The organism is Streptomyces enissocaesilis (assembly GCF_039533765.1).
GTDB lineage: Bacteria > Actinomycetota > Actinomycetes > Streptomycetales > Streptomycetaceae > Streptomyces > Streptomyces enissocaesilis.
Map to the genome: position 1 here is coordinate 1 of NZ_BAAAUD010000053.1, position 54,274 is coordinate 54,274.

Here is a 54,274-nt window from a genome sequence, read left to right on the forward strand (position 1 = left end):
CTCAACGCCCACCGCTCCGGCACCGTCAAGGGCCTGGCCGTCGAGATCGGCGCCTCCCTGACCTCCGGCGCCGTCATCTGCGAGATCAAGGACTGACACCCGGCCCGGACACCCCTCGGCCGCGCCACGCGGTCGAGGGGTGTCGGCGTCGATTCCAGAAACTTTTGCGGGCGGCCGGGAGATTTTCTTTCCGCGGACTCCTGATATTTATCTCAAGTCTTTCTCGGATGCCGCAGTGCGTATGGCCGCCCCGGCGGCCGGAACAGCGGGTTTGCATTCCTCTGACACTTCCCTCACCTGCTTCTTTCCCGTGTGCAGTTGCATGAGGAAATATCACGCAGGCATGAAGAGGTGCGTCTTGAAATTCTTTTGCCGGGCGAACAGGCTCATCAATAGCTTCTGTTGCTCCGTCGTGAGCTGCATGTGATCCGGCATGTGCGGGCCATTGGGCCGCCGATGCTCCAACCCTTTGAAGGAACCCCTGAGATGGTCGAGGAGAGGTATATGGACGCTGCAGTGATTGTCGTGGGCGCGGGTCCCGCCGGGATGATGCTCGCCGGTGAACTGCGGCTCGCGGGAGTCGATGTCGTCGTCCTGGAGCGGCTCACGGAGCGCACCGGAGAATCGCGGGGGCTGGGATTCACCGCACGCACCATGGAGGTCTTCGACCAGCGGGGGATACTCTCCCGGTTCGGCGAGATCGAGACCAGCAACCAGGGGCACTTCGGCGGCCTGCCCATCGACTTCGGTGTCCTGGAAGGCGCCCTGCAGGCGGCCAAGACCGTACCGCAGTCCGTCACCGAGACACATCTCGAGGAGTGGGCCACCAGTCTGGGGGCCGACATCCGGCGAGGCCACGAGGTCCTTTCCCTGACGGACGGGGGCGACGCCGTCGAGGTCGAGGTCCGCGGCCCCGCGGGCACCCACCAGCTGCGCGCCGCCTACCTGGTGGGCTGCGACGGCGGGCGCAGCGCGGTGCGCAAGGCGGCCGGGTTCGACTTCCCCGGCACCGCCGCCACGATGGAGATGTTCCTCGCCGACATCAAGGGCGTCGACATCCAGCCCCGCATGATCGGCGAGACGCTGCCCGGCGGCATGGTCATGGCCGGCCCGCTGCCCGGCGACACCACCCGCATCATCGTCTGCGAGCGCGGCACCCCGCCGCAGCGCAGGGAGGTCCCGCCGTCCTTCGAGGAAGTCGCCGACGCGTGGAAGCGGCTGACCGGCGACGACATCTCGCACGCCGAGCCGGTATGGGTCAGCTCCTTCGGCAACGCCACCCGCCAGGTCACCGAGTACCGCCGGGGGCGCGTCATCCTGGCCGGCGACTCCGCGCACATCCACCTCCCGGCCGGTGGACAGGGCATGAACACCAGCATCCAGGACGCGGTCAACCTGGGCTGGAAGCTCGCCGCCGTCGTGAAGGGCTGGGCACCGCAGGGCCTTCTCGACACGTATCACAGCGAGCGCCACGCGGTCGGCAAGCGGCTGCTGATGAACACCCAGGCCCAGGGGCTGCTCTTCCTCAGCGGCCCGGAGGTGCAGCCGCTGCGCGACGTGCTCACCGAACTCCTCGCCTACGAAGAGGTCGCCCAGCACCTGGCCGCCATGGTGAGCGGCCTGGAGATCACCTACGACGTCGGCGCCGGCACCCACCCGCTGCTCGGCAGGCGGATGCCGCACCTGGAACTGGTCGGTGACGTCCGGAAGACCAGCAGTACCGAACTCCTGCACTCCGCCCGCGGCGTGCTGCTCGACCTCGAGGACAACCCGCGCCTGCGGCGCAGGGCCGCGGGCTGGACCGACCGGGTGGACATCGTCACTGCCGGGCCGCACGCGGTCAGCCGCGCCAGTGGCCTCCGGGGGACCTCGGCCGTGCTGGTCCGTCCCGACGGCTATGTCGCCTGGGCCGCACCGGGCAGCCACCACGACCTGCCGACGGCTCTGGAGACCTGGTTCGGAGCGCCTCGCCCGGTCTGAACCCCGCCCGGCCCCCTCGTACCTCCTCGACGACCCACGGAAGAGAGAACAGATGCACAGCACCCTGATCGTGGCCCGGATGGACCTCGAGTCGAGCGCCGAAGTCGGCAAGCTCTTCGCGGAGTTCGACCGGAGCGAGATGCCGCACCGCATGGGCACCCGGCGCCGCCAGCTGTTCGCCTACAAGGGCCTGTACTTCCACCTGCAGGACTTCGACGCGGACAACGGCGGAGAACTGATCGAGGACGCCAAGACGGACCCGAGATTCGTGCAGATCAGCCAGGACCTCAAGCCGTTCATCGGAGCTTACGACCCGGCGACCTGGCGGTCCCCGGCCGATGCGATGGCCACCCGCTTCTACGACTGGACGGCTTCCGCATGAGCCCGCAGCACGCCGACACGAGGGGAGGCGACCACTGATGGGACGCCGGGTAGTGATCACAGGGGTCGGAGTGCTGGCACCGGGCGGTATCGGTGCCAAGAACTTCTGGAGTCTGCTGAGCGAAGGCCGCACCGCGACCCGGGCGATCACCTTCTTCGACCCCTCCTCGTTCCGTTCCCGGATCGCGGCCGAGGTGGACTTCGACCCGCGACTGCACGGGCTGTCCCCGCAGGAGATCCGTCGCATGGACCGCGCCGCCCAGTTCGGCGTGGTCACCGCCCGCGAGGCGCTCGCCGACAGCGGCCTCGACCTCGCCGGGTTCGACCCCCACCGCACCGGTGTGACCATCGGCAGCGCGGTCGGCGCGACCACCGGGCTCGACGACGAGTACCGCGTGGTGAGCGACGACGGCCGGCTCGACCTGGTCGACCACACCTACGCCCCGCAGCACCTGTACAACTACTTCGTACCCAGCTCGATCTCGGCCGAAGTGGCCTGGGCGGTAGGCGCCGAGGGGCCGGCCACCGTGGTCTCCACCGGCTGCACCTCCGGCATCGACTCGGTCGGCCACGCCGCCGAGCTGATCCGCGAGGGCACCGCCGACGTCATGATCACCGGCGCGACGGACGCCCCGATCTCCCCGATCACGATGGCGTGCTTCGACGCCATCAAGGCGACCACCCCGCGCAACGACGACCCCGAGCACGCCTCGCGGCCCTTCGACGGCACCCGCAACGGCTTCGTGCTCGGTGAGGGCTCCGCCGTGTTCGTCCTGGAGGAGCTGCACAGCGCGCGCAAGCGCGGTGCGCACATCTACGCCGAGATAGCCGGGTACGCCTCCCGCTGCAACGCCTTCCACATGACCGGGCTGCGCCCCGACGGCCGGGAGATGGCCGAGGCCATCACGGTGGCGCTGGGCGAGGCGCGGATGAACCCCGAGTCCGTCGACTACATCAACGCGCACGGCTCGGGCACCAAGCAGAACGACCGCCACGAGACCGCGGCCTTCAAGCTCAGCCTCGGCGAGCACGCCTACCGCACGCCGGTCAGTTCCATCAAGTCGATGGTGGGCCATTCGCTGGGCGCGATCGGATCGATCGAGATCGCCGCCTCCGTGCTCGCGATGGAGAACCAGGTGGTGCCGCCCACCGCCAACCTGCACACCCCCGACCCGGAGTGCGACCTGGACTACGTGCCGCTCACCGCACGCGAGCAGCGCACCGACACGGTGCTCACGGTCGGCAGCGGATTCGGCGGGTTCCAGAGCGCGATGGTGCTGGCCCGTCCCGAGAGGAGCGCCGCATGAGCGCCAGGACAGTGATCACCGGCATCGGCGTCGCCACCCCCAACGGGCTCGGCGTCGACGCCTTCTGGTCCGCGACCCGGGTCGGCAAGAACGCCATCGGCCGCGTCACCCGCTTCGACCCGACCCCCTACCCGTCGCAACTGGCCGGTGAGATACGCGACTTCGTCGCCGAGGAGCTCCTGCCCAGCAGGCTGATCCCGCAGACGGACCGGATGACCCGGCTCGCCCTGGTCGCCGCGGACTGCGCCTTCAAGGACGCGGGCATACAGCCCGGCGACATCCCCGAGTTCGACATGGGTGTCGTCACCGCCTCCACGGCGGGCGGCTTCGAGTTCGGCCAGAACGAGCTCAAGAAACTGTGGAGCCAGGGCAGCGAGTACGTCAGCGCCTACCAGTCCTTCGCCTGGTTCTACGCGGTCAACAGCGGCCAGATCTCCATCCGCAACGGCATGCGGGGTCCCAGCGGTGTGGTCGTCAGCGACCACGCGGGCGGCCTCGACGCGATCGCCCAGGCCCGCCGGCAGATCCGCAAGGGCAGCAAGCTGATCTTTTCCGGCGGATTCGACGCGCCGGTCTGCACCTGGGGCTGGGTCGCGCAGATCGCCGGCGGCCGGCTGTCCACCAGCAGCGACCCCGACCGGGCCTACCTGCCCTTCGACGCGGCCGCCGACGGCTACGTGCCCGGCGAGGGCGGCGCGCTGATCACCCTGGAGGACGAGCATGCGGCCCGCGAGCGCGGCGCGCAGAACCTCTACGGCGAGATCGCCGGATACGGGTCGACCTTCGACCCGAAACCGGGAACCGGCCGTGAGCCCGGACTGCGCCGCGCCATCGAAGTGGCGCTCGCGGACGCCGGCGTCGAGGCGGACCAGGTCGACGTGGTGTTCGCCGACGCCGCGGGCACCCCGCGGCTGGACCGCGAGGAGGCCGACGCCATCAGCGCCGTCTTCGGCCCTTCCGGGGTGCCGGTCACCGCGCCCAAGACGATGACCGGCCGGCTCTACTCCGGCGCCGCTCCGGTGGACGTGGTCTCCGCCGTGCTGGCCATCCGCGAGGGCCTGATCCCGCCCACCACCAATGTGGAGCTGTCGCCCGAATACGCCATCGACCTGGTGACCGGACAGCCCCGGACCGCCCCGGTGCGCACCGCGCTGATCCTCGCCCGCGGCTACGGCGGCTTCAACTCCGCCCTGGTCGTCCGGGCCACCGACTGACCCCACGGCCCGGCCCACCGCCGTCCGCGTCCCCCCGGGGGCGGGGACGGCGGGCACCCCACCCCCACCTCCTCCGCAGCCGCGCACCCGGCTGCGTACGACCGACGAAGGAATCCCATGGCAGAGCAGGAATTCACCATAGAGGCCCTCAAGCAGATCCTGCTGGAGAGCGCCGGAGCCGACGAGAACATCGACCTCGACGGCGACATCCTCGACACCGACTTCGAGGCGCTGGGCTACGAGTCGCTGGCCCTGCTGGAGACCGGCGGCCGGATCGAGCGCGAGTACGGCATCTCCCTGGACGACGACATCTTCACCGACCACCGCACCCCGCGCGCCCTGGTCGCGGCGGTCAACACCTGCCTCAAGGACGCCGTCACCGCCTGACAGCCCGCTCGCGGCCGCCGTACAGCCCGCGGCGGCCGCTCCTGGACACGAGCACCCACCGGAGAAGAGACATGACGCAACAGGACCAGCCCGTAGCCCTCGTCACCGGCGCGACCAGCGGAATCGGGCTCGCCGTCGCCCGCCTCCTGGCCGGCCGGGGGCACCGGGTGTTCATCGGCGCGCGCAACGCCGAGAACGTCGCCGCCACCATCAAGCAGCTCCAGGACGAAGGCCTCCAGGTCGACGGCACCACCCTCGACGTCCGCTCGTCCGCCGACGCCCGCGCCTTCGTGCAGGCCGCCGTCGAGCGCTTCGGCACCGTGGACGTACTGGTCAACAACGCCGGTCGCAGCGGCGGGGGGATCACCGCCGACATCGACGACGAGCTGTGGAACGACGTCATCGAGACCAACCTCAACAGCGTGTTCCGGCTGACCCGCGAGGTGCTCACCACCGGTGGGCTGCGCCACAAGAACCGCGGCCGGATCATCAACATCGCCTCCACCGCCGGCAAGCAGGGCGTCGTCCTCGGCGCCCCGTACTCGGCCTCCAAGCACGGCGTCGTCGGCTTCACCAAGGCGCTCGGCAACGAGCTGGCCCCCACCGGCATCACCGTCAACGCGGTCTGCCCCGGCTACGTCGAGACGCCGATGGCCCAGCGCGTCCGGCAGGGCTACGCGGCCGCGTACGACGCCACCGAGGAGGCGATCCTCGAGAAGTTCCAGGCGAAGATCCCGCTGGGCCGCTACTCCACCCCCGAGGAGGTGGCCGGCCTCGTCGGCTACCTGGCCTCCGACACCGCCGCCTCCATCACCTCCCAGGCCCTCAACGTCTGCGGTGGACTCGGCAACTTCTGAGCCGGCCCCGAGAAACGAACCCGAACCCGAGGAGTACGACCATGCCGCAGCCCGGCCCGCGCGAGGTGGAGCACGAGATCACGGTCTCGGCCCCGGCCACCGCCGTCTACCGGTTGATCGCCGAGGTGCAGAACTGGCCGAGGATCTTCCCGCCGACCATCCACGTCGACCACGTCGAGAAGAGCGGGCGCACCGAGCGCATCCGCATCTGGGCCACCGCCAACGGCGAGGCCAAGAACTGGACGTCGCATCGCACCCTCGATCCGGAACAGCTACGGATCACCTTCCGCCAGGAGGTCTCCGCGCCCCCGGTCGCCTCGATGGGCGGCACCTGGGTCATCGAGCCGCTCTCCGGGTCCACCGCCCGGGTCCGGCTGCTGCACGACTACCGGGCCGTCGACGACGACCCGCAGAGCCTGCGGTGGATCGACGAGGCCGTCGACCGCAACTCCCGCTCCGAGCTGGCCGCGCTCAAGACGAACGTCGAGCTGGCCCACGCGGCCGAGGAGCTGACCTTCTCCTTCGAGGACACGGTCCATGTCGCGGGCTCGGCCAAGGACGTCTACGACTTCGTCAACGAGGCCCACCTGTGGCCCGAGCGGCTCCCGCACGTGGCCACCGTCCGGCTCGACGAGGACACCCCGGGCCTGCAGACGCTGGAGATGGACACCCGGGCCAAGGACGGTTCGGTGCACACCACCAAGTCCTACCGGGTGACCTTCCCGCACCAGAAGATCGCCTACAAGCAGGTCACCCTGCCGGCGCTGATGACCCTGCACACCGGTTACTGGACGTTCGCGGAGAGCGGTGCCGGGGTCGCCGCGTCCTCGCAGCACACGGTCACCCTCAACACCGCGAACATCACCCGGATCCTGGGCGCCGACGCGACCGTCGCCGACGCCCGGGAGTACGTACGGACAGCCCTGAGCACCAACAGCCGCGCCACCTTGAACCACGCCAAGGACTACGCGGAAGCCAAGGTCTGATCATGGGGGAGGACCGCACCAGCACTCAGGTGATCGTGGTCGGCGCGGGCCCGGTCGGGCTCATGCTCGCCGGGGAGCTGCGGCTGGCCGGCGCGGACGTGGTGGTCCTCGAAAAGCTCACCGCGCCGACCACCGAGTCGCGGGCGTCCACCTTGCACGCCCGCACCATGGAGATCCTCGACAGCCGGGGCCTGCTGCGGCAGCTCGGCGACGTGCCGAACGACCGCAAGGGCCACTTCGGGGGCATCCCGCTCGACCTCACGCTCCCCAGCCGTTACCCGGGCCAGTGGAAGGTCCTGCAGACCCGGATCGAGGAGCTGCTGGGCCGGTGGGCGCAGGACCTGGGTGCGGACGTCCGGCGCGGTCACGAGCTGACCGGGCTGACCGTGACCGGGGAGCACGCCGAAGCCGAGGCGCGCCTCCCGGACGGCACGACGGCGTCCTTCCGGGCCCTGTGCGTCGTCGGCTGCGACGGCGAGAACAGCGCCGTGCGCCGCCTGGGAGGTTTCGACTTCCCCGGCACCGACGCCACCCGTGACATGCTGCGTGCCGACGTGGCCGGCATCGACGTCCCCGACCGCCGCTTCGAGCGGCTGGAGGGCGGACTCGCCGTCGCCGCCCGGCGTCCCGACGGCGTGACCCGGGTGATGGTGCACGAGTTCGGTGCCCGGCCGCGCGGCGCGCAACCGGACTTCGCGGATGTCGCCGACACCTGGAAGCGCGTCACCGGGGAGGACATCGGCGCGGGAACCCCGCTGTGGGTGAACTCCTTCGGTGACGCCTCCCGACAGGCCGGCCGCTACCGCGACCACCGGCTCTTCCTGGCCGGTGACGCGGCGCACCAGCAGATGCCGATCGGCGGCCAGGCCCTCAACCTGGGCCTGCAGGACGCGGTCAACCTCGGCTGGAAGCTGGCCGCCCAGGTGCGGCAGCGGGGGCCCGACGGCCTGCTCGACAGCTACCACGGCGAGCGGCACGCCGTCGGGCAGCGGGTCCTGAACAACATCAGGGCACAGGCGCTGCTGCTGCTCGGTTCCGCCGAGGTCGAGCCGGTCCGGCAGGTCTTCGCCGAACTGGCCGCGGGCAGCGAGAACGTACGCGCACACCTGGCCGGAACGATCTCCGGTCTCGACATCCGTTACGACGTGGGACCCGGCCGGCACCCGCTGCTCGGCCGCCGCCTTCCGCACGCGGACATCACGACCACCGAGTCCACCACCACCAGCACCTCCCTGCTGCGCAGCGGGCGCGGTGTGCTGCTCCTCCTGCCGGGCGACGACGCCCGCCGCGAGGAACTGCGCACCCTCGCCGCCCCCTGGGCGGACCTGGTGCGCACGGTGACGGCCACCTCCGTGTCCGAGGACCTGGCGGCGCCGGACACCGGCGCCCTCCTGGTGCGGCCCGACGGCCATGTGGTGTGGGCCGGCACCGGCGACACGGACCTGACGACGGCCCTGAACCGCTGGTTCGGACAGCCACCCCGAGCGACCGGGGTCCCGGCCGCGCAAGGGGCTCCGGTGCCCGCGCGGCTCCCGGACACGGCCCCCCTCACAGCACCGCACACCGTCCCCGTCACAGCACCGGCACCGGCACCGGCGAAGAAGAATCGGAGAACAGACATGAACAGGCTCACGGGCAAGACCGCGCTCGTCACGGGATCGAGCCGCGGCATGGGCCGTGCGGCCGCCCTGCGGCTGGCGCAGGAGGGCGCGCTCGTCGCCGTCCACTACACCGCCAACCGGGAAGCGGCCGACGACGTCGTCACCCTGATCGAGAAGGACGGCGGCCGGGCCTTCACCGTCCGCGCGGAGCTGGGCGTTCCCGGCGACGTCCACGAGCTGTTCCTGGGCCTGGAGAGCGGGTTGCGGGAGCGCACCGGAACGACCGGCCTCGACATCCTGGTCAACAACGCGGGCGTCATGGGCGGCGTCAAGCCCGAGGACACCACGCCCGAGAAGTTCGACCAGCTCTTCGCGGTCAACGCCAAGGCGCCGTTCTTCCTCATCCAGCGGGCCCTGAAGAACATGCCCGACGGTGGGCGCATCATCAACATCACCTCCGGCCTCACCCGTTTCGCGAACCCGGACGAGATCGCATATGCGATGACCAAGGGCGCCGTCGACCAGCTCGCGCTGCACTTCGCCAAGTACCTCGGACCGCGCAACATCACCATCAACAGCGTGGCGCCCGGCATCACCCGCAACGACAACCCCGTCTTCGGCATCCCCGAGGCGGTCGAGCAGATGGCGCAGCTTTCCGCGTTCAACCGGATCGGCGAGCCGGAGGACGTGGCCGATGTGGTGGCCTTCCTCGCCACCGACGAGGCCCGCTGGATCACCGGCTCCTTCGTGGACGCCACCGGGGGCACGCTGCTCGGTTGAAGCGACCGGCACACCGAGGCGGCCGGCGGACCCCCGCCGGCCGGCCACCCCCTTCCCCTGCCAGTCACCCAGCCACTACGGCGGAACGGGACCATGACACCTCCGACGACGCCCCGGCCCCCGGCCGTGCCGGACACGACGAGCGGGCAGTGGAGCCCGGCCCTGTGGGGCCTGCTGTTCGTGCTCGCGGGCAACATGCTCATCGACGCCCTCGAAGTGTCCGTGGCGCTGGTGGCGCTGCCCGCCGTCGGCGGCGACCTCGGCCTGCCCGTGGCGCAACTGCAGTGGGTGGTCAGCGGGTTCGCCGTCGGGTTCGGCGGGCTGCTGCTCTTCGGCGGGCGCCTGGTGACGCTGCTCGGACGCCGCCGCGTCTACCTTGCCGCACTCCTCGTCTTCTCCGCCGCGTCGCTGGTGGGCGCCCTCGCGGACAACGGACCGCTGCTGATCGCCACGCGCCTGGTGAAGGGCTTCTGCGCCGCGCTGACCGCGCCCACCGGGCTCGCCATCATCACCTCGGTGTTCCCCGAGGGCCCCGCCCGCGGCAGGGCGGTGTCGGTCTACTCCCTCTTCGGCGCCAGCGGTTTCTCGGCGGGACTGCTGCTCTCGGGGCTGCTCACCGAGGTGAGCTGGCGCTGGACCTTCGCCTTCCCGGCCCCGGTCGCCCTGCTGCTGTTCGCCGCCGGGCTGTGGCTGGTCCCGCACGACGCACCACGCAAGGACACCACCGGGCGGTACGGCGTCACGAGTGCGCTCAGCCTCACCGGCGCGACGCTGCTGCTGGTGTACGCGATCACCTCCGTACCCGGCACCGGGTGGCAGCATCCGCGTACGGCCGGCGCGTTCGCCCTCGCGGCGCTGCTCGGCGTGGTGTACGTCCGCGGCGAGCTGACGGCGCGGGAGCCGCTGCTGAACCTGGGCCTGCTCTCCCACGGGCCGCTGCTGCGCTCCGCACTCGGTGCCGCGGCGTTCAACGGCTCGTACCTCGGGCTGCTCCTCCTGAGCACCCTGCACCTGCAGCAGCGCGCCGGGTGGAGCCCGCTGGAGACCGGGCTCGCCTTCCTGCCGGCCAGCGTCCCGCTCGCGCTCACCGCGCTGCACTCGGGCCGCGTCGCAGCCCGGTTCGGCCCGGCCCGGCTGATCGCGGCCGGTGCCGCCGCCGCACCCCTCGGCTACCTGCTCTACCCGCGCGGCGCCCCCGCCGAGGTGCGGTACCTCACCGACGTACTGCCCACCATGCTGCTCGTCGGCGCCGCGTTCGTGCTCGCCTTCACGGCGTTCCACCTCCAGGCCACCGGCTCGGTCGCCGCCCAGCGGCAGGCGGCGGCGAGCGGGCTGTACCAGACGGCGGTGCAACTGGGCGCCGCGCTCATGGTCGGGCTGACCTCCGCGCTGTACACCGTGGGATACGGCCCCGCCCTGGGGCTGCTCACGGCCGTCGGCCTGGCCGGCTTCCTCGTCGCGCTGCGCGGCCTGCGGTGAACGGACCCGCCGGCGCACCGGGCCCCGCCGTCTCCCCGGACCGGCTCGACCTGTGGCTGGTGCACGGCCCCCCGCAGAGCGAAGCGACAGCGCCCGGCCTCCCGGAAATCGACTTCACGGGGCCCGGCTTCTCGGAACTCGACGCCACCGAGCGGCGCCGGGCGGAATCCTTTGTCCGTCCGGCCCAGGCGCTGCTCTACGCGACCGCCCATGTCGCGCTGCGCCGGCTGCTGGGCCGCTACACGGGCGTCGCGCCCCAAGACGTACGGTTCGTCTGCGAGCCCTGCCCCGGCTGCGGCGGGGCGCACGGCCGCCCGGCCCTGGCCCGGACTGCGCCGCCCCTGCACTTCTCCCTCTCCCACAGCGCCGGTCTGGCCCTCGTCGGCATCGCGGCCGTCCCCGTCGGCGTGGACGTGGAGCGGCTGCCCCGCGAGGAGACCGTCGAGGTCTGCGCCCCGGCGCTGCACCCGCGAGAGCGCGCCGAGCTGGCGCGGATCCCCCGCGGGGAGAGGAGCGAGCCGTTCGGCCGGCTCTGGACCCGCAAGGAGGCCTACCTCAAAGGCATCGGAACGGGGCTGAGCCGCTCTCCGGCCCACGACTACCTCGGCGCCGACCGCGGCGGGCACCCGCCCGGCTGGGCCGTGTTCGACGTCGCCTGCCCCCCTACGCACGCCGCCGCGGCCGCCGTCCGGGGGCCCGCCCCCCGGACGGTCGGGATCCACCGGCTGGAGCTGACCGACGGCGCCCTCGCCACCGCGGCCACCCCCTACCCACGGAAGGTGCACACCCCATGTCCGGAGCAGAAGAGACGATCCTCTCCCGGGTCGGCAAGCTGACCGACCTCAAGGAATCTGCACGGCGCGGCCCCGATCCGGCCGCCACCGAACGCCAGCACGCCAAGGGAAAGCTGACCGCCCACGAGCGCATCGGACTGCTCCTGGACAAGGGATCGTTCAACGAGGTCGAAGCCCTGCGCAGACACCGGGCGAGCGGTTTCGGCCTGGAGCACAAGAAGCCGTACGGCGACGGCGTCATCACCGGCTGGGGCACCGTGCACGGCCGTACGGTCTTCGTCTACGCCCATGACTTCCGGGTCTTCGGCGGCGCGCTCGGCGAGGCGCACGCGCAGAAGATCCACAAGATCATGGACCTGGCCGAGGCCGCCGGCGCACCGGTGGTCAGCCTCAACGACGGTGCGGGCGCCCGGATCCAGGAGGGCGTCACCGCGCTGGCCGGATACGGCGGCATCTTCCAGCGCAACACCCGCGTCTCCGGTGTCATCCCGCAGATCTCGGTGATGCTCGGCCCCTGCGCGGGCGGCGCCGCCTACAGCCCGGCGCTCACCGACTTCGTGTTCATGGTCCGTGAGACCTCACAGATGTTCATCACCGGACCCGACGTCGTCAAAGCCGTCACCGGTGAGGAGATCAGCCAGAACGGCCTCGGCGGCGCCGACGTCCACGCCGGCGTCTCGGGCGTCGCCCACTTCGCGTACGACGACGAGGAGCACTGCCTCGAGGACGTGCGCTACCTGCTGTCGCTGCTGCCCGCCAACAACCGCGAGCTGGCGCCCGTCGAGCGCTGCGCCGATCCGGCCGACCGGCTCAACGAAGCCCTGCTCGACCTGGTCCCGGCCGAATCGGGGCAGGCGTACGACATCCGCAAGGTCATCGAGGAGATCGCCGACGAGGGCGACTACTTCGAGGTGCACCCGGCCTGGGCGACCAACATCGTCTGCGCGTTCACCCGCCTCGACGGCCATGTCGTCGGCGTCGTCGCCAACCAGCCCGCCTCCATGGCGGGCGTGCTGGACATCGAAGCCTCCGAGAAGGGTGCCCGCTTCGTCCAGTTCTGCGACGCCTTCAACATCCCGCTGGTCACCCTGGTCGACGTACCCGGCTTCCTCCCGGGCGTGGACCAGGAGCACAACGGGATCATCCGGCGCGGCGCCAAGCTGCTGTACGCCTACTGCAACGCCACCGTGCCGCGGATCTCGCTGGTGCTGCGCAAGGCGTACGGCGGCGCCTACATCGTCATGGACTCCCGCTCGATAGGCGCCGACCTGGCACTGGCCTGGCCCACCAACGAGATCGCGGTGATGGGCGCGGAGGGCGCGGCCAACGTGGTCTTCCGCCGCGAGATCAGCGCGGCCGACGACCCGCAGGCCGTACGCGAGCAACGGATCGCGGAGTACAAGGACGAGCTGATGCACCCCTACTACGCGGCCGAACGCGGCCTGATCGACGACGTCATCGACCCGCGCCAGACCCGCGCGGTCCTGATCCGCTCGCTCGGCATGCTGCGCGCCAAGCACGCGGACCTGCCCTCGCGCAAGCACGGCAACCCCCCTCAGTGACCCTCCCCCCCACACCCCTCCCCTCCAACGGAACGGAGCACCGGCCATGTCCCCCTCGCCCGCGCAACCAGCCGCCCGGCGGTGTCAGAACGCGCTGAACGTCCTTCACTCCACGGTGTACTTCAGTCCCGACCTCGGCAGGGAACTGGCCACCAGGGGCGTCGGCGATCCGATGGGCTGCTACCTGGCCGGCCGGGCCGCGGCGCTGGGGAGGGTCGGTCCGGGCGTGGTCACCGCCGTGTTCCACAACTTCCGGTACGACACGGTCGCCCGGCACCTTCCGGCCGTCTGGGAACAGGTGACCCCCGAGGAGGTGCTGGCCGCCCGGCTGCGCGCGGTCGGCTCCACCCTGCGCCGGGTGCTCGGGGCCGGGACCCTCACCGCACGCCCGCTGCGGGAGGCGGCCCGGCTGGCGCTGCGCGCCGTCGAGGGGTGCGGCCGGCCCGGACGTCCGCTCTACGCGGCCCATGCCGACCAGCCCGTACCCGAAGCGCCGCACCTGGCGCTCTGGTACGCGGCCACCTTGCTGCGCGAACACCGCGGCGACAGCCACGTCGCCGCGCTGTCCGCGGCGGGCCTGGACGGAATCGAGGCGCTGGTCTCGCACTGCGCGAGCGACGCGGGAATGCCGCGCGACGCGGTCATGGCCCAGCGCGGCTGGACCCGGCAGGACTGGGCCGCCGCCGAGGACCGGCTGCGCGAGCGCGGACTGATGACCGCCGACGGGGCACTGACCGGGCGGGGACGCCGGCTCCGTACGGAACTGGAGGAGGAGACGGACCGCGCGGACCGCGGTCCGTACCGGCACCTCGGCGCGGCGGGCGTCGCGGAACTCACCCGCCTCGCCGAGGAATTCGGCCGGATCGCCGGAGCGGCCGGAGCCTTTCCCCCGCAGCTCGCCGGATTCTTCCGGCCCGCCGGAGACCCCGCCGAGAACCCGCTCGGGCAGACCGGCACCCGTGGCGTCCCGCTGGATTTGACGCAAGCGTGACAGAGCGGCGGACACATCTGATACGGGAGTCCTTGAACGGCTCTCCGTGACCGAAGAAGCTGGTTGCACAGGCGAAGAAACGCCAACGGACCTGAAAGGCACGGGATATGGCGGACGGTGCTCCGGCGCAGTCGTACAGCACGGGATCACTGACCCGGAATCAATTCTCGCAGCTCGATCAGATGCAGCTGTTCGAGAGGAAATACGATCCGGTGACCCGGGCCGTCGTCGAGTCGCTTCCCGTGGGCCGTGACGGGAAGTGCCTCGAACTGGGCGCCGGAGCCGGGTCGATGTCCTACTGGCTGGCGGAGCGGGTCACCGAGGGCGGCGTACTCGCTGTCGACATCGACACGAGCCGACTGGACGCGGGCCGCGCCGCAAATCTGACGGTTCGTCAAGCAGACATCACATCAGAGGAGTTCGAGGACGGCGCCTACGACCTGGTCCTCGCGCGGGCCGTGCTGGAGCACCTGGAGGACCCCGACGCGCTGCTGGCGCGTGCGGCGCGTTGGCTGGCCCCCGGCGGCTGGCTGGTGGTGGAGGACTTCTACTACCTGCCCGCCGAGCACGCCGCGACCGCCGTGGGGCGCACCCTGGTCGGCGGGTACGTGCGGCGCATGCAGGAGCAGGGGGCCGACATGGGGTGGGCGCGGCACCTGCCCGCCGCACTGGCCCGGGCCGGACTGGCGTCGCCCCAGGTGCGGCTCACGCCTGCGGGCCCCGGCCAGTCCGCCGCCGATGACGAACTGATCGGCCTGCGGCTCAGGCAGGAGGGTCATGCGCTGGTGGACGGCGGCATGGTCACCGCGGACGAACTCGCGGACTTCATGGGCCTGCTGGGGCGTCCGGAGGGGCGGGACATGACGACGCTCATGGTCTCGGCGTGGGCGCAGCGCCCGGCCGGCTGAACTGCCGCGACTCCGATGTCACATCCGTTTCCACGAGGGAGCCATCATGACTGCACGCACTGTTGTCCTGGTCACCGCGGCCACCGGAAATGTCGGGCCGCACGCGGTGGCCCACCTGCTCGACGCCGGTGCCAGGGTCCGCGCCCTGGTCCTCCGGGACGACCCGAACGTCGGCCGTCTGCCGCAGGGCGTCGAGATCTGCTACGGCGACCTCGCCGACCCGGACAGCCTCGACGAGGCCCTGGACGGGGTCGACGGCGTCTTCCTCATGTGGCCCTTCTTCGCCCTCCCGGTCGACACCGCGCCCGCGGTCCTGAAGAAGATCGAGGCGAAAGCACGGCGCGTCGCCTTCGTCTCGTCCGTCGGCGTGCACATCGGCCTCGAACCGGTGGACAACAACTGCCACGCCTACATCGAGCACCTGCTCGAGCGGACGACCCTCGAATGGACGTTCCTGCGGACCACCGGATTCCACTGCAACGCCATGGGGTTCGCCGCCCAGATCCGTACCGGCGACGTGGTGCGGTACCCGTACGGCGCGGCCACCCGCACCTCCGTGGACGAGAGCGACCTCGCCGCCGTCGGCGCCAAGGCGCTCACCAGCGACGGGCACGCCCGGAAGAAGTACCTGGTCTCCGGTCCCGAAGAGCTCTCCCAGGCGGAGCAGGTACGCATCATCGGCGAGGTGATCGGGCGCGAGCTGTCCTGGCAGGACATCGAACACGGCGCCGCTCGGCAGGCGATGGTGGACAGCGGCTGGCCGCCCTCGTACGCGGACGGGGCGCTCGACTACTTCGCGACGCTCACCAAGGAGCCGGAGGTCGGCTCGAAGGTCGTGGAAGAGGTGACCGGCACGCCGGCCCGGACCTTCCGTTCCTGGGCCGCGGAGCGGGCCGATGCCTTCCGCTGAGCGGCGGCGACCGGGCGGCATCAGCCTCATGGACACCACGTACGGAGTTCCGACATGACAGACATCCCCGTGCCCGAGGCCGGTTTCGTCACCTTCGACGTCCTGACGGCCGAGCGGTCCGAGACGGCCGGCGAGCTGGTCGACGCCCTCGTCGCCGAGTCCACGGCGCGGACGCGCCACAGCCCGGGTTTCATCTCCTCCCGCGTCCACGTGAGCGCGGACCGGCGGACGGTGGTGCACCGCGGCCAGTGGCGCGATGCGGCGGACCACTGGACCGCGCTCGCGGGCAGCCGCACCGGTGACGTGCTGACGGCGCTGTCGGGCAGGCCGGACGTACGGGCGGTGACGGCTTTCCGGGGGACTCCGGCCCCCGGCATCGACGGCCCCCGGCTCGGCGGGCGGCCGGAGTACGTGGCCGTCGCCACCCGGCACCTGCGCGGCCGTGAGTCCTTCGACGCCCTGATGGACCTGCTGGCCCGCAGCGGTGCGTGGAAGCGTCACCACCGCGGGTTCATCTCCGCCACGCCGCACATCAGTCCCGACGGCAGGACATTCGTCAACTACGCGATGTGGGCCGACGAGGACTCGTACCACGCGTGGATGGCCGACCCGAGGATCTTCGAGGGGCAGGAGGAGATCGCACGTCTCGAAGGGGCGCCGCCCGAATACGTACTGTGCACCGTGGCCGCCGACATCGCGGCGGCCTGAAACCGCGCCGGGCGACGGGACAACCTCCCCTCGGGGCGATCCGTCGCAGCAGAGCCCGGTTTCCGGACCATTGTGAACCGAAGGGCCGTCAGCAGTGACCACTGCCAAGAACACATCCCTGCGGGTCGAGATCGTCCTCGATCTCACCTGCGTCCACTCCTACATCGGATTCACCCGCTTCGAGCGGGCCGCCGACCGCCACCGCGCGGCGGGCGGGGAGCTCGACGTGGTGTTCCTCCCCTTCCAGGTCTCTCCCGAGGCGCCGCCGGAGGGAATGCCGCTGTCCGAGGTGCACCTCGGTTTCTTCGGCAGCGCGGAACAGGCCGCCCAGGCCACCGCGAACATGGCGGCCGTCGGCGCCAAGGACGGCCTGGAGCTGGACTTCGCGCGCGCCGTGCACGTGAACACCTTCGAGGCCCACCGCCTCCTGGCCGCCGCGGCGGACCAGGGGCTGGGGGAACCGATGGCCGAGCGCCTGTTCCGGGCCTATCTGACCGACGGGCTCAACATCGGCGACCGCGCCACACTCGACCGGCTCGCCGCCGAGACCGGCGTCCGGCCCAGCCCCGGCGGGGCCGAGGAGCTGCGGGCCGAACTGGCCCGGGTGCGGTCCCTCGGTATCCGCTCCGTGCCGGTGTTCCGCTTCGGCGGCGGGGCCTCGGTGGCCGGTGCGCAGCCCGAGGAGACCTTCCGGAACGCACTGGCGGCCGCCGCCGCGGCCGACCGCTGAATCCGATGTTCCGCCGTTCTCGACCACTTCTGCCCTTACCCCGGCAACGTCCTTCCCACCCGTAGGAGCACTCGCATGAGATGGAAGCGCACACGTCATACATGGGCCGCCACCGCCACCGGTGCGCTGCTGGCCCTGACCGCGACGGCGGGCCCGGGCACCGCCGCCGCGGCCCAGCCCGCGGCCCGGTCCGCCGTGACCCAGTCCGCCGCCGAGGAGCAGGGCCGTCAGGTCCTGGAGATCAGGTCCTCCGTCGACGGCATGGACGCGCCGGCCACCGCGCGTCCCGGCCAGGTCACTTTCCGGGTCTCCACCACGGACCCCGCGTCGGGCTGGATATCACTGGTCCGCCCGAAGCCCGGCGTGACCTTCGCAGATTTCCGTTCCTCCCTGCTGAAGATCATCAACGCGGTCGGGCCCGACATCGTCGAGGGCAGCGCCGAGATCCAGCAGAAGGCGGAACTGCTCGGCGGTACGGTCATCCACCCGAACCTTCCGGCGTCCTTCACCAGGACCGTGGAACCGGGCACGTACTGGTTCTTCGACTACCAGCACATCCGGGCCGAGAACCCGCGTCACAGCGTCCTCACGGTCTCCGGCACCGCCGGCACCGCCGCGAAGCCGACTCCCGCCGCCACCCTCACGGGCAAGCTGGTCGACGGCCAGCCGTACTGGGACCTCGACGGCACCGTGCAGGCGGGCCACGCGGTCCGCTTCCGCAACGCCATGCCCGCCGGCCAGAACATCGAAGCCATCTTCTTCCGCCTCGCGGAGGACACCACCGAGGAAGACGTCCGGGCCTACGTCGACGACTTCGGCGACACCGGCGCGTTCCCGGACTACCCCGGCCCCCTCGACCTGGACCAGGGCACCGGTGGCCTGCCCATGAACTCCGGGGAGACCTCGCTGCTCGAACTCACCTTCCAGCCGGGCCGTTACGTGGTGGTCGACTTCTTCAGTGACGCCAAGGACGGCAGCAGCCTCATCAAGCGCGGTCACTGGAAGATCTTCGAGGTGAAGTGAGCTCCAGGCGGTCCCCGGTCCCCGGGGCCCGTCCGCGCGATCGCACCGACCGGGCGTACGGGCCCCGGCACCTTCCCCGGGCCCGTACGTCCCGCTCTCCCGATTTTCCCGCCCAGGACCGCGAAGACGGAGGCGACGGCCATGGACATGTCCCACCTGACTGCTGAGACGTTTCTGCGCATCGAGAACGGCGCCCCCGACGCCGACGAACTGGCCGCGCTCACCGCGGTCCTGCTCGCCCGGGCGGCCGCCCTGGCGGACGGCACCGGCACCGGGACGGACGAAGTCCGGGCCGTCGCCCGCTGGCGCCGGCTGGAGCGCTCCTCCGGCCACCGCACCCCGCGCAGTTGGCGGAGCGCCGCCCCCGGTGGGTACGGAAGAGCCGCGTAGGCAGAGAACTTTTCGACCGCCGGGCCAAGCCTCCCCCCTCAGGAGTACTGATCAGATGGCAGAGCTGTTGGATTCGGGTGTTCCGGAAGTCCGTGGCATCACGCTCGACGCGGGCGGCATCCCGGTCTCGGGCCTGGTCGCCGAGTCATGGCCCCGGCCGCCGCGGGCCGTGGTGGTCGCGGTGCACGGCGGCGGGATGCGGGCCGGTTACTTCGACAGCCGCTCCCGCCCCGGGCTTTCGCTGCTGACCCTCGGTGCGCAGCTCGGATACACCGTGCTGGCCGTGGACCGCCCCGGCTACGGCCGGTCCGCCCCGTACCTGCCCCAGGGGCAGACGCTCCGGGAGCAGGCGGTGACCCTGCATGCCGCGCTGGCCGACTTCGCGGCCACCCACGACACCGGCGCGGGCTTCTTCATGGTCGCCCACTCCAACGGCGGCAAGCTCGCCCTGGCCGCCGCCGCACACGAACGCGGCGATACCCTGCTCGGTCTGGACATATCGGGCCTGGGTAACCGGTTCGCCGTGTACCCGCACCAGTTGCCCGGCGCGACAGGGCACGGTGAGTGGCGCCGCCACTGGGGCGCCCTGCGGCTCTACCCGCCGGACGCCTTCCGGCTCGGCCGCGCCCTGCTGTCGCCGGTGCCGGCCAGTGAGGTGGCGGAGGGGCCGCTGTGGCCCGAGCTGTATCCCGGCATCGCCGCCCGGGTCCGGGTGCCGGTCCGCTTCACGTTCGCCGAGCAGGAGCAGTGGTGGCGGTTCGACGAGGAGGCCGTCGCCGCGCTCAGGCATCCGCTGGCCGCGCCGAAGGTGCTGGTCGACCACCAGCCGGACGCCGGGCACAACATCAGCCTCGGGTGGGCGGCCCGTACGTATCACCTTCGCGCCCTGGCCTTCCTGGAGGAATGCCTCCTGGCCCACGACGCGGCGGTCCCGGAGGTCCGCCGCAGGACCGCAGAGCGGCGGGCGGCGGCCGCCCTGGAGTGTGTGAGCAGTCCGGCCTGAACCGGCCGGTGATCCCTCCGGTCCTTCCGGCAGATCCGAATGAGAGGCAGGCAGAGGTGGGCGCAGATGTCATCGAGAACGGAACCACGCCCCTCGAAGAGCCGCACGCCCCACGGCCCGCGCTCCTCGCCGGCGAGGAGGGGGAGATCCCCGACCGTCACATCTTCCGCGGCACCGACTGACGGGGCCGGCGGACGACAGCGATGACGAGTCACCCCCGCGACCCGGTCCGCCCCCGGGCCGGGGGAGGAGCACCATGAGGAGCACCCTCGCCGGAATGTTCCAGTCCCTGACGGTTCGAAACTTCCGGCTGTTCGCGGCCGGGCAACTCGTCTCCGTCGGCGGCACCTGGATGATGATCGTGGCCCAGGACTGGCTCGTGCTCTCCCTGACCGGCGACTCGGCCTCCGCCCTGGGCGTGATCACCGCCCTGCAGTTCGCGCCCCTGCTGCTGTTCACGCTCCACGCCGGGGGCCTCGCCGACCGTCACGACAAGCGCCGGCTGCTGATGGGGGCCAACCTCGCCTCGGGCGTGCTGGCCGTGCTGCTCGGTGCGCTGGTCCTGGCGGGAGGGGTACGGCTGTGGCACGTCGGCCTGTTCGCGCTGGGAACCGGCCTGGTCAACGCCGTCGAAATACCGGCCCGGATGTCATTCGTCAGCGAACTGGTCGGCGCCGACCTGCTGCCCAACGCGTCCGCGCTCAGCGCCGCCTACTTCAACACCGCGCGGGTGCTGGGCCCGGCCGCGGCGGGCCTGCTGATCAGCTGGTTCGGCACCGGAACGGTGATGCTGCTCAACGCGGTGAGCTATCTGGCGACGGTGGCCGGACTGTGGCTGATCCGCCCCGCCGAACTGCACCGCGGCGCCCGGCGCCCCCGGCGTGCCCGCGTGGCGGACGGGATCCGGCACGTGGTGGCCCAGCCGGACCTTCTGCTGCCGATGGCCCTGGTCGCGGTGGTCGGCATGCTGGGCTTCAATTTCCAGCTCACCCTGCCGCTGCTAGCCAAGACGGTCTTCCACGCCGATGCCGCCGCCTTCGGCCTGCTGACCACGGCGCTGGCGGCAGGTTCGCTCGGCGCGGCCTTCGCCACGACCCTGCGCCGGGGCAGACCGCCGCTCGGTCTCGTCATCGGGGCGGCGGCCGCCTTCGGCGCGGTGCAGATCCTGGCGGGGCTCGCACCGACCTACACCACGGCCGCGGTGGCGCTGTTCCTCACCGGCTTCGCGTCCGTCTGCTTCGCACAGGCGGCCAATCACCGGATCCAGCTCGGCACCGATCCGGCCTACCGCGGCCGGGTGATGGCGCTCTACACCTTGGTCTTCCAGGGCACCACCCCGCTCGGCGCGCTTCTCGTCGGCGGCCTGTCCGAAACCCTGGGGGCCCGGTCCGGCCTCCTCGTCGGCGGTGCGGCCTCGGTCCTCGCCGCGGGTACCGCGACCGTCTTCCACCTCCGCCGGACCAGACCCGCGGGTTCACCCGCCCGTCCTCCTGCCGAGGTCACGCGTTGACGTGGGGGGTTTGGATCCGGTGTCGCGGGTTACCAGAAGTCGGAGGGTGACATGGCAACTCAGAACAGCAACACACCTAAGAGCACAGAGGATTCGCAGTCCACGGCGGAAAACCGGCCGGGCCCGATGGAGGTGCTGCGCGGTGCGCGCGCACAACTGGCGGAGCTCACCGGCATGGAGGCCGAGTCCGTCTCCTCCTTCGAACGTACGGAGGACGACGGCTGGATGCTGCGGGTCGAGGTGCTCGAACTGGCCCGGGTCCCCGACACGATGAGCCTGCTCGCGTCGTACGAAGTCACACTCGACGTGCAGGGAGCGCTCACCGGATACCGGCGTGTCAGCCGCTACGAACGCGGCAGGGCGGACCGTTCATAGTCGCCTGGAAAACTGAAAAAACCGACGTACCCGATAAACCTGACAGACCGGAAAATTCCGGTACACCCGACAGGAGGAGGGCCGGTCGGCATGACCGTAGTCCCGGCACAGCAAGGCGGAGGCGGCGGCGGTACCAGCGGCCTCTACGACGTCCTGGAACTCGTCCTCGACCGGGGACTCGTGATCGACGCGTTCGTACGCGTCTCCCTGGTCGGCATCGAGATCCTCAAGATCGACATCCGGGTCGTGGTGGCGAGCGTCGACACGTATCTGCGCTTCGCCGAGGCATGTAACCGCCTCGACCTCGAAACCGGCGCCAACAAGAGCCCCGGCCTGCCCGAGATCGTCGGCGAGGTCACCGAGTCCGGCGCCAAGGGCAAGTCCAAGGGAGCCCTGTCCGGCGCCGCCGAGACCATCTCGGACGCGTTCCAGCAGGCCCGCAGCGGCGGTGACGGCCAGTCCGAGCCGAAGCCCCGCGCCCGTCGCAGCAGCACGTCCCGCCGGAAGGAGGAGCAGGAGTGAGCACATACGTCTACGGCATCGCACGCGGCAACCACCCCGAACTTCCCGAGCCGACGAACGGCGTGGGGGAACCGCCGATGCCCGTGCGCGCCCTCAGGGCCGGTGAACTGACCGCCCTGGTGAGCGACGCGCCCGAAGACCTCAGGCCCAAGCGCCGCGACCTGCTGGCGCACCAGACCGTCCTCTCGGAGGCCGGCGCCGTGGGCGCCGTGCTGCCGATGCGCTTCGGCAGCCTGTCGGCCGACGACGAGTCGGTACGCACGGTGCTCGCCGAACGCGAGAAGCACTACCTGGAGCGGCTCGACGCGCTCGACCACAAGGTCGAGTACAACGTGAAGGCCACGCACGACGAGGAGGCGGTCCTCCACCAGGTCCTCGCGGAGGACGCCGAACTGCGCGCGCTCAACGAGGCCAACCGGGCGGCCGGCGGCGGCACGTACGAGCAGAAGCTCCGGCTCGGCGAACGCGTCGTGGCAGCGGTGCAGCAGCGCGAGAAGCGCGACGGGCAACTGGTGAAGCAGGCCCTGGAGGCGGCGGCGGGAGCCGTCAGCCCGGGGCCCGAGAGCTCCGGCTGGCTGGCGAACGTCTCCTTCCTCGTGGACCGCGACCACACCGCCGAGTTCGTGGAGGCGGTGGACGCCCTGCGCAAGGAGCACCCCCACCTCGTCCTCCAGGTCAACGGCCCGCTGCCGCCCTACAGCTTCGTGGAGTGACGGGAGCATGGGCCTCCTGGGAGAGCTGCTGCTCCTGCCCCTGGCCCCTGTCCGCGGCACCTCGTGGGTGCTGCGGCAGGTGGTCACGGAGGCGGAGCGGCAGTACTACGACCCCTCGGCCATCCAGCGCGAACTCTCCGCCCTGGAGCGGCAGCTCGAGGCGGGAGAGATCGACGAGGCCGAATTCGACCGCCGTGAGGACGAGCTCCTCGACCGGCTGGAGAAGAGGAACTCGACAACATGAACAACAGGCTGACAGTGGGCCTCGCGGTGGGCGCGGGCTATTTCCTCGGGCGGACGAAGAAGGCGAAGCTCGCCTTCGGCATCGGCACCATGGTGATGGGCAAGAAGCTCCAGCTGAGCCCGCGCGCGCTCGCGGAGTTCGCGTCCTCGCAGCTCCAGAACAACCCCCAGTTCAAGGAGATCGGCGACCAGCTGCGCGAGGATCTGCGCGGGGTCGGCAAGGCCGCTACGGGGGCCCTCGTGACCCGGCAGATCAACGCGGTCGCCGACCGGCTGCACGACCGGAGGCTGGACGTGCAGGACCGGCTCGCGGGCGTGGTCCCCGACGGCGTACCGGGCCCGCGTGACGAGGACGAGGACGCAGAGGAGGACGGGGGCGAGGACGAGGGCCGGGAGGAGGAGCCGGAGGAGCGCGAGGAGCCCCGGCAGCGGTCGAAGCCGGACGGTGAGCGGCCCGAGCGCCGCAAGAAGGCACCGGCCGGGAAGACGCCGGCCAAGAAGACCGCCGCGAAGAAGACTGCCGCCAAGAAGACCGCCGCGAAGAAGACCGCGGCCAGGAAGACCACCACCGCGAAGAAGACCACCACCGCCGCGAAGGGAGGCCGGAGCCGTGGCTGACACCAAGGGGCCCCAGTCCCTGCTGAGCGGGGACAACGAGGCGACGCAGCGACTGAAGGAAGAACTCCAGTCGTACCTCATGACGCAGGCCGTACGGGTGCTGACCGGCGCGGGCCGCAAGCTCGGCGAGAGCACCCTCAAGCTCAACGACATCGCGGAGGGCAGGAGCCCCGGTTTCGCCGAGCTCGCGAAAAAGGGCGGCCAGAAGCTCGCCGAGGGCAAGGGACCGGTGCGCGGCGCCCTGGAGATCGGTGCCTCCCACCTCAAGGACAACGCGATGAACGGGCTCAAGGGCCTGGGCGGCAAGCGCAAGAAGGGCGCCGGCGGCAACAAGCCGGTCGTCATCATGGAGCACATCGACGTGGGTGTCCCGGTCCGTGACGCGTACGACCAGTGGACCCAGTACCAGGACTTCTCCACCTTCGCGAAGGGCGTCAAGAGCGCGGGCTCCGCCGACGACACCACGTCGGACTGGAAGCTCAAGGTCTTCTGGTCCAACCGCAGCTGGAAGGCGCACACCACCGAGCAGGTGCCGGACACGAGGATCGCCTGGACGTCCGAGGGCGCCAAGGGCACCACGAAGGGCGTCGTCACCTTCCACCCGCTGGGCGAGAACCTCACCCGGGTGCTGCTGGTCATCGAGTACTACCCCAAGGGGCTGTTCGAGAAGACCGGCAACATCTGGCGCGCCCAGGGCCGACGGGTCCGCCTGGACCTGAAGCACTTCGCCCGGCACATCTCGATCAAGGGCGAGGCCGAGGACGGCTGGCGCGGCGAGATCCGGGACGGCGAGGTCGTGCGCAGCCACGACGACGCGGTGGCGGACGAGGAGAGCGAGGAGCAGCCGCAGGAGGAAGCGGAGGAAGCGGAGGAAGCGGAGCCCGAGGGCGAGTACGAGGACGAGGAGTACGTCGACGAGGACGACGAGCCCGAGGAAGAGGGAGAGGAAGAGGCGGGGGAGGAATACGCCGCCGAAGACGAAGACGAAGACGAAGACGAAGCCGAAGCCGAAGCCGAGGACCAGGGCGAGGAATACGAAGACGAGGAAGAGGACGCCGATACGGACCAGCAGCGTGAGTACGCGGACAGCGGAAGCCGGGGCCGCCGATGACGTCGCCGGTGAACGGCCTTCCCGACACGTACGGGTCCAATGGAGGCGCGAATCTCGCCGACATCCTTGAGCGCGTACTCGACAAGGGAATTGTCATCGCGGGAGACATCAAGATAAATCTCCTCGACATCGAACTGCTCACCATCAAGCTGCGTCTCGTCGTCACCTCCATCGACAAGGCGAAGGAAATGGGAATCGACTGGTGGGAGGACGATCCGTCCCTCTCCTCCGGTGCCCGTCGCCGTGAACTCGCCGAGGAGAACGAGCGGTTGCAGCGACGCATCGCCGATCTGGAGGCAGCACCCGCACTCGAGGACCGCAAGGACCGCAAGGACCAGGAATGAACGAACTGCGCTACGTGTACGCGGTCACCCGGCCCTTCGAGGGCGTACTCCCCGAAGGCGTACGCGGCCTCGACGGTGAGCCGCCCCGCCTGCTGCACCACGACGGCCTCGTCGCCGTGGTCAGCCCGGTCCCGGCCGAGGACTTCGACGAGGCGCCGCTCAAGAAGCACCTGGAGAACCTCGACTGGCTCTCCGGAACCGCCCGCACCCACGAGGCCGTCGTCGGCGCCCTGACCACCGTCACCTGCCCCGTGCCGCTGCGCCTGGCCACCGTGTGCGTCGACGACAGCGGCGTACGCCGGCTGCTCGACGCGGGCCGCGACCGCTTCGTGCAGACGCTGGAACGGCTGGAGGGGCGGGTGGAGTGGGGCATCAAGGTGTACGCCGAGCCCGACCCCGAGCCCGAGGCGGAGCCCGCGCGGGAACCGTCCGAGGCCCCGCCGGCGCAAGCCGCCGCCGGTGCCCCCACGACCGGCCGGGACTACCTGCGCCAGCGGCTCAGCCGGCGCCGGGCGCGCGAGAGCGTCTGGGAGCGCGCCGACGCCCTGTCGCGCAGGCTGCACGCGGAACTCTCCCTGCGCGCGGAGGCCGCCGCCCTGCACCGTCCGCAGGACGCCCGGCTCTCCGAGGCGTCCGGGCAGAACATCCTCAACGCGGCCTACCTGGTGCCGCGGGAGAGCAGCGAGGAATTCGTGGAGGAGGTCGGCCGGCTCACTCCGAAGGACCGGGGCGTACGGGTGGAACTCACCGGCCCCTGGGCCCCGTACTCCTTCGCGGGCCAGTCCGGGAACCCGGAACAGCCGGCGCGGGGGGAGACGGGCCGATGACGCCCCCCGGCACCGTGCCCTCCGACGCCTTCCCCTCCGACACGGCGCCCCTCGCCCAGCGTGAGCTCGCTCTCGTCGACCTGCTGGACCGGTTGCTGGCGGGCGGGGTCGTGATCGCGGGCGACCTGACCCTGCGCATCGCCGACGTCGATCTCGTGCGCGTCGACCTCAACGCCCTCATCAGTTCCGTCAGCGCCGACGTGCCGTCCCCGTTCGAGGAGGAAGAGGAGAGGTACCCGTGACCACCGCAGAAAGCCGCCGTGTGGAACTCGACGCCGACACCGTCGAGCGCGATCTCGTCAAGCTCGTCCTGACGGTCGTGGAGCTGCTGCGCCAGCTGATGGAACGCCAGGCACTGCGCCGTGTGGAGACCGGGGACCTCAGCGAGGAGCAGGAGGAGCGCATCGGGATGACGCTGATGCTTCTGGAGGACCGGATGGATGTACTGCGCACACGGTTCGGCCTCGAACCCGAGGACCTCAATATCGACCTGGGACCCCTGGGGCCCCTGCTGCCCCGGGGCGAACAGAAGTGAAGAGCGGGAAGCGGGGCGACGGCCCGAAGGCCGCCGCCCCGCTTCTCTGTCTCTCCTGTCTCTCCTATGCCGTTTCTACCATCGGTACCAGCGGGACCGGGTGCCCGAGGACGACGTGCTGCGCAGCAGGAATCCCAGCAGCCAGATGACGAGAACCGCGATGGCGATCCACCAGAGAACCTCTACCGCGAATCCGGCGCCGAAGAGGATCAGCACGAGAAGCAGGACCAGAAGGATGGGAACCATGGCGTGCACCTCCTGAATCCTTGAGTTCCCGAATTTCGTCCTCGTACACGAACGCATGGAGAGGTGTTGTGACCGAAAAGTCCGATCGCAGGACACGGATCACGGTCCTGGTGGCGCTGGCCGCCAATCTCGTCATCGCCGCCGCCAAGACCGTCGGCGGACTGGTGTCGGGATCGCCCGCCCTGCTCTCGGAGGCGGCGCACTCCGTCGCGGACGGCGTCAACGAGGTCTTCCTGCTCACGTCCCTGCGCCGCAGCCGCCGCCCGGCCGACGGAAAGCACCCCTTCGGATACGGCAAGGAACGCTACTTCTGGGCCCTGCTCGCGGCCGTCGGCATCTTCGTCATGGGCGGCTGCTTCTCCTTCTTCCAGGGCCTCGAAGCGCTCGGCGGAGCCACCGGCGAGAAGTCGTACACCGGCTATGCCGCCGGGCTCGCCGTCCTGGGTGTCGCCCTCCTCGCCGAGGGCGCCTCCCTGGCCCGCGCCCTCTACCAGGTGCGGCGCCGGCAGGGCACCGGACCGGTCCGGGACCCGGCCCTGCGTACCGTCCTCGCGGAGGACGGCGCCGCCGTCGTCGGGGTGCTCCTCGCCGCGGCCGGCATGGCGCTCCACATGACGACGGGCGACGCGGTCTACGAAGCCGCCGCGTCCTTCTCCATCAGCCTGCTGCTCGTGTACGTCGCCTACCGGCTCGGCCGGGACGCCAGGACCCAGCTCGTCGGCGAGGCCGCCGACCCCGAACTGTGCGAGAGCATCCGCGCGCTCGTCGGGGCCCAGCCGGAGATCGACAACGTCGCCGGACTGCTGACGATGCGGCTCGGCCTCGACTCGCTCCTGGTGGCCGCCCGCGTCGACCTGGTGCCGGGACTGGAGAGCGAGGAGGTGGAACTCGCCTGCGTACGCATCAAGCGCTCCGTACGGAAGACCTGGCCGCAGGCCGACCAGGTCTTTCTCGACATCACGGAGGCACCCTCCGACGACGAGGAGCGCCAAGAGCCCCGAGAACTCCATGAGCCCCAGGGCCTGCCGGTCGCTACTGGGCGAGCGGACGGTACACGGTGAGCGCTTCGTCGGCCTTGTCGATGAGGAATTCCGGGGGCGCCTCCGCCACTTCGCCGTCGTACGCGAGCAGCGTCCCCGGCGCCAGTCCCGAGATCCACACCCTGCGCAGCCGCTGCGCCGCGTGGACGGGCGAGCGGCTCAGCGGCCCCGCGAGCGCCGCGGCCAGCAGCCGCAGGCCGGGCAGCCGGCCGCCGTGCACCACGCGTACGTCGAGCAGCCCGTCGGCCAGGTCGAGCCGTCGGCCGGGGGTCGGGCCGAAGCGCTGGTACATGCCGTTGCCCGCGAACAGCATCCACAGCGCGCGGCGGCGCCCCTTGTGCTGCCCGATGTTCGCCTCCAGCGGCCGCTCGGCGCGCAGCACTTCCACAGCCGCCAGTACGCCCGCGGGCCAGCCGCCGATGCGCGGGGCCCAGTGCTCCCTGATCCGTACCAGCTCGGGGTAGACACCCAGGCTGAAGGTGTTGAGGAAATGGCCGGGCTCACCGTCGGGCCCCGGACCGGGGGTGAACCGGCCCAGGTCCACCCTGACCGCGTCGCCGCCCGCCAGGGCCCGGCAGGTGTCCTGCACCTCCTCGATGCCCAGGTCGTACGCGAAGTGGTTCAGCGTGCCGCCGGGGAAGACGGCCAGCGGCACCCGGTGGCGGACGGCGGTCACCGCCGCCTGGTTGACCGTGCCGTCCCCGCCGCAGATCCCCAGGGCCCGGCCCTGCTGCGCCGCCTTGTCCAGCGCGGCCGTCAGCTCGCCGGGCTCGCACTCGACGACCTCGGCGTGCGGCAGCGCGTCCCGTACCAGCGCCGCCCTGGCCGCCGCCGAGCCCGACCGCTTGTTGACCACGACGACCAGACCCCGGCCGTCGGGCAGCGCGGGCGCTTCGGCGTAGGGCCTCCCCGGCGCGGGGATCTGCGCCCGGGTGGGGACGAGCCCGCGCACCGCGAACGCCGCTCCTATGCCCAGCGCCGCCCCGACCAGCACATCACTCGGATAGTGCGCACCCGTATAGACGCGGGAGAAGGCCACGGACGCCGCGACCGGGGCGACGACCGCGCCCCACCCCTTGGACTCCAGCGCCACTCCCGTCGCGAAGGCCGCGGCGGAGGCCGAGTGCCCCGAGGGGAAGGAAGTGGTGATCGGCTGGCGCTTGAGCTGCCGGATCATCGGCACCGCGTCCAGGACGGGCCTGACCCGGCGTACCGAACGCTTGCCCACGGTGTTGACGGTGAGGGAGGCCAGCGCCAGCGAGGCCACCCCGCGCACCGCGGCCCGCCGGGCGCGGGTGGAGCCGCCGAACGCCGCGATCCCGGCGGCGGCACCGAACCACAGCATGCCGTGGTTCGCCCCGTGACTCAGGCGCGGCAGGACACGGTCGGCGCCCGGCCAGTGGTGGGTCGCGACGCTGTGGAAGAGCCCCCGGTCACGGGCGCTCAGCCAGGCGGCGATCCGTCCTGGCGCGCGGAGCGGGTCATGCGCGTTGGGTGAAGACATGGCACGCGAGTACCCGGCGTGACAGCTTCCGAATCCAGCGGCACGCAGGGCGGGCCCCGGCGACCGGCCCCCTCACGCCACGTCCCGTCAGGCCGCGACCACCGCGGCAGCGCGCCGAGGCCGCCCGCGGGCCCCGCGTCCGGCGTGCCGACGCCGTCCGGCGGGACCCGGATCGCCTCGGCCCCGGTCATGGCGGCCGCCCGCAGCAACGCGTCGTCCCAGCTCGGCGGCGGCCCGCTTGCGCGCGTGCGCCCGCCCGGCCCGTTCCACGCCCTCGTCCGGCAGCCGGGAGTCCTGCCCGGCCGACCGGCCGCCGTGGTCCGTCTCGACGGCCAGGGGCTTCAGCCGCCGCGGCGGCGCGCCGTGCACGGCGCGCCGCTCGCGCTCGCCGCCCGTCGGCACCAGCAGCCCGGCACGGGTCTCCTCCTGACAGGCGCTCAGCTCACGCCGCCGCGGTGTGGACCCGTCGGCAATGGACGTATCGGCGCAGGCGGATGCCCAGGGGCCGGAGCGTTCGTACAGTGGGGTGAGGAACGAGAGGTCCATCTCTCCCTCCGGGAATGTCTGGCGGGACGTGCGCCCCGGGTACCCGAAGGTGAACCATGAACACCATGGAACCGAACACGAAACCGCTCCTGTCGCGCCACCACGAGGCGCTCGCCCTCTTCGGCGGCCACGTGCGGGCCGTACGGCAGGACCAGTGGCGGGCGCCGACCCCCTGCGCCGAGTGGTCGGTGCGCGATCTCGTCAACCACCTGACCGTGGAACAGCTGTGGGTGCCGCCGCTGGTGACCGAGCGGCGCACGGCCGAGGAGGCCCACGACGGCTCCTTCGGCTTCGACGCCGACGGCGACGTGCTCGGCGACGACCCGGTGGCGGTCTGGGAGCGGGCGGCGGCGGGCGCGCGCGAGGCGTTCGCCGCGCCGGGGGCGCTGGAGCGGACCGTACAGCTGTCGTACGGGCAGACCTCGTGCGCGGCGTACTGCGCGCAGATGGTGACCGACCTGGTGGTGCACGCGTGGGACCTGGCGCGGGCGATCGGCGCCGACGAGCGGCTGCCCGACGGCCTGGTGGACTTCGCGGTGCGTGAAGTGGGGCCGCACTCCGCCGAACTGGAGAAGAGCGGCCTGTTCGCCGCCCCGGTGGAGCCACCCGCCGGAGCCGGCGTACAGGCCAAGCTGCTCTCCCTGCTGGGGCGCCGGGTCTGACGCCCGGGCCGCCCGCTCGCCGGAGCCGGGCGACCGCTCGCCGGACTACTTCGCGGAGGAGCGGGCGAACTCCTTGGTGAAGGTCTCGCAGAACGCCTTGAGGTCGTCCGGCTTGCGGCTGGTGATCAGCGTGGCGGGGGTCGCGTCGCAGACCTTCACCTGCTCGTCGACCCAGGTGCCGCCCGCGTTGCGGATGTCCGTACGCAGACTCGGCCACGAGGTCAGGGTCCGGCCGCGCACCACGTCCGCCTCGATGAGCGTCCAGGGGCCGTGGCAGATGGACGCGACCGGCTTGCCCGCGTCGAAGAAGGCGCGGACGAACGCCACCGCCTTCTCGTCCATGCGCAGGAAGTCCGGGTTGGCGAGGCCGCCGGGGAGCACCAGGCCGCCGTACTCCTCGACCGAGGCGTCGCCGACCACCTGGTCGACGGGGAAGGTGTCCGCCTTGTCGAGGTGGTTGAAGGCCTGGATCCTGCCCGGCTCCGTGGAGACCAGCCGGGGCGTGTCGCCCGCGTCGGTCACCGCCTGCCAGGGCTCGGTGAGTTCGACCTGCTCGACGCCCTCGGGCGCCACGAGAAACGCGATCCGCATCGTGATCCTTCCGTGTGACTGCTTCGGTGCTGTGTGCTGTGTGCTGTGTTCCTGTGCTGTGTGATGCCCTGCCTCAGGTGCCGGCCCCGGCACCCGGGCCGGGCGCCGCCCGGCCGGTGCCGGCGAGCGCCGGCTGCGGGTCGGGGAACCCGGCGAGGTCGCCGAGGCTCACCACGCCGAGCGGCAGGCCGTCCTCGACCACGGGAAGCCGCCGGACCGCGTGCTGCCGCATCAGGGTGACCGCCGTCGACACCTCGTCGTCCGGGCCGACGCACACCGGGGCCGGCGTGCAGACGGACTCGGCGCCGACCGTGAGGGGATCGATGCCGTCCGCGACCGCGCGCAACACGATGTCCCGGTCGGTGAGCACACCGATCAGCTGGTTGTCCCGCGCCACCAGCACATCACCGGTGTCCTGCGCGCGCATCAGCTGCGCGGCTTCCACCAGTGAGGCGTCGGGGCGTACCGCTGCGACACCCGCCGTCATGACTTCCCTCACGAACCGGGCCATGGCTGTCCGCCTCATCTCTTCGCCCACACTGTCGGCCACCGGTCCGGGTACCCGTGGCACGGGGGGCAAACGTCCGCCGTCACGGGGTGTTCGAGCCCGGTCGCAGAGGGGACCCGGTACGCGGCCGTGCGACCGTGCGGGAAGCGGGAAAAGGAACGGGAACCCGGGGCCGCGCACGACGGTCCGGGGCGCGCACCGTGGTACCGGCGGCCCGGTGTCACAGGCCGTTCCTCCAGGGAGGGCGGAGCCGCGGCGGGTTTGGCCGTGCTGATCCCGGTAACCATTCCGGTCCTCGTGCTGGGCGCGATCGTCGCACTCGGCCGCTACGAAGAATCCATACTGCCGGCGGAGGCGCAGGACCGCGACGCGGTCGGCCGGGCCGTCGGCAGCCGATGCGGGAGAGGTACATGGCAGCGAAGGGCACAGTGCTGTACAAGCCGGTGGGGATGCTCCTGGGCATGGCCGCGGGCATGGTGGCGGGCATGGCGTTCCAGCGCCTGTGGAAGACGGTCGCGGGTGAGACCGAGGCCCCCCAGCCCATGGACCGGGACGGGCTCTGGCGCGAGATACTCCCGGCCGCGGCGCTGCAGGGCGCGACGTTCGCGGTGGTCCGCGCGGCGGTGGAGCGCGGGGGAGCGATCGCGGTCCACCGGGCGACCGGCCGCTGGCCGGAGTGACCGGCACGCCTGCGGGGCGTGGTGTGCGGGCGAGGGGCGGGTTCGGAGACCGAACCCGCCCCTCGCCCGCGCGCGGCCGCCGTGGCCGGCCCCGCCCCTCCGGTCAGCCTTCGCTCCCGCCGGGGAGGAACTCCTGGAGCTTGGACTTCAGGCCCTGCTTCATCACCGCGCCGGCTTCCGCGTCCCCCTTCACGAGCGCCGACGCCGTCGCCTCGATCTGGTCCCACGTCGCGTGCGGCGGGATCGGCGGCACCGACGGGTCGGTGACGAAGTCCAGCACCACCGGGCCTTCCGCCGCCAGCGCGGCCCGCCAGGCGCCCTCCACCTCCTCCGGCTTCTCCACCCGGATCCCGGTGAGGCCGACCGATTCGGCGAACGCCGCGTACGACACGTCGGGGAGCGACTGCGAGGGCAGGAAGGACGGGACACCGCCCATCGCGCGCAGCTCCCAGGTCACCTGGTTGAGGTCCCGGTTGTTCCAGACGGCGACCACCAGCCGCGGGTCCTCCCACAGGTGCCGGTACTTCGCGACGGAGATCAGCTCCGCCATGCCGTTCATCTGCATCGCCCCGTCACCGACGAGCGCGATCGCCGGGCGGTTCGGATGCGCGAACTTCGCCCCGATCGCGTACGGCACACCGCATCCCATCGTGGCCAGCGTGCCCGACAGCGACGCCCGCATGTCCCCGCGCAGACGCACGTGGCGCGCGAACCAGTTGGTGGCCGACCCCGAGTCGGCCGAGATCATCGCGTGGTCCGGCAGCAGCGGGGACAGCGCCGCCGCCACGTGCTCCGGATTGACCGGGTCGGCCGACAGGGAGGCCCGCCGCTCCATGACCTCCGTCCACTGCTCGACGCCCGCGCAGATCCCGTCGAACCAGTCCCGCGACTCCTGGCGCCGCAGCAGCGGGATGAGCTCGCGCAGCGTCGCCCGCGCGTCGCCGACCAGGTTCACCTCGTACGGGTAGCGCATCCCGATCATGTGCGGATCGATGTCGATCTGCACGGCCCGCGCCTTGCCGAACTCCGGCAGGAACTGGGAGTACGGGAAGCTGGAGCCGATGGTGAGCAGGGTGTCGCAGTCCCGCATCATCTCGTACGACGGACGGGTGCCCAGCAGCCCGACCGAGCCCGTGACGTACGGCAGCTCGTCGGACAGCACGTCCTTGCCGAGCAGCGCCTTCGCCACGCCCGCACCCAGCAGCTCCGCGATCTCCTGGACCTCGGCCCGCGCCCCCGCCGCGCCCTGACCGGCCAGGATCGCGACCTTTTCGCCGGCGTTGAGCACGTCGGCCGCCCGCCGCAGCGCGTCCGGCGAGGGCATCGCCGTCCAGCTGCTGCGGTCCAGGCTGGAGGGGACCATCTTGAAGGCGTGCGGCGGCGGCGTGTACTCCAGCTCCTGCACGTCCGCCGGCACGATGACCGCGGTCGGACAGCGCCGGGCGTACGCCGTGCGGATCGCCCGGTCGAGCACGTTCGGCAGCTGCTCCGGCACGGTCACCGTCTCCACGAAGTCGGAGGCGACGTCCTTGAACAGCGAGTGCAGGTCGACCTCCTGCTGGTAGGAGCCGCCCATCGCGCTGCGCGCGGTCTGCCCGACGATGGCCACCACCGGCACGTGGTCGAGCTTGGCGTCGTACAGGCCGTTGAGGAGGTGGATCGCGCCGGGCCCGGACGTCGCGACGCACACGCCGAGCCGGTTGCCGAACTTCGCGTACCCGACCGCTTCGAACGCGGACATCTCCTCGTGCCGGGACTGGATGAAACGCGGCTGGTCCCCGGCGCGGCCCCAGGCGGCCAGCAGGCCGTTGATGCCGTCCCCCGGATAGCCGAAGACGCACTCGACTCCCCACTCGCGCAGGCGCGACAGGATCCGGTCGGCAACATCGGTGCTCATATGGGGGCCTCCTACGGGCTGTACGGAGCGGCTGGACATGCGGAGCGGCCGAAAAGGCAGCACTGTGCCGAGTACCAGGGACGCGGCGACGGAAACCGGCCGCCCGCGAACCCGACCCGTTTGGCGTGCCGAGGCGGGGGCACGTGCTCCATGTGCTTCGGACCGGAGGCACGTCCGTGGGAGCGGCAATGCGCTCCGGACGTGTCGCGTCCAGGAGCCCGGCAGCCTCCCCGCGGTGACATCCGTCCGCCGTCTGCACCGTTCAGGGAGTTGCAACGAAGATGCGTACAACCGCCGTTCGCAGGACCCACCCGCACGATGACGCCCCCGACACCACCGACGCCTTCCGCCGCTTGTGCGCCATGCCCGAGGGCGAGGAACGGGACGCCGTGCGCCGGGAGATCGTGAACGCCTGGCTGCCGATGGCCGACCGGCTCGCGGGCCGGTTCCGCAACCGCGGCGAGGCCATCGAGGACCTGCGTCAGGTGGCCGCACTGGGCCTGGTCAAAGCCGTCGACCGGTACGACCCGGCCCGCGGCTCGGCCTTCGAGAGCTTCGCCGTGCCGACCATCACCGGCGAGATCAAGCGCCACTTCCGCGACCACATGTGGACCCTCCACGTGCCGCGCCGCGTCCAGGACCTCCGCAACCGGGTCCGCGCCGCCAGCCAGGACCTGAGCACGACCGTGTCGGGCCGTGCCCCCACCGTCGCGGAGATCGCCGAGCACGCGGGCATGAGCGAGGAGGAGGCCCGCACCGGGATGGAGGCGCTCGAATCCTTCACCGCCCTGTCCCTCGACGCCCAGCTGCCCGGTACGGGCGACGGGTACTCGCTCAGCGACGCCCTCGGCGGCCCCGACGGCGCGCTCGACATCATCGTCGACCGCGAGGCCGTCAAGCCGGCCCTCGACCGGCTCCCCGAACGTGAGAAGAAGATCCTCTACATGCGCTTCTTCCGGGACATGACGCAGAGCCGCATCGCCGAAGACCTCGGACTCTCCCAGATGCACGTCTCCCGGCTGATCAGCCGCTGCTGCACCCGTCTGCGCGACGAGGCCCTGCGGGACGCCGCATAGCGAGGGCGGCATGGCGTGACATCAGGTCCATGACCTGACCCTCCGCCATCGAGAACGCCCGTCGGGCACCCGTACGGAAAAGGGTGAGCACCCCCTGCACGGGCCCGGCGGCCCCGCCCCCGGCCGGCGCCGTCAGCGGCACGCACAGCAGCGAGGTGACGTCCGCCCGTACGAGGACGGGATCGCCCGCCGCGTCCCGGCCGAAGCCGTCCGTGTCCTGCGGCCGCACCTGGAGGGACGCGCAGCCGCCGCGGGCGGCCTCCGTCACCAGCGGACACGAGGCCGGGTCCTGGCCCGCCACCGCGCGGGTCAGGGCCTCGGCGCCCGGTCCACCGGGACCGAGCACCAGGGCGCGCTCGAGCGGTTTGCCCGCGACGACGTCGGCGACCACCCAGTCGGCGAACCGCCCGTGCAGGATCCGCGCCGCGCCCGCGAGAACCGCCTCCCGGTCGCCGGGCGCGACGGACAGCAGCTCCGTGGTCATCGCGTCGACGAGGTCCAGCAGCTCCGCGTGACGGGTCGTCTCCGACAGGTCCGGCAGCGCGGGGCGCCGCCCCGCCGCGACGACCCCCGGAGCCGGGTACGCGCCGAGGGAGAGACCGGGCTGGAGGACGGCGAGCACCGCCGGATGCGGCTCGTCCGGCGGGCGCAGCGCGCTCAGGGTGGCCAGCACCCGTTCGTGCGGCCGCTGCCGGAGATGGACGGTCAGACTCCGGTCGCCCTCGCCGCGTGCCACGGCCGCGGCCTGGGAGCGGAACGCGGCCCGGTCACCGGGGCTGAGGAGGGCCGCCAGCGGCCGTCCCGTCGCATAACCGGCCCGTACGCCGGTGAGTCCGGTCGCGGCGGAGTTCATCCGCCGCACGACGGTGTCCCTGTCCACCAGGGCGACCGGCAGCGGCAGCCGCTGGAACAGGGTCCTGAGCAGCTGGCGCTCCTGTCGCTCCTGCCGGTCGGGGGAGGGGGTGTTGGGGGCGGCGGCCTTCAGCTGCTCGTAGCGCGGCCACAACGTGTCGGCCACGTGCCGGAGTTCGAAGAGAGCCGCGTCCAGAAGGGCGAGGTGTTCGTCGGGAGGCAGGGCGCGCCCCGTCCTCAATTCACCGACCCGCCTGACGAAATCCGCCAGTTCCGCGCCGAAGTCGTCCGTCTGCGTCATACGAGAAAGCTAGCCGGTCCAGCTGTTTTGCGGACCTGGGGGTGGGAAGCCGCACAACGAGAGGAGGACGCCGCCATGCCGACCGAGCAGGAACTCCAGGGCCCGGAGCCCGACTCCGTGGTGCGCAGGCTGTCCGAGCTGGCGCAGCAGTCCGCGCGCTGCGCCCCCGCCTGCTGCGGCGCCGTGGCGACGATCGCCGACGGCGGCACGGAGCGGCGGACCACCGCGACCCATCCGGACCTGGCCGCACTCGTCTCCGTCCAGCTCGCCCTCGGTGACGGGCCGATCCCCACCGCGCTGGACCGGGGCGAGCCCGTGGACGCGGAGGACCTGCTGAACGAGGAGCGGTGGCCCCAGTACCGGGCCCTGGCGCTCGATTCCGGGGTGAGGGCCAGCATGACCATTCCGTTCCGCCGGTCCGGCATGGAGGTCACCGTCAGCCTCTACAGTTTCCGCCCCGGCTCCCTGGAGCGCGCGGCGTACGGCCCGGTGGGCGTCCTCGGCGAGCAGGCCACCGCGAGCCTGGTCCGTGACCGGCGCTACCGCGAGGCCCTCGCCGAGCTCGGCCAGCTGGAGACGGCGCTGCGCTCACGCGGTGTGATCGACCAGGCTAGCGGCATCGTGATGCACGTACTGCGCTGCGACAGCGACGAGGCGTTCGCGGTGCTGCGGCAGATGTCGCAGCGGACGAACCGCAAGCTGGCGGAGGTCGCCGAGGCGGTCGTCCGTGACAAGGGGCACGGTCTGGAGAGCACCCTGGCCCGGTTCGCACCGCACCGTTGAGACCCCGTCGAGGAACCGTCGGGGCACCTTTGGGAACACGCGCCTTCCCGGGCCCGGCCCCGGAAGCGCCGCGTCCGAACCCCCCGTATAACCGTATACGGGACGATTAGCCGTATGCAGGGTGATCCGATCACTATGGAGGTGGCCGCGACATGCAGCGGACGGTCGAGGAAGGGCGCGGCCCCGTCCGGTACGGGCCGCCCGCCCCCGAGCCCGGCCTGCCCGTCGTGCCGGAACTGTCCGCCGTGCTCGCCGCCGCCGCCGGGCGCACCGACCCCGAGCCGCCCGGCGGCGGCCCGGCCCTGCGCGCCGCCGCCGCCGGGTACTGGCAGCGGCGCGGGCTGCACGCCGACGCGGAGTGCGTGGCCGCCGCGTCCGGCGCGCAGCCGCTGCTGTTCGCGCTGATGGCGGCCGTCGGCGGCGACGTCCTGCTGCCGCGGCCCTGCCCCGCCTGGTGGGTGCCGCAGGTCACGATGCTCGGCCGGACGGCCTACCACGTGCCGACGCCGGCCGAGTGCGGCGGCGTACCCGATCCGTTCGCGCTGCTCGAAACCGTACGGCGGGTCCGCGACGAGGGCGGCGACCCGCGTCTGCTGCTGCTCTGCGTCCCCGACGACCCGACCGCCACCGTCGCCCCGCCGGAGCTCGTGCACGAGGTCTGCGAGGCGGCGGTCTCCGAGGGCCTGCACCTCGTCAGCGACGAGACCTGGGGCGACACCCTGCACCGGCCGCAGGAGACGGTGTTCCTCAGCCCCGCCGAGATGTTCCCCGGCCGGGTGACCGTCCTGGCCGACCTGGCCGGGGCGTACACGCCGGCGAGCTGGCCGGCGGCTGTCGCCCGCTGCCCCCTCACCGGGCCGGGCGCGGCACTGCGTGCCAGGGCCCTCGACCTCCTGACGGCGATCGGCGCCGTCGTGCCGGGGCCGGTCGCCGAGGCGGCGACGTACGCCCTCGGTGAGCCCGGACCCGTCGCCGCCAGGATCCGGACCGCCGCCGCGCTGCACGCGCGCGTGGCCGCCGCCGCGCACCACGCGGTTCTCGCCTCCGGCGCGCTCGCCCGCCCGCCGCACGCCGGCCGCCACCTGTACGCCGACCTCGGACCGCTGCGCGCCGGGCTCGCCGCCCGGGGGGTCACCGACTCCATGGACCTGGAGGAGTACCTGAGCGCACGGCTGGACAGCCTCGTCCCCGGGGGGCACCGGTTCGGCGACGAAATGAGCGCGCTGCGCGTCCGGATCGCGACCGCCCCGCTGCTCGGGTCAACCCCGGAGCAGCGCCTGGAGTCCCTTACAGCAGCCGACCCACTGGAATTGCCGCACGTGGCCCGAGCGTTGAGCACGTTCGTAAGGGCCTTCGACGAACTTCGATGACCCTACGCCGGCTCACGCCACCGAACGGAGCACCCTTGATGACGGAGACGCAGCAGCAGGCCGAGCGCTCTCTCGCCACCCCCGCCACACCCGGCACCCCCACCGCCCCGGGCGCACCCGCCCCGCCCCGGCCCCTCGGCGAGGTCCGCTCCTGGCCCCGGTCGTTCGCCGACCGCCTCACCACCCCGCTCCCCGGTGTGAAGGCCTTCGCCAGATTCGCCCGCGAGGGCGCCATACGGCCGAGCCCCGAAGGACTGCGCGACATCGCGCTGCTGCCCTACGAACCCGGCCCGCTGCCCGCCGCCGGGACCTCCACCCTCGCCGTCACCTGGGCGGGGCACGCCAGTTGGGTCGTGCGCATCGGCGGGCTCACGGTCCTCACCGACCCCGTCTGGTCACGGAAGATCCTCGGCACGCCGGCCCGCGTCACACCCGTCGGCGTGCCCTGGGAGGACCTGCCGCGGATCGACGCCGTGGTCATCAGCCACAACCACTACGACCACCTGGACGCCCCCACCCTCAAGCGCCTCCCGCGCGACACACCGCTCTTCGTCCCGGCGGGGCTGGCCCGCTGGTGCCGGCGCCGCGGCTTCACCCGGGTCACCGAGCTCGACTGGTGGGAGGCCGCCGAACTGGGCGGCGTGCGCTTCGACTTCGTCCCCGCCCACCACTGGAGCAAGCGCTCCCTCACCGACACCTGCCGCTCGCTGTGGGGCGGCTGGGTGCTCACGGACCGCCAGGGCCGGGGGCAGAGCGTCTACTTCGCGGGCGACACCGGCTACGGCCACTGGTTCAAGGAGATCGGCGCCCGCCACCCCGGCATCGACCTCGCGCTGCTCCCCATCGGCGCGTACGACCCGCGCTGGTGGCTCAGCGACGTGCACACGGACCCGGAAGAGGCCGTACAGGCGTGCCAGGACCTCGGGGCGGCACGCATGGCGCCCATGCACTGGGGCACGTTCGTCCTCTCCGCCGAGCCGGTCCTGGAGCCGCTGACCCGGGTGCGCGCGGCCTGGCAGGAGGCGGGCCGGCCGCGCGAGCGGTTGTGGGACCTGCCGATCGGCGGCTCACGCGTACTGGAGCCCTGACGGTACGTCAGAGACGCCGCGTCCGGCCGGGGGGACGTCGCGTCCGGCCGCCCGGTGCTACGCGCCCCGCAGCCTGCGCCACACGGCCGGCGCCCCGCTGATCAGCAGCGCCAGCGCCACCGCCGCGACCACGCCCTGCCACGGCTCGGGGAAGAGCGAGCCGCCGAGGACGCCGATCAGCTGGTACGCCGCCGCCCAGGCGAGGCACGCCGGGACGTCGCCCCGGGCGAAGCCGCGCATCGGCATCGTCGACAGCAGGCAGGCGAGCATCACCGGTATCCGTCCGGCCGGCACGAGGCGGGAGAGCACCAGCACCTGCGACCCGTGCTCGTGCAGTTTGCGCCGCGCCTGTTCGAGACGGTCGGGAGCGGCCCGGCCGCGCAGCGTCTCCAGCAGACGGGAGCCGTTCCTCGAGCGGACCCCGCGCAGGCCGAGCCAGTACAGGCCGATGTCGCCCAGGAACGCGGCGGACGCCGCCAGCGCGAAGACGACGAGCAGCGCGAACGGGTCGCTGTGGTGGAAGGCCACCACGGCGGCCGTGCTCACCAGCGCACCCGTCGGCACCACCGGCACCAGCGATCCCAGCAGCACCAGCAGGAACAGCGCCGGATAGCCGATCGCCTGCTGGGTCGACTCCGGGGGCACCTGGCGCACCACGTCCTGCGCGAGCGCGGCGTGGATCACCGGCCGGCCTCCGGCCGGACGCTCTCGCCGTGCCCGAGCCGGTGCACCGCGACCCCCGGCGCGAGCCGCGCCGCCTGCCGCACGAACTCGTCACCCGGGGTGTGGAACTCGTGCGGCCTGATCCCGTCCATCCCGATCGGCCAGTACGTTCCGTAGTGCACCGGCACGGCCGAGCGCGGCGCGATCCGCGCGAGTGCCTGCGCCGCCCGCCGCGCGTCCAGGTGCCCGTGCCCCAGGAAGGGCCCCCAGCCGCCCACCGGAAGCAGGGCCACGTCGACGGGCCCCACGGCGTCGGCCATGTCGTCGAAGAGCCCGGTGTCCCCGGCGAAGTACGTGCGTGCTCCACCGGTGACGACGTAACCGAGCGCGGGGGCGCGGTGCGGCCCCAGCGGCAGCCGCCGCCCGTCGTGCAGCGCCGGGACCGCCCGTACGACCAGGTTCTCCACCCGCACCTCGTCACCCGGCTCCACCTCGGTGATGCGCAGCCCGAGCCCGGAGAGCCTGCGCAGGCCGGGCACGGCCCGCGCGGCGCCGCGCGGCACGATCAGTGCGGTGCCGGGCGCGAGACGGCGCAGCGACGGCAGGTGCAGATGGTCGGAGTGCAGGTGCGAGACGAGCACGGCGTCGGCCTCGGCGGCCTCGGGCGGCGGCAGCGCCCCGCGCCTGCGGCGCAGGTGGGCGAGGCGCCGCGCGAAGAGGGGGTCGGTCAGCACCCGCGTCCCGGAGTCCGCGACGGTGCAGGTGGCGTGCCCCCACCAGGTGATCTCCACCGACACGAACGGCCTCCTCGCTGGGGGATGTCTCCGGTACGAGCCTAGGCGGTGCCGGTCCGGGCGGTCACGGTCGCCCCGACGGGAGGGGGGAAGGGGCCGGGCCCGTCACCGGATCAGCTGCCGGCTCTGCTCATGGACGAGCGGGGGTAGCAGTCCGGGAGCGGAGGGGAGGACGGCGCCATGACCACGCACTCCGTACGGTGCCCGCGCTGCGGGGGAGTCCTGGCGGTCACCCGGGACGGCTGGAGGATCTGCCATGCGTGCGGGTACTCCGCGCCTCCGTGAGCCGTCCCCGAGCGCTCCCGGTGCCCCGCGCCGCGCCTCCTCCCGGGGACGCGATCGGGAGTAGGGTCGTCGGCGACGGCAGCTAGCGCGAGGGGTCGGGGCATGGACGAGGTACGCGTGGCAGTCATCGCCAGCCCGACTCCGCTCGAGGAGCTCGACACGGATCCGTTCCTGGTGGACACCCGCAGTCAGCAGGTGATGTGCGCGCGCTGGGCCGCCGACAAGGGCTATGTCGTCACACGGCAGCTGCTCTTCTACGGCATGCGCCCCGACCACCGCGGACTGTGGGCGGACATCGAGGCGGGCGCGGTGGACCTCTTCGTCGCGCCCAACGAGCGCGTGCTGGCGCGGGCGCTGACCTCGGTGCCGGAATTCTCCGCGGAGTGCGAGCGCCGGGGCGTACGCCTGGAGACCGCGGACCTCGACGAGCCCGCGTACAGCGCCGCCATGAAGGCCGGAGTGCACCGGAGACTGTCGATGCCCACGGCCGGGTACGACGGCTGCTGACCGTTTCCGGCGCACTGGTTGTCTTCGCCTTTCCTCCGGGCTTCCTGCTGCCCGAATCCGGCTGAGCTTCCTTCCGAACGCGGCCGTCCCCCACCGGCGCGGGCGACCGGGGCGACCCCGTCCCGCTGTGCCAGGCTGGGAAGCGGGCCCGGGTGCGGTCCGGAACGTGAGGTGGGGACGGCGTGGTCCGAGGGCGATGGCGCAGTGCGGGCAGCGCGGGCGGCGCCCTGCTGCGGGTGATCACGGTATGGGCCGTGTCGACGCTCACGATGCTGGCGCTCGCCGGCATCCTGCCGGACTTCCAGCTCCAGGACGACAACGGCGACAGCATCACCCGGGTCGCGCTCACCGCGGTCTGGGGCGCCGGCGCCTTCGGACTGCTGGGCGCCCTGGTCTGGCCCCTGGCCGTACGCGCGCTGCTGCTCGTCCCCGCGCTCGTCGTCGGCCTGCTCGCCTTCTTCCTCAACGGCTCCCTGCTGCTCGTCGCGCTCAGCCTCATCCCCGACGGCCGCGGCGAGGCCGACCCGGAGACCGCCGTGGTCGTCGCCGCCGTCATGTCCGCCGTCGCGTCGGCCACCTCCGGGGCGCTCGCGGTGCGCGACGACGGCGCGTACCGGCGCAGGCTCTACCGGCTCGCCCACCGCCGCCACCGGCGGGCCGGCGACGACGGGCGCAACGGACTGCCCGGCACGCTCTTCCTGCAACTCGACGGTGTCGGCCACGAGGTGCTGCGCGAGGCGGTCGCCGACGGGCTGATGCCGACCGTCGCCGCCTGGCTCGGCGGTGACGAACCCACCCACCGGCTGACCCCGTGGCGCACCGACTGGTCCAGCCAGACCGGCGCCAGCCAGCTCGGCATCCTGCACGGCTCGAACTTCGACGTCCCCGCCTTCCGCTGGTACGAGAAGGAGAGCGGCGAGGTCGTCGTCTCCAGCCGCCCCGCCAGCGCCGCCCTGATGCAGCGCCGCGCGATCGAACGCACCGGCGACGGCGGACTGCTCACCTTCGACGGCGCGAGCCGCGGCAACCTCTTCAGCGGCGGCGCCGACCAGCTCGCCCTCGTCCTGTCGATCGCCGCCAGGCGCGGCAGGTCCAACCGGTCCCGGGCCGGCTACTTCGCGTACTTCTCCGACCCCGCCAATACGGTACGCACCGTCATGTCCTTCGTCGCCGAGGTCGCCCGGGAGATCGGCCAGTCGACCGCCGCGTGGCTGCGCAGCGAGGGCCCGCGCGTGAAGCGGGGCGGCTTCTACCCCTTCATCAGGGCCTTCGCGACCGTCGTCGAGCGCGACGTGGTGGTCGCCGCGGTGCTCGGCGACATGCTCGCCGGACGTACCGCCGTCTACGCCGACCTCGTCGCGTACGACGAGGTGGCGCACCACTCCGGGCCGCACAGCCCGGACGCGCTGAGGGTCCTGGAGCGGCTCGACCGGTCGCTGGGGCTGATAGCCAAGGTCGCCGAGCACGCCCCGCGCGCGTACCGGATCGTCCTCCTCTCCGATCACGGGCAGAGCCCGGGGGAGACCTTCGAGGGCGCCTACGGACTCACTCTCGCGAACCTCGTCAGGGCCGGCTGCGGGCTGCCCGTCCCGCGCCGTGCGGCGCGCACCGTCAGCGCGTCGGAGGCGCGCGACGCCGTGCGGACCGCGCTGCACCGCCCGGTGGCCGACGACGAGGAGGAGCGCCCGGAGCCCGGCACCGACCCGGTGGTGCTGGCCTCGGGCAACCTGGGGCTGATCTCCTTCCCCGACGCCGCGGGCCGGGCGACGCGCGAGCAGATCGACCGCCACCACCCCGCGCTGCTGACGACGCTCGCCAACCACCCCGGCATCGGCTTCCTGCTCGTACGGAGCGAGGAGCACGGCGCACTGGTGCTCGGGGCCGACGGCGCGCAGCTGCGCCTCGACGACGACAGCACGGGCGACACCGGGCCGCTGGCGGTGTTCGGTCCGGGCGCCGCCGACGCCGTACGCCGGACCGACGGCTTCCCCCATGCCGCCGACATCATGGTGAACTCCTGGTACGACCCGGACACCGGCCGCGTACACGCCTTCGAGGAGCAGATCGGCTCGCACGGCGGCCTCGGCGGCGAGCAGACCCGGCCCTTCCTGATCTCGCCGTACACCCTCTCCCCGCCCGTCGCCGACGGGCGGGAGCTGGCCGGGGCCGAGCAGGTGCACCGGGTGCTGCGGCGCTGGCTGCGCGAGTGCCAGGGGCCGCAGGTGCCACTGACGACGGTGGAGGATCCCCGGCCAGAAACGGAAGCGGAAGGACCTTTTCCGGTCAGCGGCGGCGCCGTACAGGATAAATCCGGCTGATTTGGTGCGCTGTTTCCCGTACCGGAGCATGGTCGGGCTTTGGCACGGAGAGAGGCGCACCCCCCATGACCACCCTGACCACCCCACCCCCCGCCGTCACCCCCACAGGCACCCCGGCGGGCAACGCCGACGAGGCCGGCAAGCACGCCCGGCGCTTCGGGCTCCCGGTGGCGACCGCCCTGGTCATGGGCAACATCATCGGCGGCGGAATCTTCCTGCTGCCCGCCTCCGTCGCCCCCTTCGGCACCATCAGCCTGGTCGCCTTCGGAGTGCTGACCCTCGGCGCGATCGCGCTCGCCCTGGTCTTCGGACGGCTCGCCGAGAGGCACCCGAGGACCGGCGGTCCGTACGTCTACGCCCGCGAGGCCTTCGGCGACTTCGCCGGCTTCCTCGCCGCCTGGAGCTACTGGATCACCACCTGGGTGTCCAACGCCGCGCTCGCGGTGGCCGCCGTCGGCTACCTCGACGTCCTCATACCCGTCCACGGCTCCGTCGCCGCCACGATCACGGCCGCGCTGGTGCTCCAGTGGCTGCCCGCCCTCGCCAACCTGGCCGGCACGCGCTACGTCGGCGCGGTCCAGCTCGTGGCGACGGTCCTGAAGTTCGCTCCGCTGCTGCTCGTCGCCGTCGGCGGACTCTTCTTCTTCGACCCGTCCAACCTCGGCCCGTTCCAGGCGAGCGACCAGGGCCCGCTCGGCGCCGTCTCCGCCTCCGCCGCCATCCTGCTCTTCAGCTACCTCGGCGTGGAGTCCGCCGCCGTCAGCGCCGGCGAGGTCCGCGACCCGCGGCGCAACGTCGGCCGCGCCACCGTCCTCGGCACGCTGGGCGCCGCCTTCATCTACCTGCTGGGTACGCTCGCGGTCTTCGGCACCGTCGCCCACGACGAGCTGGTCGGCTCCACGGCGCCCTTCTCCGACGCCGTGAACGCGATGTTCGGCGGCTCGTGGGGCGGCACCGCCGTCGCCTGCGCCGCCCTGGTGTCCATGGTCGGCGCGCTCAACGGCTGGACGCTGCTGAGCGCGCAGACGCCGTACGCCGCCGCGAAGGACGGCCTCTTCCCCGCCGTGTTCGCCACGAAGCGGCGCGGGGTCCCGACGGCCGGCGTCCTGGTCACGGCCGTCCTGGCCTCGCTCCTCACCGTCTACAACTACACGGTGGGCTCCGAGGGTGTCTTTGAGCTCCTGGTCCTGGTCACGACCTTCACGGCCACCGTCCCGTACCTGCTGTCCACAGCCGCCCAGATCTACTTCCTCGCCTCCGGCCGGTCGGCCCGCGTCGACCGCCGCCGCCTGGTCCGCGACGCCGTCCTCGCGGCCCTGGCCTTCGGCTTCTCGATGTGGCTGGTCGCGGGTTCGGGCTACGCGGCGGTCTACCAGGGCGTGCTGTTCCTGTTCGCGGGAGTGCTGGTGTACGCGTGGATCGCGGCCCGCAAGGCCAGGGCCGGGACCGCCGCCTGAGGGTTTGCCCCGGGACGCCCTCCGGCGGCTGGGGAGCGGGGCCCGGCCGGAGCGCCGGCTGCGGGAAGGGGCGGGCAGGGGAGAGTGCCGCGGGCGCCCCGCCGTCCCGGGCCCCGTGTGCCCGTTACCCTCCCTCAGGCACCCGCGCCCGTCCCGGACCAGGAGGCACACATGACGGCCCACCCCGCTACCCCCGCCGAGCGGCCCGAGCGCCCCGAGCGGGCCCGCCCCGCGCCGAACGGCCTGACCGGCGTAGGGGTCGTCGTCGCGGGCCCCGAGGACCGTGTTCTGCTGGGCCTCGCGCACGACGGCCGCTGGGAGCTCCCCGGCGGCAAGGTCGACCCCGGCGAGAGCTTCGAGGAGGCCGCCGTGCGCGAGCTGGCGGAGGAGACCTCGCTGCGCGCCGACGCCGGCGCGGTCCGTGTCGTCGCCGTACTCGTGGACGGCGCCCGCGGCATCACCCGCGTCACGGCCGCCGCGGTGCTGGAGAGCGCCACGGGCGTGCCGCGCGTCACCGAGCCGCACAAGATCGTGCGGTGGGAGTGGTTCGGGGCCGAGGACGTGCCCGAGGACCTCTTCGTACCGTCGGCGGCCGTGCTGCGTGCCTGGCGGCCGGAGCTTGACCTTCCCCGGGCCCCCGCGCACTGCTACCCGACGGCCCGCTGAACCCGACGGCCCACGGGCCCGCCGGGTCAGTCCTTCGCGGGCCCGGCCACGCCGGGATCCGAGCCCGGCGCCGCGGCGGCGGACGGGTCCAGGATGCGGTTGAGGAAATTCCTGGTCCGCTCGTGCCGGGGAGCGCCCACGACCTGCGCGGCCGGGCCCTCCTCGACGATCACCCCGCCGTCCATGAACACGACCCGGTCGGCGACCTCCCGGGCGAAGCTCATCTCGTGGGTGACGACCATCATCGTCATCCCCTCCGAGGCGAGCACCCGCATGACCGCGAGCACGTCGCCGACGAGCTCCGGGTCGAGGGCCGAGGTGGGCTCGTCGAAGAGCATCACCTCGGGCCCCATGGCCAGCGCGCGGGCGATGGCCACCCGCTGCTGCTGCCCGCCGGACAGCTGCGCCGGGTAGGCGTCGGCCTTGTCGGCCAGCCCGACCCGCTCCAGGTTCGCCCGGGCCACCTCGGCTGCCTCGGCCCTGCCCCGGCCCAGCACCCGCCGCTGGGGGAGGACGAGGTTCTCGGTCACCGTCACGTGCGGGAAGAGGTTGAACTGCTGGAAGACCATGCCGATACGGCGGCGTACCGCGTCGATGTCCACCTCGTCGTCGGTGACCTCGGTGCCCCCGACGAAGACCTGGCCCGAACTGGGCTCCTCCAGCAGGTTCACACAGCGCAGCAGCGTCGACTTGCCCGAGCCGGAGGGCCCGATGACGCACACCACGTCGCCCCGGGCGACCTCCAGGTCGATGCCGCGCAGGACGTGGTTGTCCCCGAACGACTTGTGCAGGGCGCGGATCTCGATCTCGGGCTGGGGCATCTGCTCGTCCTCACTTGGCCTTGTCGGCGCGGGCTTCCAGGCGGCGCACCACGAAGCTCAGCGGCACCGTCACGATCAGGTAGCACAGCCCCGCGACGAGGATCGGGGTGGAGTTGGCGGTCTGGCTGGCCAGGTCCCTGCCGAACTTGGTCAGTTCCCGCTCATTGAGGGTGATGCCGAGGAACAGCACCAGTGAGGAGTCCTTGAACAGCAGGACGAGTTCATTGGTCAGCGGCGGGATGACGATGCGGAACGCCTGCGGGATGATCACCGAGATCATCGCCCGCGCGTGCGAGAAGCCCAGCGAACGGGCCGCCTCCATCTGTCCCTTGGGCACGGCCTGGATGCCCGCCCTGATGGTCTCGGCCATGTAGGCGGCGGCGACCAGACCGAGGCCGAGGGCGACCTTGCCGTACGTACCGCCGGGAATCTCGGTCCCCGGGAACGCCAGCGGCACCGCGACGCCCACGAAGATGAGGATCAGCAGGGCGGGCAGGCCGCGGAAGATCTCGATGTAGACGCTCGCGACCCACCGGTAGGGGGCCACGGACGACAGCCGCATCAGCGCGACGACCAGGCCGAGTACGAGCCCGAACGCGAACCCGGAGAGCGTGTACACCACCGTGTTGCGCAGGGCGGTGGTGATGATCTCCGGGAAGAGCTCCGCGACCAGGTCCTTCTGCGCGAACTGGTTCTGCAGCCGGTCCCAGTCGGCCAGGAGGCCGAGCAGGACCAGGACCGCCACGAAGAGGGCGTACTGGATGCCCTGCGAGACGCGGCGCCGCTGCCGCCTGGAGAGACGGGAGGTCACGATCGGGCGGCCTTGGGCATCGGTCCGATCCACTTCTCGTAGATCTTCTTGTACGTGCCGTCGGCCTTGGCGTCGGTGATGGCCTTGTCGACGGCCGCCTTCAGCCCGGTGTTGCCCTTCTTCACCGAGAACCCGTACTTCTCGCCGGTCTCGATGTTCTGGCCGAGGACGAACTGGTCGGCGTTGGCCTTGTCCTTGAGCCAGCCCCGCACGACGGGGTAATCGATGACGACGGCGTCGACCTGACCGGTGCGCAGCCCGTTCAGCACGGCGTCGGAGCTCTCGAACGCCACCGGGTCGAAGCCCTTGCTCGTGGCGTAGCTCTCGCCGGTCGTCTCGGCCTGCGCCCCCAGCTTCTTCTTCCCGGACCTGACCTGGTCCAGCGAGGTGACACCGCTCTTCCTGGTCGCCAGGAGTGCCTGGGTGGCATCGAAGTACGGCACGGAGAAGTCGACGTTCTTCTTGCGCTCGTCGGTGATGGTCATGCCGGCGGCGGCGAGGTCGCACTCGCCGGAGTTGAGGAACGCGCCCGTCTTGAAGTTCTCGAACGGCGTGTCGAGGATCTTCTGCTCGACCCCGAGGTTCTTCGCCACCAGGTCGACGAGCGCCACGTCGAAGCCGACGACCTCGCCGCCCTGCTCCGACTGGAACGGCGGGTACGGCAGGTGGGTGCAGGTGGTCAGCTTGCCCTTCTCGACCACGGGCACGCCGCCGGCGGCCTCGCCCGGCCCTTCGTCGCCCGAGGAACAGCCGACGGCGAGGAACAGTCCGGCTGCCGCGGCACCGGCGGCGGTGAGGGTACGGAAGCGGCGGGCGCGGTGGCCCTTGGCCGTCCTGGACACGGTTGACCTCCATGGGGCGGGGGCGGACGTCGGCGGAGAAGACCGAGCCGTCAGCGGTGATCGTAAGCCAGCGACCCCGCCTTCGGGGCGCAGGACGGCACATCGCCCGCTCCCGGCGGATGCGGGGGCGGGCGACGGCGTGCGGTGGAGCGGACGAGCCGATTACACGCTGGTCTCGGCGTCGATGAGCTGCTTGATCCTCCGGTCGATCGCCTCGGCCTGGGCGCGGGCGCGCTTCGCCGCCTCGCGCTCGCCCAGCCGGTCCAGCTGCGCTGGGCGACGGCAGGTTCGGAGGCCAGGAACGCGCGGGCGATCTCCTGCGTCGTCAGCCCGCCCAGCAGCCGCAGTGTGAGCGCGCCCCGGGCCTCCGTGGACAGGACCGGATGGCACGCGGTGAAGACCAGCCGCAGCAGATCGTCGTCGATGCCGTCGGCGTCGACGGCCCCCGGACCGGGCGGCGGCACGTCCTCCAGTGCCCGCCCCACCTCCGCCGGCTTGCGCGCGTACGTCTCCTTGCGGCGTACGAGATCGATCGCACGGTGCTTGGCGGTGGCCATGAGCCAGGCGCCCGGTCTGTCCGGGACACCCGACTCCGGCCACTGCACCAGTGCGGCGACCAGAGCGTCCTGCGCGAGCTCCTCGGCGATGCCCACGTCCCGCACGGTGCGGGCGACACCTGCGATGACGCGCGCGGACTCGATCCTGAACACCGCTTCGACCGTCTCGGTAATCGCCATCGGGGCCTCCTCCGTGCCAACAGGTCCGGCCCCTCCCCGCCGCCGCGCCGACGGCCCGTGCCCGCGACCAGCACACCACGCCCTCCGCACGGCGGCATTCCACCCGATGCCATACGAGGGGCGCCCCGCTGCCGCATTACCCCGGAGGTAATCGACCCTCTTCCGCGGACCCGGCATCGTTGCGGTCACCGGGGACCGGGCGGCGCACTCCGCCCGGCCCCCGGCCTCCCTTCCAGTCCGTACGACTACGCCTACGACTACGACCTCGACGGAGGCTGACGCGTCATGTCCGCAACCCTGCTCGCGAACCTGTCCCGCACCACCGACCCCCGCATGATGCTGCGCCGCTTCCTCGCGCTCGACGCCGTGGTCACCACCACCAACGGACTGGTGTACGTCGCCGCCTCCGGCCCCGTCGGGGGCCTCCTCGGGGTCGGGCCGGTCCTGGTGCTCGAAGCCGGTCTGTTCCTCGTGCTGTTCGGGGCCGGGGTCGGACACCTCGCCTCGCGCCGGCAGCCCGCCGCCTTCCCCGTCAGGGCCGTCATCGAGGCCAACCTGGTGTGGGCCGTGGCCAGTCTCGCCGCGCTCGTGCTGTGGTTCTCGCCGACGACCGCCGGGGCGTTCTGGATCCCGGTGCAGGCCGCCACCGTCGCCGGATTCGCCGGGCTCCAGCACCTCGCGCTGCGTGCCCGGGGGTGAGCGGCCGGGGCGATGGGCCGGGGTGAGTGGCCGCCCGCTCAGGCGGACAGCGACTGGAGGTACGTGACCGTCGCCGGGTCGGCCGGGAGGAACGTCTCCACGGCCAGCTCGGCGACCGTCACGTCCATCGGCGTGTTGAAGGTCGAGATCGACGAGACGAACGACAGCACCCGGCCGTCGTGCTCGACCTGGAGCGGCAGGGCGAAGTACGGGTACGGCGGATCCTCCGGGCGCCGCGCCTCTCCCGGCCCGGGCTCCGGCACGGGATAGGCCGCCACCTCGTCGTACAGCGCGCGCAGCGCCGGTGACCTGGCCAGCGCGATCTGGCGCTCCATCTGCGCCAGGAGGTGCCCGCGCCACTCCCGCAGATTGCGGATCCGCGGGGCGAGGCCCTCGGGGTGGAGGGTGAGCCGCATCGCGTTCAGCGGGGGCGCGAGGAGCCGCTCCGGCACACCGTCGAGCAGCATCATGATGCCGCGGTTCGCGGCGACGACGGTGTACGAGCCGTCGACGACGAGGGCGGGGTACGGCTCGTATCCCGCCAGCAACTGCCCGATGCCCGCCCGGAGAGCGCCCAGCGCCGGGTCGTCGAGCGGGGTCTCGGCGTACTGGGGGGCGTAACCGGCGGCCAGGAGGAGGGCGTTGCGGTCCCGCACCGGTACGTCGAGGTGCTCGGCCAGGCGCAGCACCATCTCCTCGCTCGGGCGCGACCTGCCGGTCTCGATGAAGCTGATGTGCCGGGCGGACGAATCCGCGCGCAGGGCGAGCTCCAGCTGGCTCAGCCGGCGCTGCTCCCGCCAGCCGCGAAGCAGCGCGCCCACGCCCTTGTCGACCGCGACAGTTGCCATGGGACAAGACGGTAACCGACGCGTGGTCACGCGCGCCCTTTCCGGCCGGAAGGTGGCAGGCTGGCCGGTCACACCACAACGTGGAGGGAGCTTCCCCATGGCCGCTGAGCCGTTGTCGCAGAAGGAGATCGAGGACCGTCTCCGTGAACTCCCGGGCTGGTCGCTGGACGGCGACCGGATCGCCCGTACGTATCGGCTCGGCACGCACTTCGCGGCCACCGGGCTGGTCGTCCATGTCGCCGGGATCCAGGAGGAGCTGGACCACCACTCCGACCTGACGCTCGGCTACAACACGGTGGCGCTGACCGTCAACACGCACAGTGCGGGAGGCGCCGTCACCGCACTCGACTTCGAGCTCGCGCGCCGGGTCGAGGACATCGCGCCGGGACACGGGGCGAGCTGACGCGGTCGGGCGCCCGTCCCCTCCCTCCCCGGTTCGCCCCGGCGTCACCCCTCTGCGTCAGATGGAATCAGATGGAAGACGAGGCCGCGCCCGCGCCGCTGTAGGGGGCCGGCCGGCCGCGTGCCGGCGGCAGTGACATCGGGATCGGCAGGCCGGGGCTGGAGGCGCGGCTGGAAGCCGTGTGGGGCGAGTGGTTCACCGCGATGCGGGAGGCGCTGCCCGGCGCGAAGGCCGAGGTGGAGGACTGGAGTGCGCTGCTGGCCGCCGCCGGGCTGACCCCGGACACCAGCCGCTCGTTCCTGCTCGACCTGCCGGCGCCGTTGTCCGCCGCGGCGCGCGAGACGGTCGTCGAGACCTTCACGCGGCAGCGCGACAAGTTCGCCGAACACCTGACGGCCGACGACGTCGCGACGCTGGACCGGCTGCTGGACGCACAGGACGCGGCGGGGCTGGCGCGGCGCCCGGACGTGTTCCTGCTGAGGGCGCGCACCCTGCACATCGCGCACCGCGTCTGACCGGACGGCGGACGGGGCCTAAAGGGTGATCACCGGCTCCAGCTGCCACCACTGGCCGGGGGAGTCGGTGTCCTCCCACTGCCGCACGTTCGCGCCGTCGTCCATGCTGCCGTCCGCGACCTCCAGCAGCAGCCCGCTGACGTAACTGATCAGCGTGACCGTGCCCGGCGCGTCCAGGTGCTGCTCGATGATCCACTCCTGGGCGCCGAAGTTGTTGGCCTTCCACTGCTGGACGTTGGCGCCGTTCTCGGTGGAGGCCCCGGCCACGTCGAGCCGCTTGCCGCTCGCGGCGTTCACCAGGTGGTAGAGGCCGCCGCCGCTGTGCACGGCCGACACTTCCCACTGCTGCGCCGGTGCGCCGCTGTCCTTGCCCTGCTGGACGTTGACGCCGCTGCCCCTGCCGCCGCCGTACACCTCGAGGAGCAGCCCGCTGCCGGCATTGCGCAGCCGGTACGGTCCTTCCTCGACGGCCTTGAGCCGTGGCTCCCGGGCTTCCCGGCTCATATCCCTTGCTCCTTCAGGCAGTCGAGGCGTTCCAGGCAGTGGTGGACGGCGAACGGGGCCTGGCGGAGCGGGTCCGGCAGGCGCCGCCGAGTTCCGGCTCCGCGTCAGGCGCCGAAGTCGAAGGTCGCCGGGTCGGGGCCGAGACGCTTTTCCTCGTCGAGCGCGGCGAAGGCCGCCAGGTCGTCGGCGTCCAGCTCGAAGTCGAAGACGTCGAGGTTCTCCGCGATCCGGGACGGCGTCACCGACTTGGGAATTACGACATTGCCGATCTGGAGGTGCCAGCGCAGCACCACCTGGGCCGGGGTCCTGCCGTGCTTGCGGGCCACGGCGACCACCGTCGGGACCTCCAGCAGGCCCTTGCCCTGGCCGAGCGGCGACCACGCCTCGGTCGCGACGGAGTGCCGGGCGTGGAAGGCGCGGGACGCCTCCTGCTGGAGCTGCGGGTGGAGCTCGATCTGGTTGACGGCCGGGACGACCGAGGTCTCGCCGATCAGGCGCTCAAGGTGCTCGGGAAGGAAGTTGGAGACGCCGATCGCCTTGGCGCGGCCGTCCGCGTAGATCTTCTCGAAGGCCTTGTACGTGTCCAGGTACGCGTCCTTGGCCGGCAGCGGCCAGTGGATCAGGTACAGGTCGACGTAGTCCAGGCCGAGCTTCGCCAGCGATGCGTCGAAGGCGCGCAGCGTGGAATCGTAACCCTGCTCCGTGTTCCAGAGCTTCGTCGTGACGAACAGCTCGTCACGGGCGACACCGCAGGAGGCGATGGCCTTTCCGGTGCCCGTCTCGTTCTCGTAGATCGCGGCCGTGTCGATGGAGCGGTACCCGGCCCGGATCGCGGTCCCGACAGCCTTCTCGGCCTCGTCGTCAGGCACCTGCCAGACGCCGAAACCGAGCTGGGGCATCTCGACGCCGTTGTTCAGGGTGAGGGAAGGGGCCTTGCTCACGAGCGATCGATCCTTACGTCGTCGGTTGGTACTTCCCCCCGTCAACGATCCCGGGGCCCCGCGCATTCCCGTCAGCGGTAAAGCGCTTCGACCTCCACCGCGTACGCCGCCTCGATCGCCTTGCGCTTGAGTTTGAGCGAGGGGGTCAGCAACCCGTGCTCCTCGCTGAACTGGCGGGCCAGTATCCGGAACGTACGGATCGACTCGGGCTGCGAGACCAGTGTGTTCGCGGCCACCACCGCGCGCCGCACCTCCGTCTCCAGGTCGGGATCGCGCACCAGGTCGGCCGGGGCCAGCGGCGGCTTGTTGCGCATATGGAGCCAGTGGTCCACAGCATCCTGGTCCAGGGTGACGAGGGCCGCGATGTACGGTCTGTCGTTGCCGACGACGATGCACTGCGCCACCAGCGGATGGGCCCGTACCCGCTCCTCCAGGCCGGTCGGCGACACGCTCTTGCCGCCCGACGTGACCAGGATCTCCTTCTTCCGCCCGGTGATCGTCAGGTAGCCGTCCCCGTCCAGCGCGCCGAT

The 54,274-nt window shown here is 72.1% G+C and carries 62 protein-coding genes and 1 pseudogene (1 of these 63 cut by a window edge); 46 read left to right on the forward strand and 17 right to left on the reverse strand.

Going from position 1 to position 54,274, the window contains the following annotated elements; genetic code table 11:
- From ABD374_RS34915 to ABD374_RS27395, 32 genes are all read left to right on the forward strand, one after another.
- A partial coding sequence (locus ABD374_RS34915) for a biotin/lipoyl attachment domain-containing protein (protein ID WP_486388638.1) occupies positions 1 to 96 on the forward strand: 96 nt, incomplete at its 5' end.
- A 408-nt stretch (positions 97 to 504) separates the two neighbouring features.
- A complete protein-coding gene (locus ABD374_RS27245; RefSeq protein ID WP_344498474.1) occupies positions 505 to 1,980 on the forward strand; it encodes an FAD-dependent monooxygenase in 1,476 nt (491 codons plus the stop codon).
- Between the two features lie 52 nt (positions 1,981 to 2,032).
- Positions 2,033 to 2,362 (forward strand): TcmI family type II polyketide cyclase, encoded by a 330-nt coding sequence (locus ABD374_RS27250; RefSeq protein WP_344498476.1) that lies wholly within the window; start codon positions 2,033 to 2,035, stop codon positions 2,360 to 2,362.
- Between the two features lie 34 nt (positions 2,363 to 2,396).
- Complete coding sequence (locus ABD374_RS27255; protein WP_344498843.1) at positions 2,397 to 3,668, forward strand: beta-ketoacyl-[acyl-carrier-protein] synthase family protein; 1,272 nt, start codon at positions 2,397 to 2,399, stop codon at positions 3,666 to 3,668.
- Positions 3,665 to 4,882, forward strand: coding sequence for a ketosynthase chain-length factor (locus ABD374_RS27260; protein ID WP_344498478.1), 1,218 nt, complete (start codon positions 3,665 to 3,667; stop codon positions 4,880 to 4,882). Before ABD374_RS27255 ends, ABD374_RS27260 begins: the two co-directional genes overlap by 4 nt.
- Before the next feature lie 117 nt (positions 4,883 to 4,999).
- Complete coding sequence (locus tag ABD374_RS27265) at positions 5,000 to 5,269, forward strand: acyl carrier protein (RefSeq protein WP_344498480.1); 270 nt, start codon at positions 5,000 to 5,002, stop codon at positions 5,267 to 5,269.
- Between the two features lie 71 nt (positions 5,270 to 5,340).
- Positions 5,341 to 6,126: a 3-oxoacyl-ACP reductase FabG gene (gene fabG / locus ABD374_RS27270; RefSeq protein WP_344498482.1), complete on the forward strand. Its 786-nt coding sequence runs from the start codon at positions 5,341 to 5,343 to the stop codon at positions 6,124 to 6,126.
- 41 nt (positions 6,127 to 6,167) lie between these two features.
- Positions 6,168 to 7,112 carry an aromatase/cyclase gene (locus ABD374_RS27275; protein ID WP_344498484.1) on the forward strand — a complete coding sequence of 315 codons (945 nt, stop codon included), beginning with the start codon at positions 6,168 to 6,170 and terminating at the stop codon, positions 7,110 to 7,112.
- A gap of 2 nt (positions 7,113 to 7,114) precedes the next feature.
- Positions 7,115 to 9,493: an SDR family oxidoreductase gene (locus tag ABD374_RS27280; RefSeq protein WP_344498486.1), complete on the forward strand. Its 2,379-nt coding sequence runs from the start codon at positions 7,115 to 7,117 to the stop codon at positions 9,491 to 9,493.
- A gap of 93 nt (positions 9,494 to 9,586) precedes the next feature.
- Complete coding sequence (locus tag ABD374_RS27285; RefSeq protein ID WP_344498488.1) at positions 9,587 to 10,972, forward strand: MFS transporter; 1,386 nt, start codon at positions 9,587 to 9,589, stop codon at positions 10,970 to 10,972.
- A complete protein-coding gene (locus ABD374_RS27290; protein WP_344498490.1) occupies positions 10,969 to 11,808 on the forward strand; it encodes a 4'-phosphopantetheinyl transferase family protein in 840 nt (279 codons plus the stop codon). Before ABD374_RS27285 ends, ABD374_RS27290 begins: the two co-directional genes overlap by 4 nt.
- Positions 11,763 to 13,328 carry an acyl-CoA carboxylase subunit beta gene (locus ABD374_RS27295; protein ID WP_344498492.1) on the forward strand — a complete coding sequence of 522 codons (1,566 nt, stop codon included), beginning with the start codon at positions 11,763 to 11,765 and terminating at the stop codon, positions 13,326 to 13,328. Before ABD374_RS27290 ends, ABD374_RS27295 begins: the two co-directional genes overlap by 46 nt.
- Positions 13,329 to 13,374: 46 nt before the next feature.
- A complete protein-coding gene (locus ABD374_RS27300) occupies positions 13,375 to 14,319 on the forward strand; it encodes an SCO6745 family protein (protein WP_344498494.1) in 945 nt (314 codons plus the stop codon).
- Positions 14,320 to 14,501: 182 nt separating this feature from the next.
- Positions 14,502 to 15,227, forward strand: a complete 726-nt coding sequence (locus ABD374_RS27305; protein ID WP_344498496.1) for a class I SAM-dependent methyltransferase — start codon at positions 14,502 to 14,504, stop codon at positions 15,225 to 15,227.
- A gap of 46 nt (positions 15,228 to 15,273) precedes the next feature.
- Complete coding sequence (locus tag ABD374_RS27310; protein WP_344498498.1) at positions 15,274 to 16,137, forward strand: NAD(P)H-binding protein; 864 nt, start codon at positions 15,274 to 15,276, stop codon at positions 16,135 to 16,137.
- A gap of 54 nt (positions 16,138 to 16,191) precedes the next feature.
- On the forward strand, positions 16,192 to 16,845 hold the full coding sequence (locus ABD374_RS27315; RefSeq protein WP_344498500.1) for a hypothetical protein: 654 nt from the start codon (positions 16,192 to 16,194) through the stop codon (positions 16,843 to 16,845).
- A gap of 94 nt (positions 16,846 to 16,939) precedes the next feature.
- A complete protein-coding gene (locus tag ABD374_RS27320) occupies positions 16,940 to 17,575 on the forward strand; it encodes a DsbA family oxidoreductase (RefSeq protein ID WP_344498502.1) in 636 nt (211 codons plus the stop codon).
- A gap of 75 nt (positions 17,576 to 17,650) precedes the next feature.
- Complete coding sequence (locus ABD374_RS27325; RefSeq protein ID WP_344498504.1) at positions 17,651 to 18,598, forward strand: hypothetical protein; 948 nt, start codon at positions 17,651 to 17,653, stop codon at positions 18,596 to 18,598.
- Positions 18,599 to 18,745: 147 nt separating this feature from the next.
- A complete protein-coding gene (locus ABD374_RS27330) occupies positions 18,746 to 18,988 on the forward strand; it encodes an acyl-CoA carboxylase epsilon subunit (RefSeq protein WP_344498845.1) in 243 nt (80 codons plus the stop codon).
- 55 nt (positions 18,989 to 19,043) lie between these two features.
- A complete protein-coding gene (locus ABD374_RS27335; protein WP_344498506.1) occupies positions 19,044 to 19,991 on the forward strand; it encodes an alpha/beta fold hydrolase in 948 nt (315 codons plus the stop codon).
- Positions 19,992 to 20,047: 56 nt separating this feature from the next.
- A complete protein-coding gene (locus tag ABD374_RS27340; RefSeq protein WP_344498508.1) occupies positions 20,048 to 20,173 on the forward strand; it encodes a hypothetical protein in 126 nt (41 codons plus the stop codon).
- Between the two features lie 74 nt (positions 20,174 to 20,247).
- A complete protein-coding gene (locus ABD374_RS27345; protein WP_344498510.1) occupies positions 20,248 to 21,501 on the forward strand; it encodes an MFS transporter in 1,254 nt (417 codons plus the stop codon).
- Positions 21,502 to 21,552: 51 nt separating this feature from the next.
- Complete coding sequence (locus ABD374_RS27350) at positions 21,553 to 21,876, forward strand: gas vesicle protein GvpO (RefSeq protein WP_344498512.1); 324 nt, start codon at positions 21,553 to 21,555, stop codon at positions 21,874 to 21,876.
- 90 nt (positions 21,877 to 21,966) lie between these two features.
- Positions 21,967 to 22,398, forward strand: coding sequence for a gas vesicle structural protein GvpA (locus ABD374_RS27355; protein WP_344498514.1), 432 nt, complete (start codon positions 21,967 to 21,969; stop codon positions 22,396 to 22,398).
- Entirely contained in the window at positions 22,395 to 23,111 is a 717-nt protein-coding gene (locus ABD374_RS27360; RefSeq protein ID WP_344498516.1) for a GvpL/GvpF family gas vesicle protein, read from the forward strand. The genes ABD374_RS27355 and ABD374_RS27360 overlap by 4 nt, the downstream gene beginning before the upstream one ends.
- Before the next feature lie 7 nt (positions 23,112 to 23,118).
- Entirely contained in the window at positions 23,119 to 23,355 is a 237-nt protein-coding gene (locus ABD374_RS27365) for a gas vesicle protein GvpG (protein ID WP_344498518.1), read from the forward strand.
- Entirely contained in the window at positions 23,352 to 23,972 is a 621-nt protein-coding gene (locus ABD374_RS27370) for a DNA primase (RefSeq protein ID WP_344498520.1), read from the forward strand. Before ABD374_RS27365 ends, ABD374_RS27370 begins: the two co-directional genes overlap by 4 nt.
- A complete protein-coding gene (locus ABD374_RS27375; RefSeq protein WP_425577372.1) occupies positions 23,965 to 25,083 on the forward strand; it encodes an SRPBCC family protein in 1,119 nt (372 codons plus the stop codon). Before ABD374_RS27370 ends, ABD374_RS27375 begins: the two co-directional genes overlap by 8 nt.
- A complete protein-coding gene (locus tag ABD374_RS27380) occupies positions 25,080 to 25,427 on the forward strand; it encodes a gas vesicle protein (protein WP_344498522.1) in 348 nt (115 codons plus the stop codon). Before ABD374_RS27375 ends, ABD374_RS27380 begins: the two co-directional genes overlap by 4 nt.
- Complete coding sequence (locus ABD374_RS27385) at positions 25,424 to 26,254, forward strand: GvpL/GvpF family gas vesicle protein (protein WP_344498524.1); 831 nt, start codon at positions 25,424 to 25,426, stop codon at positions 26,252 to 26,254. Before ABD374_RS27380 ends, ABD374_RS27385 begins: the two co-directional genes overlap by 4 nt.
- A complete protein-coding gene (locus tag ABD374_RS27390; RefSeq protein WP_344498526.1) occupies positions 26,251 to 26,496 on the forward strand; it encodes a gas vesicle protein in 246 nt (81 codons plus the stop codon). The genes ABD374_RS27385 and ABD374_RS27390 overlap by 4 nt, the downstream gene beginning before the upstream one ends.
- On the forward strand, positions 26,493 to 26,789 hold the full coding sequence (locus ABD374_RS27395) for a gas vesicle protein K (RefSeq protein ID WP_344498528.1): 297 nt from the start codon (positions 26,493 to 26,495) through the stop codon (positions 26,787 to 26,789). Before ABD374_RS27390 ends, ABD374_RS27395 begins: the two co-directional genes overlap by 4 nt.
- Positions 26,790 to 26,864: 75 nt before the next feature.
- On the opposite strand, the gene ABD374_RS27400 is transcribed toward ABD374_RS27395, so the two are convergent.
- Complete coding sequence (locus ABD374_RS27400; RefSeq protein WP_344498530.1) at positions 26,865 to 27,035, reverse strand: hydrophobic protein; 171 nt, start codon at positions 27,033 to 27,035, stop codon at positions 26,865 to 26,867.
- A gap of 68 nt (positions 27,036 to 27,103) precedes the next feature.
- Between ABD374_RS27400 and ABD374_RS27405 the strand changes: the two genes are divergently transcribed.
- Positions 27,104 to 28,096 (forward strand): cation diffusion facilitator family transporter, encoded by a 993-nt coding sequence (locus tag ABD374_RS27405; RefSeq protein WP_344498532.1) that lies wholly within the window; start codon positions 27,104 to 27,106, stop codon positions 28,094 to 28,096.
- Here ABD374_RS27405 and ABD374_RS27410 read toward each other — a convergent pair.
- Together ABD374_RS27410 and ABD374_RS27415 are read right to left on the reverse strand one after the other, a co-directional pair.
- Positions 28,068 to 29,579, reverse strand: coding sequence for a bifunctional phosphatase PAP2/diacylglycerol kinase family protein (locus ABD374_RS27410; protein WP_344498533.1), 1,512 nt, complete (start codon positions 29,577 to 29,579; stop codon positions 28,068 to 28,070). The genes ABD374_RS27405 and ABD374_RS27410 overlap by 29 nt on opposite strands.
- 87 nt (positions 29,580 to 29,666) lie before the next feature.
- Positions 29,667 to 30,125, reverse strand: a complete 459-nt coding sequence (locus ABD374_RS27415; RefSeq protein WP_344498535.1) for a baeRF2 domain-containing protein — start codon at positions 30,123 to 30,125, stop codon at positions 29,667 to 29,669.
- 65 nt (positions 30,126 to 30,190) lie between these two features.
- Here ABD374_RS27415 and ABD374_RS27420 point away from each other — a divergent pair, with 65 nt between their 5' ends.
- The gene (locus tag ABD374_RS27420) at positions 30,191 to 30,787 is read left to right on the forward strand and encodes a TIGR03086 family metal-binding protein (RefSeq protein ID WP_344498849.1); all 597 of its coding nucleotides are present in this window, start codon (positions 30,191 to 30,193) and stop codon (positions 30,785 to 30,787) included.
- A gap of 45 nt (positions 30,788 to 30,832) precedes the next feature.
- On the opposite strand, the gene ABD374_RS27425 is transcribed toward ABD374_RS27420, so the two are convergent.
- A complete protein-coding gene (locus tag ABD374_RS27425) occupies positions 30,833 to 31,378 on the reverse strand; it encodes a type 1 glutamine amidotransferase domain-containing protein (protein WP_344498537.1) in 546 nt (181 codons plus the stop codon).
- A gap of 73 nt (positions 31,379 to 31,451) precedes the next feature.
- Positions 31,452 to 31,889: a CBS domain-containing protein gene (locus tag ABD374_RS27430; RefSeq protein WP_344498539.1), complete on the reverse strand. Its 438-nt coding sequence runs from the start codon at positions 31,887 to 31,889 to the stop codon at positions 31,452 to 31,454.
- Positions 31,890 to 32,296: 407 nt separating this feature from the next.
- Here ABD374_RS27430 and ABD374_RS27435 point away from each other — a divergent pair, with 407 nt between their 5' ends.
- Positions 32,297 to 32,566 (forward strand): DUF4235 domain-containing protein, encoded by a 270-nt coding sequence (locus tag ABD374_RS27435; protein WP_344498541.1) that lies wholly within the window; start codon positions 32,297 to 32,299, stop codon positions 32,564 to 32,566.
- 103 nt (positions 32,567 to 32,669) lie between these two features.
- On the opposite strand, the gene ABD374_RS27440 is transcribed toward ABD374_RS27435, so the two are convergent.
- Positions 32,670 to 34,463, reverse strand: coding sequence for a thiamine pyrophosphate-requiring protein (locus ABD374_RS27440; RefSeq protein WP_344498543.1), 1,794 nt, complete (start codon positions 34,461 to 34,463; stop codon positions 32,670 to 32,672).
- Positions 34,464 to 34,744: 281 nt separating this feature from the next.
- Here ABD374_RS27440 and ABD374_RS27445 point away from each other — a divergent pair, with 281 nt between their 5' ends.
- Positions 34,745 to 35,539, forward strand: coding sequence for an RNA polymerase sigma factor SigF (locus ABD374_RS27445; protein WP_344498545.1), 795 nt, complete (start codon positions 34,745 to 34,747; stop codon positions 35,537 to 35,539).
- On the opposite strand, the gene ABD374_RS27450 is transcribed toward ABD374_RS27445, so the two are convergent.
- Positions 35,487 to 36,692: a PAS domain-containing protein gene (locus ABD374_RS27450; protein ID WP_344498547.1), complete on the reverse strand. Its 1,206-nt coding sequence runs from the start codon at positions 36,690 to 36,692 to the stop codon at positions 35,487 to 35,489. The genes ABD374_RS27445 and ABD374_RS27450 overlap by 53 nt on opposite strands.
- Positions 36,693 to 36,767: 75 nt before the next feature.
- Between ABD374_RS27450 and ABD374_RS27455 the strand changes: the two genes are divergently transcribed.
- From ABD374_RS27455 to ABD374_RS27465, 3 genes are all read left to right on the forward strand, one after another.
- Positions 36,768 to 37,475 (forward strand): ANTAR domain-containing response regulator, encoded by a 708-nt coding sequence (locus ABD374_RS27455; protein WP_344498549.1) that lies wholly within the window; start codon positions 36,768 to 36,770, stop codon positions 37,473 to 37,475.
- A 152-nt stretch (positions 37,476 to 37,627) separates the two neighbouring features.
- Positions 37,628 to 38,845 (forward strand): pyridoxal phosphate-dependent aminotransferase, encoded by a 1,218-nt coding sequence (locus ABD374_RS27460; protein ID WP_344498551.1) that lies wholly within the window; start codon positions 37,628 to 37,630, stop codon positions 38,843 to 38,845.
- 38 nt (positions 38,846 to 38,883) lie between these two features.
- Positions 38,884 to 39,933 (forward strand): MBL fold metallo-hydrolase, encoded by a 1,050-nt coding sequence (locus ABD374_RS27465; protein WP_344498553.1) that lies wholly within the window; start codon positions 38,884 to 38,886, stop codon positions 39,931 to 39,933.
- Positions 39,934 to 39,990: 57 nt separating this feature from the next.
- On the opposite strand, the gene ABD374_RS27470 is transcribed toward ABD374_RS27465, so the two are convergent.
- Entirely contained in the window at positions 39,991 to 40,617 is a 627-nt protein-coding gene (locus tag ABD374_RS27470) for a DedA family protein (protein WP_344498555.1), read from the reverse strand.
- Positions 40,614 to 41,393 carry an MBL fold metallo-hydrolase gene (locus ABD374_RS27475; RefSeq protein WP_344498557.1) on the reverse strand — a complete coding sequence of 260 codons (780 nt, stop codon included), beginning with the start codon at positions 41,391 to 41,393 and terminating at the stop codon, positions 40,614 to 40,616. The genes ABD374_RS27470 and ABD374_RS27475 overlap by 4 nt, the downstream gene beginning before the upstream one ends.
- Before the next feature lie 384 nt (positions 41,394 to 41,777).
- Here ABD374_RS27475 and ABD374_RS27480 point away from each other — a divergent pair, with 384 nt between their 5' ends.
- The 4 genes from ABD374_RS27480 to ABD374_RS27495 all read left to right on the forward strand — a co-directional run bounded on the left by ABD374_RS27480 (position 41,778) and on the right by ABD374_RS27495 (position 46,623).
- Positions 41,778 to 42,182 (forward strand): hypothetical protein, encoded by a 405-nt coding sequence (locus ABD374_RS27480; RefSeq protein WP_344498559.1) that lies wholly within the window; start codon positions 41,778 to 41,780, stop codon positions 42,180 to 42,182.
- A gap of 182 nt (positions 42,183 to 42,364) precedes the next feature.
- Positions 42,365 to 44,500, forward strand: coding sequence for a phage holin family protein (locus ABD374_RS27485; protein ID WP_344498561.1), 2,136 nt, complete (start codon positions 42,365 to 42,367; stop codon positions 44,498 to 44,500).
- Between the two features lie 65 nt (positions 44,501 to 44,565).
- Positions 44,566 to 45,957 carry an amino acid permease gene (locus ABD374_RS27490; protein ID WP_344498563.1) on the forward strand — a complete coding sequence of 464 codons (1,392 nt, stop codon included), beginning with the start codon at positions 44,566 to 44,568 and terminating at the stop codon, positions 45,955 to 45,957.
- 171 nt (positions 45,958 to 46,128) lie between these two features.
- Positions 46,129 to 46,623: a nucleotide triphosphate diphosphatase NUDT15 gene (locus ABD374_RS27495; protein ID WP_344498565.1), complete on the forward strand. Its 495-nt coding sequence runs from the start codon at positions 46,129 to 46,131 to the stop codon at positions 46,621 to 46,623.
- A gap of 26 nt (positions 46,624 to 46,649) precedes the next feature.
- Here ABD374_RS27495 and ABD374_RS27500 read toward each other — a convergent pair whose 3' ends face one another.
- The 4 genes and pseudogenes from ABD374_RS27500 to ABD374_RS27515 all read right to left on the reverse strand — a co-directional run.
- On the reverse strand, positions 46,650 to 47,444 hold the full coding sequence (locus ABD374_RS27500; protein ID WP_344498567.1) for an amino acid ABC transporter ATP-binding protein: 795 nt from the start codon (positions 47,442 to 47,444) through the stop codon (positions 46,650 to 46,652).
- A gap of 10 nt (positions 47,445 to 47,454) precedes the next feature.
- On the reverse strand, positions 47,455 to 48,255 hold the full coding sequence (locus ABD374_RS27505; RefSeq protein ID WP_344498569.1) for an amino acid ABC transporter permease: 801 nt from the start codon (positions 48,253 to 48,255) through the stop codon (positions 47,455 to 47,457).
- Positions 48,252 to 49,097 (reverse strand): ABC transporter substrate-binding protein, encoded by an 846-nt coding sequence (locus ABD374_RS27510; RefSeq protein WP_344498571.1) that lies wholly within the window; start codon positions 49,095 to 49,097, stop codon positions 48,252 to 48,254. The genes ABD374_RS27505 and ABD374_RS27510 overlap by 4 nt, the downstream gene beginning before the upstream one ends.
- Positions 49,098 to 49,366: 269 nt before the next feature.
- Positions 49,367 to 49,834: pseudogene (locus ABD374_RS27515) on the reverse strand (sigma factor); the annotation flags it as partial.
- A 285-nt stretch (positions 49,835 to 50,119) separates the two neighbouring features.
- On the opposite strand from ABD374_RS27515, the gene ABD374_RS27520 reads away from it, so the two are divergent.
- On the forward strand, positions 50,120 to 50,533 hold the full coding sequence (locus ABD374_RS27520) for a hypothetical protein (protein WP_344498573.1): 414 nt from the start codon (positions 50,120 to 50,122) through the stop codon (positions 50,531 to 50,533).
- Between the two features lie 38 nt (positions 50,534 to 50,571).
- On the opposite strand, the gene ABD374_RS27525 is transcribed toward ABD374_RS27520, so the two are convergent.
- Positions 50,572 to 51,381 carry a helix-turn-helix domain-containing protein gene (locus ABD374_RS27525; protein WP_344498575.1) on the reverse strand — a complete coding sequence of 270 codons (810 nt, stop codon included), beginning with the start codon at positions 51,379 to 51,381 and terminating at the stop codon, positions 50,572 to 50,574.
- Between the two features lie 97 nt (positions 51,382 to 51,478).
- Between ABD374_RS27525 and ABD374_RS27530 the strand changes: the two genes are divergently transcribed.
- Both ABD374_RS27530 and ABD374_RS27535 read left to right on the forward strand, forming a co-directional pair.
- Entirely contained in the window at positions 51,479 to 51,784 is a 306-nt protein-coding gene (locus ABD374_RS27530) for a 4a-hydroxytetrahydrobiopterin dehydratase (RefSeq protein WP_344498577.1), read from the forward strand.
- Positions 51,785 to 51,963: 179 nt separating this feature from the next.
- The gene (locus tag ABD374_RS27535; RefSeq protein ID WP_344498579.1) at positions 51,964 to 52,299 is read left to right on the forward strand and encodes a hypothetical protein; all 336 of its coding nucleotides are present in this window, start codon (positions 51,964 to 51,966) and stop codon (positions 52,297 to 52,299) included.
- 18 nt (positions 52,300 to 52,317) lie between these two features.
- Here ABD374_RS27535 and ABD374_RS27540 read toward each other — a convergent pair whose 3' ends face one another.
- The 3 genes from ABD374_RS27540 to ABD374_RS27550 form a co-directional block, all read right to left on the reverse strand.
- Positions 52,318 to 52,803 (reverse strand): RICIN domain-containing protein, encoded by a 486-nt coding sequence (locus ABD374_RS27540; protein WP_344498581.1) that lies wholly within the window; start codon positions 52,801 to 52,803, stop codon positions 52,318 to 52,320.
- A 104-nt stretch (positions 52,804 to 52,907) separates the two neighbouring features.
- Positions 52,908 to 53,744, reverse strand: coding sequence for an aldo/keto reductase (locus ABD374_RS27545; RefSeq protein WP_344498583.1), 837 nt, complete (start codon positions 53,742 to 53,744; stop codon positions 52,908 to 52,910).
- 71 nt (positions 53,745 to 53,815) lie between these two features.
- On the reverse strand, positions 53,816 to 54,274 hold the final stretch of the coding sequence (locus ABD374_RS27550) for an AMP-dependent synthetase/ligase (RefSeq protein ID WP_344498585.1). It continues 1,365 nt past the right edge of the window; 459 of the gene's 1,824 nt are visible here — the last part of the coding sequence; the start codon falls outside the window, past its right edge — the gene reads right to left on this strand; it ends in the stop codon at positions 53,816 to 53,818.

What these genes read in the sequence shown, in the direction of transcription:
- ABD374_RS27245 (WP_344498474.1), top strand. Translation starts at nt 505, where the DNA reads ATGGACGCTGCAGTGATTGTCGTGGGCGCGGGTCCCGCCGGGATGATG.
- ABD374_RS27250 (WP_344498476.1), top strand. Translation starts at nt 2,033, where the DNA reads ATGCACAGCACCCTGATCGTGGCCCGGATGGACCTCGAGTCGAGCGCC.
- ABD374_RS27260 (WP_344498478.1), top strand. Translation starts at nt 3,665, where the DNA reads ATGAGCGCCAGGACAGTGATCACCGGCATCGGCGTCGCCACCCCCAAC.
- ABD374_RS27265 (WP_344498480.1), top strand. Translation starts at nt 5,000, where the DNA reads ATGGCAGAGCAGGAATTCACCATAGAGGCCCTCAAGCAGATCCTGCTG.
- fabG (WP_344498482.1), top strand. Translation starts at nt 5,341, where the DNA reads ATGACGCAACAGGACCAGCCCGTAGCCCTCGTCACCGGCGCGACCAGC.
- ABD374_RS27275 (WP_344498484.1), top strand. Translation starts at nt 6,168, where the DNA reads ATGCCGCAGCCCGGCCCGCGCGAGGTGGAGCACGAGATCACGGTCTCG.
- ABD374_RS27280 (WP_344498486.1), top strand. Translation starts at nt 7,115, where the DNA reads ATGGGGGAGGACCGCACCAGCACTCAGGTGATCGTGGTCGGCGCGGGC.
- ABD374_RS27285 (WP_344498488.1), top strand. Translation starts at nt 9,587, where the DNA reads ATGACACCTCCGACGACGCCCCGGCCCCCGGCCGTGCCGGACACGACG.
- ABD374_RS27295 (WP_344498492.1), top strand. Translation starts at nt 11,763, where the DNA reads ATGTCCGGAGCAGAAGAGACGATCCTCTCCCGGGTCGGCAAGCTGACC.
- ABD374_RS27300 (WP_344498494.1), top strand. Translation starts at nt 13,375, where the DNA reads ATGTCCCCCTCGCCCGCGCAACCAGCCGCCCGGCGGTGTCAGAACGCG.
- ABD374_RS27305 (WP_344498496.1), top strand. Translation starts at nt 14,502, where the DNA reads ATGCAGCTGTTCGAGAGGAAATACGATCCGGTGACCCGGGCCGTCGTC.
- ABD374_RS27310 (WP_344498498.1), top strand. Translation starts at nt 15,274, where the DNA reads ATGACTGCACGCACTGTTGTCCTGGTCACCGCGGCCACCGGAAATGTC.
- ABD374_RS27315 (WP_344498500.1), top strand. Translation starts at nt 16,192, where the DNA reads ATGACAGACATCCCCGTGCCCGAGGCCGGTTTCGTCACCTTCGACGTC.
- ABD374_RS27325 (WP_344498504.1), top strand. Translation starts at nt 17,651, where the DNA reads ATGAGATGGAAGCGCACACGTCATACATGGGCCGCCACCGCCACCGGT.
- ABD374_RS27330 (WP_344498845.1), top strand. Translation starts at nt 18,746, where the DNA reads ATGTCCCACCTGACTGCTGAGACGTTTCTGCGCATCGAGAACGGCGCC.
- ABD374_RS27335 (WP_344498506.1), top strand. Translation starts at nt 19,044, where the DNA reads ATGGCAGAGCTGTTGGATTCGGGTGTTCCGGAAGTCCGTGGCATCACG.
- ABD374_RS27345 (WP_344498510.1), top strand. Translation starts at nt 20,248, where the DNA reads ATGAGGAGCACCCTCGCCGGAATGTTCCAGTCCCTGACGGTTCGAAAC.
- ABD374_RS27350 (WP_344498512.1), top strand. Translation starts at nt 21,553, where the DNA reads ATGGCAACTCAGAACAGCAACACACCTAAGAGCACAGAGGATTCGCAG.
- ABD374_RS27355 (WP_344498514.1), top strand. Translation starts at nt 21,967, where the DNA reads ATGACCGTAGTCCCGGCACAGCAAGGCGGAGGCGGCGGCGGTACCAGC.
- ABD374_RS27365 (WP_344498518.1), top strand. Translation starts at nt 23,119, where the DNA reads ATGGGCCTCCTGGGAGAGCTGCTGCTCCTGCCCCTGGCCCCTGTCCGC.
- ABD374_RS27370 (WP_344498520.1), top strand. Translation starts at nt 23,352, where the DNA reads ATGAACAACAGGCTGACAGTGGGCCTCGCGGTGGGCGCGGGCTATTTC.
- ABD374_RS27380 (WP_344498522.1), top strand. Translation starts at nt 25,080, where the DNA reads ATGACGTCGCCGGTGAACGGCCTTCCCGACACGTACGGGTCCAATGGA.
- ABD374_RS27385 (WP_344498524.1), top strand. Translation starts at nt 25,424, where the DNA reads ATGAACGAACTGCGCTACGTGTACGCGGTCACCCGGCCCTTCGAGGGC.
- ABD374_RS27390 (WP_344498526.1), top strand. Translation starts at nt 26,251, where the DNA reads ATGACGCCCCCCGGCACCGTGCCCTCCGACGCCTTCCCCTCCGACACG.
- ABD374_RS27400 (WP_344498530.1), bottom strand. Translation starts at nt 27,035, where the DNA reads ATGGTTCCCATCCTTCTGGTCCTGCTTCTCGTGCTGATCCTCTTCGGC.
- ABD374_RS27410 (WP_344498533.1), bottom strand. Translation starts at nt 29,579, where the DNA reads ATGTCTTCACCCAACGCGCATGACCCGCTCCGCGCGCCAGGACGGATC.
- ABD374_RS27415 (WP_344498535.1), bottom strand. Translation starts at nt 30,125, where the DNA reads ATGGACCTCTCGTTCCTCACCCCACTGTACGAACGCTCCGGCCCCTGG.
- ABD374_RS27420 (WP_344498849.1), top strand. Translation starts at nt 30,191, where the DNA reads ATGGAACCGAACACGAAACCGCTCCTGTCGCGCCACCACGAGGCGCTC.
- ABD374_RS27425 (WP_344498537.1), bottom strand. Translation starts at nt 31,378, where the DNA reads ATGCGGATCGCGTTTCTCGTGGCGCCCGAGGGCGTCGAGCAGGTCGAA.
- ABD374_RS27430 (WP_344498539.1), bottom strand. Translation starts at nt 31,889, where the DNA reads ATGGCCCGGTTCGTGAGGGAAGTCATGACGGCGGGTGTCGCAGCGGTA.
- ABD374_RS27435 (WP_344498541.1), top strand. Translation starts at nt 32,297, where the DNA reads ATGGCAGCGAAGGGCACAGTGCTGTACAAGCCGGTGGGGATGCTCCTG.
- ABD374_RS27440 (WP_344498543.1), bottom strand. Translation starts at nt 34,463, where the DNA reads ATGAGCACCGATGTTGCCGACCGGATCCTGTCGCGCCTGCGCGAGTGG.
- ABD374_RS27445 (WP_344498545.1), top strand. Translation starts at nt 34,745, where the DNA reads ATGCGTACAACCGCCGTTCGCAGGACCCACCCGCACGATGACGCCCCC.
- ABD374_RS27450 (WP_344498547.1), bottom strand. Translation starts at nt 36,692, where the DNA reads ATGACGCAGACGGACGACTTCGGCGCGGAACTGGCGGATTTCGTCAGG.
- ABD374_RS27455 (WP_344498549.1), top strand. Translation starts at nt 36,768, where the DNA reads ATGCCGACCGAGCAGGAACTCCAGGGCCCGGAGCCCGACTCCGTGGTG.
- ABD374_RS27460 (WP_344498551.1), top strand. Translation starts at nt 37,628, where the DNA reads ATGCAGCGGACGGTCGAGGAAGGGCGCGGCCCCGTCCGGTACGGGCCG.
- ABD374_RS27465 (WP_344498553.1), top strand. Translation starts at nt 38,884, where the DNA reads ATGACGGAGACGCAGCAGCAGGCCGAGCGCTCTCTCGCCACCCCCGCC.
- ABD374_RS27480 (WP_344498559.1), top strand. Translation starts at nt 41,778, where the DNA reads ATGGACGAGGTACGCGTGGCAGTCATCGCCAGCCCGACTCCGCTCGAG.
- ABD374_RS27490 (WP_344498563.1), top strand. Translation starts at nt 44,566, where the DNA reads ATGACCACCCTGACCACCCCACCCCCCGCCGTCACCCCCACAGGCACC.
- ABD374_RS27495 (WP_344498565.1), top strand. Translation starts at nt 46,129, where the DNA reads ATGACGGCCCACCCCGCTACCCCCGCCGAGCGGCCCGAGCGCCCCGAG.
- ABD374_RS27500 (WP_344498567.1), bottom strand. Translation starts at nt 47,444, where the DNA reads ATGCCCCAGCCCGAGATCGAGATCCGCGCCCTGCACAAGTCGTTCGGG.
- ABD374_RS27520 (WP_344498573.1), top strand. Translation starts at nt 50,120, where the DNA reads ATGTCCGCAACCCTGCTCGCGAACCTGTCCCGCACCACCGACCCCCGC.
- ABD374_RS27525 (WP_344498575.1), bottom strand. Translation starts at nt 51,381, where the DNA reads ATGGCAACTGTCGCGGTCGACAAGGGCGTGGGCGCGCTGCTTCGCGGC.
- ABD374_RS27530 (WP_344498577.1), top strand. Translation starts at nt 51,479, where the DNA reads ATGGCCGCTGAGCCGTTGTCGCAGAAGGAGATCGAGGACCGTCTCCGT.
- ABD374_RS27540 (WP_344498581.1), bottom strand. Translation starts at nt 52,803, where the DNA reads ATGAGCCGGGAAGCCCGGGAGCCACGGCTCAAGGCCGTCGAGGAAGGA.